Here is a 54,360-nt window from a genome sequence, read left to right on the forward strand (position 1 = left end):
TGGCGGAGTGGACGGGACTCGAACCCGCGACCCCCGGCGTGACAGGCCGGTATTCTAACCAACTGAACTACCACTCCAACCGTAAAACTGGTGGGCGTTGACGGAGTCGAACCGCCGACATTCTGCTTGTAAGGCAGACGCTCTACCAACTGAGCTAAACGCCCTGAATTCGTTTCGCTGTGTGCGTTTCAGCGAGGAGGCGAATTAAAGCACAGGGTTTAAGCTTGTGCAAGTAGTCCGCTTGGTTTTTTTTGCCAAAGCCCGTGATTTTGAATATTTGCTCCATTTTTGCATCGTTTTCCTGGTTCTACGGGTGACGGCGAGTTTGCGCCTCATGTATCATGCGGCGATTAGGTTTGACGGATGATGTGAAGAATGAAGCCGACCTTTCTCGATTTTGAGCAGCCGATTGCCGAGCTCGAGAACAAAATAGAAGAACTGCGGTTCGTGCAGGACGACTCGGTGCTGGATATCTCCGAGGAAATCGCCCGCCTGCAGAAGAAGAGCCTGGAGCTGACCAAGACGCTCTATGCCAAGCTGACCCCGTCGCAAATCGCGATGGTGGCCCGCCATCCGCAGCGACCATATACCCTGGACTATGTGCAGGCCATATTCACCGACTTTGAAGAGCTGCACGGCGACCGCGCTTTTGCCGACGATGCCGCCATCGTCGGCGGCCTGGCCCGTTTCAACGGCCAGTCCGTGATGGTCATCGGCCAGCAAAAGGGCCGCGACACCAAGGAAAAAATCCGCCGCAATTTCGGCATGCCGCATCCGGAAGGCTATCGCAAGGCGCTGCGCCTGATGAAGCTGGCCGAGAAGTTCGGCATTCCGGTGATGACCTTCGTCGATACCGCCGGCGCCTGGCCTGGCATTGGCGCGGAAGAGCGCAGCCAGTCCGAAGCCATTGGCCGCAACCTGTATGAAATGACTCGCCTGCGCGTGCCCATCATCGTTACCGTGATCGGCGAGGGAGGTTCCGGCGGCGCTTTGGCCATCGCCGTGGGCGACCAAGTCAATATGTTGCAATACGCCACGTATTCGGTGATTTCGCCGGAAGGCTGCGCGTCCATCTTGTGGAAGACGGCCGAGCGCGCGTCCGACGCCGCCGAGGCGCTGGGCATCACCGCGCCGCGGTTGAAAACGCTGGGCCTGATCGATCGCGTGGTGACCGAGCCGGTGGGCGGCGCGCATCGCGATCACGCGCAGATGATGACCACGCTGAAGCGCGTGCTGCAGGAAGAACTGAAAGAAGTCCAGGGCAAACCGCTGGATGAGCTGCTGAAGCAGCGCTTCGACCGCCTGATGAGCTATGGCCGCTTCAAGGAAGACGCAGCCTAAGCTGGCGGACAGCCTGATCAAGCATTGGCCGGACGAATTGTCCGGCCTTTGCGCTTTTGAGCTTGGGCTTTCCGGCGGCTTGGACTCGGTGGCGCTGCTGTCGCTGCTGTGCGCGGCGCGCGAACATCGGCCGGCGCTGTCGCTGTCCGCCGTGCATGTCCATCATGGACTGAGTCCGAACGCCGATGCCTGGGCCGCGCATTGCCAGGCGCTGTGCGATTCGCTGGGCGTGCCGCTGCGCATCGAGCGCGTGCAGGTCAGCGCCGGCGGCGGCGAGAGCCTGGAGGCCGCGGCGCGCGAGGCGCGCTATGCGGCCTATCGTCGCTCCGCCGCGGATGTCATCGTCCTGGCGCATCATCAGGATGACCAGGCCGAAACCGTATTGCTGCAGCTGCTGCGCGGCGGCGGCGTCAAGGCGCTGGCGGCCATGCCGGCGCTGCGCGAGTTGCCGCCCGGCAAGCGCTTATGGCGGCCCTTGCTGAATTTCACTCGCCGGCAACTGGAAGACCATGTCCGCGCCCAAGGCCTGGCCTGGGTGGAAGACGAGAGCAATCGCGACAATCGCTACCGCCGCAATCTGCTGCGCAACCAGATTTTGCCTGCGTTGGCCAAGGCCGTGCCGCATTACCGCAGCCATCTGGCGCGCGCCGCCGCGCTGCAGGCCGATGCGGCGGCCATTTTGGACGAAGTCGCGCGCCGGGATGTGGAACATTGCCGTCATCAGGCGGGCCTGGATCTGGCGAACTGGCAGGCGCTGTCCGCGCCGCGGCAGCGCCAGGCCTTGCTGGCCTGGCTGGACGAGCGGGGCTGGCCTGCGCCGGAGCCGGCCGCGCTGCATGAATTCCAGCGCCAGCTAGTGCAGGCCGGGGCCGAGGCGTTGCCGCTATTGCGGCTGCCTGGCGGGGTGGTGTTCCGCTTCGACGGCGCCATCCAGGCCATGGCCGATCTGCAGCCGCCGGCCGCAGGCAGCCCGCTGCCCGACCTGTCCGGCGGCAAGGCGCTGGATTTGCCCGAGTGGGGCGGCAGGCTGGAGTGGACGTGGCGCGCGCAGGGTTTGCCGGACGCCGCGCTGGCGGCTGGCCTGGCGTTGAAGCCGCGTTGCGGCGGCGAGAAATTGGCATTGACCGTGGGGCGGCGCGAGGTCAAGGATTTGCTGCGCGAGGCTCGCCTGCCGCCGCCGCTGCGTCAGCGCTGGCCCTTGCTGTACGCCGCCGATGGCCAGCTGCTGGCGTTGCCGGGCATCGCCGTGGCTGGCCGTGCCGCGACGGGGCCGGGCTGGTGGCCGCTGTGGCGACTGTCGCCAGCCTGATTCAGCCGCGGGCGGTTTCGAAAGCCGCCAGCCGGTCCGCCATTTCCACCTTGTCTCCCAGCGCGCTCAGCGCAATTCCATGCACCATCGCGTCCACCGTGGCGCAGCAATCGCGCAGCACTTTTACCCGGTAAGGATCGGCCGCGCGCGACAGCGCGGTGTGAGTGACGCAGTTCTGCGTCATCATGCCGGCGATCCACAGTTCGTTGACCTCCAGTTTGCCCAGCAATTCGCCCAGGCCGGTATTCAGGAAGCTGTCGGCGTGCGATTTGACCACCACCGGCGCATCTGGAGCCGCGGCCAGCACCAGCGGGTGAATCTGCACGCCCACGCTGTCTTTGACGAAAAACGGCGAGGCGGGATTGGCCGCGATGTGCTGAACCAGGATTACCGGGATGTCTTGCGCATGCGCCTGGGCGATGGCGTCCAGCGTATTGGCCAGCGTCTGTTCGGTATTCCACAAGGGATACTTGCCGCCGGCAAAGTAGTCGTTTTGCAGGTCGATGATCAGCAGGGCGGTGCGGCGCGCGGTTTGCATGGAAGTCTCCTGTTTCGGGTGGGGATGAGTCCATTATCCCTGGCGCATGGCTTGCTGGTGAGTGGCCCGGATGACACAATTCGATCATATTGGGCCATCTTGAGGAAACGTGATGAGGACGCGCAGCGTGGCGGTGCTGGCATTCGATGACATCAGTCCCTTTCACTTGTCCGTGCCGTGCATGGTGTTGGGCGAGCTGGCGGGCGGATTCGAGTTGACAGTCTGCGCGGTGCGGCCTGGCGTCTTGCGCAGCAGCGCCGGCTTCGCCTTGCTGGTCGAGCATGGCTTGGAGGCGCTGCGCGCGGCCGATGTCGTGATCGTCCCTAGCTGGCCCGATCCGGCGCGGCAGGCCGAGCCGCAGTTGCTGCAGGCCTTGCGCGACGCGCATCAGGCCGGCGCGCAGGTGGTGGGCCTGTGCCTGGGTGCCTGCGTGCTGGCCGAGGCAGGTTTGCTGGATGGCCGCCGCGCCACCACGCATTGGGGCTATGTCCATGACTTTGCCAGCCGCTATCCGGCGGTGCGGCTGGATGCCGACGTCTTGTATGTGGAGGACGGCAGCGTGCTGACCTCGGCCGGCACCGCTGCGGCGATAGATTGCTGTCTGCATATGTTGCGGCAGCGGCAAGGCGTGGAAGAAGCCAATCGCGTGGCGCGGCGCATGGTGGTGGCGCCGCACCGCCAGGGCGGGCAGGCGCAGTTCATCGAGCAGCCCTTGCCGCGCGCCGGGCGCGACGCTCGCTTGGGCGAATTGCTGGACTGGCTGCGGGCGAATCTGCGCGACGCGCACACGCTGGATGGTTTGGCCGCGCGCCTGGCGATGAGCCGCCGCACTTTCTCGCGCCGTTTCCACGCCTTGACCGGCGCCACGCTGGGCGAGTGGCTGGCGGGCGAGCGCTTGGCGCTGAGCCAGCGGCTGTTGGAGCGCACCAGCCTGTCGATGGAGTCGGTGGCCGAGCAGGCTGGTTTGGGTTCCGCCATCTCATTGCGCAGGCTGTACCGGCAGAAGCTGGGCATGTCGCCGGCGGCCTGGCGGCAGGCGTTTCGAGGCGGGGCGCGCTAAGCGGCCACGCCGTCAAGGTCAGTAAAAATGCCCATGGAATGATTTTTGCTCCTCAAACCCTGTTTTTGTCCTGAGGAGCCCGCCATGCAACTGGATAAAGTCTACGCGCAGAGTCATGGGATGGCATCTGGCGCGAAGCCGGCAAGTTTTGCCGGCAACAACGATGGCAATGCGTTTGCCGGCATGCTGAGCCAGGCTGCTCGGCAATTGGCCGGCAGCGTGCCGACGCTGCGTCCGCCGCCGGTTCACGACGGGCCAATGAGCGATGAGGACATCAAGTGGGTGCTGCCGTCGCGCCAGGCCGTGGCCTTGCATGGCGAGTATGTGCGCCAGTTGCTGGATCAAAAGATGAGCCAGGCCGGCTTGCCTTTGTCGCCGCCGTTTCAGGTGGCCGGCACCGAGGGCGGGAAGATCAAGCTGGCGGGCCGGCGGGCCGATCTGGCGCAGATAGAGCGGCTGTGCAATGACGACAAGGAGCTGGGCGGCGCCATCTGCAACTTGCGGACGATCGCCTCCTCGGTGCCGGAGATGGACGAGGTGGCAGCCTATGTCAGGGCATGGCAGTGGGCGCGAAATGATGCCGATCGCATGGCGGTGTTCCGCTATTATTCGGCGCGAATGAGTGTGCCGACCAAGGTGGAAACCTGGCTGGGCGGTCATGGCGTCAGCGTGACCGTCAATGGCGAATTGATGCCGCAACTGGCGGCGTGACGGATGCGAGGGCGGCGCCGGCTGGGCGTGGCAAACAAAAAAGGCCGGGAGCGATCCCGGCCTTGGTTTTGCTTGCGCAGCAGGTTTACAGATCCACCTGCAGGGTGACGGCCGCGCTGCGCGGCGCGCCCAGGTTGTAGCGCACCGTGTCGGCCGCATTGACCTTGGAGGAGGTCGGGATGCGGTAGCTGGTGTTGAACATATTGCTGACGTTCAGCTTGATCGTCGGGTTCTTCAACACGCCCATATTGCCGAAGCGGTAGCCGGCGTCCAGATCCACCGTGGTGTATTCCGGCACTACCTCGTCGTTGACCAGGGTGGCGAACTGCTTGCCGGTGTGCTTGACGTCGGTGCGGACATACCAGGCGCCCGGCGCGTATTGCAGCGACAGCGCGGCCATCCAGCGCGGGGTCATCGGGAAGTCGTTGCCTTGCAGCTGCAGCGGCGTCACGGTGCCGTTGTTCTTCCAATCCAGATTGTTCTTGATCTCGCTATGGTTGCTGGTGAAGGAGGCATAAGCGCTCCAGCCTTTCACCGGCACCGTGCCCAGCTCGATCTCGCCGCCCCAGGTATGCACATCGCCCGCGTTGATATTGACGGACTTCTGGGTCACGGAATCGTAGGAGTTGGCTTGACGGTTGCGGAAGTCCACATTGAACAGCGAGCCGCTCAGCGTGATGAAGTCGCCTTGCAAGCGGTAGCCGATATCGGTGTTGATCGAAGTTTCCGGCTGCACATCGTTCACCAGCACAACCTGTCCATTCACCAGTTGCACATTGCCGTTGCTGCCGCTGTAGGCGTAGTTCGGCACCGCGCGGTAGTTCTTGGTGACGTTGAAGAACATCTGCTGCTTGGGCGTCAGGAAATAGCGCGCGCCAAAGCTGGGCAGGGTTTCGTTATAGGTTTTGGTGATGTTGTAGTCGTAAGCCGCCGCGCAGGTGGTCTTGCCGGAACAGCCTTCATTGGCGTGATTGGTGAAATCGCGCTTGATCTGCGGCGTGCGCAAGCCGGCGTTGATGGCCAGGCGATCATCCAGGAAGTTGAAGGTGCCGATGGCGAACAGCTGGGTGGCCGTGCTGATGGTTTCCCAGTCGCGGTATTGGTACAGGCTGCCGTCCGGACGCGTGATCAGGCCCGAGTGCATCCACACATCGGCCGGGCTGCCATCGTTATTGGCAATGCTGGCCTGGCCGGTTTGCACGTGCTGCGCGCGTTCGTACCAGACGCCGGCTTGCAGCAAATGGTTGCCCCAGCTTTGCTCCATGGTGACGGTGATGCCGGGGCGGCGGGTGCGCGTCATGCTGCTGCCGTTGGTGATGATGGTGTCCAGCGTGTCGCCGTCGCCGTTCAGGTCTTTGGATGCCGTATTGGTGTGCGTGGTCTTGTCGAGGAAGCCGTTTTCCGCCTGGGTCTGTTGGCTGGTGCCGCCGCCATAGCCATACCAGAAGTAAGGCTGGAGTTTGATGCGGGTATCCGGGCCCAGCTTCAGCACGGCATCAATCTTGGCGATGACGTTTTCGAACGGATTCTGTTGCAGCTGGTAATACTGCGGCGACGGGCCGGTCTCCTTCTGCGCCGTGCCGAATTGCGGCGGCAGGTGGCCGGGAATGAACTGGGTGGAGTAGTCGGCGTTGTAGCCCATTTGCTGTATCTGCTGCAGCGTCATGGCACCGAAGGCATTGCCCACCTGGCGGTTGTACAGCACGGAGGCATTGATATAGCCGCCGCTGAAATCGTAGCGGATGCCGGTGTCGACGTGGTCGCGCTTCATGCCGCCTGCGCCCTTCCACTTGTCCACTTCGCTGTGCGAATAGCTGGCGAAGGCGCGGGCTTTGCCATCGGCGAACAGGCCGGTGTCGCCGCGCACATACGTGCGTTGCAGGCTATTGCTGCCCAGGCTCTGGGCGATGCGCACGCGGCGCTCCTTCTCCGGGTCGCAGGTGACAAAGCTCATATTGCCGCCGCTGGCGCCCATGTGCGGCGCGTCGGTATCGCTGGAGCCCTGGGTGACGGAGCCCTGGCACAGGTTTTCCAGATCGACGAATTCCTGCGGATAGACCGAATAACTGCCGGAGTCATTGACCGGCACGCCGTTGATGGTGACGCCGATCTGGTCCGAGTTGAAGCCGCGGATGGTCAGCGCGCCGCCGAACATGCCGGAGTTGTCCTGGCTGGAGGCGTTGACGCCGGGCAGCATATTGATGCCCTGGTAGATGTTGGAGGTGGGGCTTTGCTTCTCCAGCGCGGCCTTGTTGACATCGCTGCGCGTGCGGGTGCCTTCCTGTTGTTGCAGCAAGCCCACTCCCAGCTTGTCGCCGGCACCGGTGATGGTGACGGTTTGCAGCTGGGTCTCCTCGGCGAGCGCCGCCTGGCTGGCCAGCGCGGCAAGCACGGCCAGGGTCAAGGGGCGAATATAGGTCTTCTTATTCATTGAATTTCCTGAAATGTAGAGAAATCAATTTTTCATTGGAATGTATTTTCAGCGCAGCCGAAGTCCTGCCGTGAGGCATGGGTCAATACAGCAAGCACTGCGATGGTTGCTTGAGCGGGTTTTGGCGCTAGGCTGTGCCGGGCTGAGATGGCTTGCGATGGACGAGAAGAATCTTTACCGGCATGGGTGATTGAACTCGGGTATGGCAAAGCGCTCAGCGCGGATTATTTCGCCTTGAAATTATTTTCAAGCGGCAAATCTAGTCTATTGTCATTTCATTTTCAAGAAACAACTATTACAAAAAGAATAAAGAAATATGTCTTTATGTGGAGTTGATTTGCAAAAATAATCAATGAAATAGTGGGTTTATGACAAAAATGCGGGAATATGTTAATGAAATGTAAGGATTTGTCGGCGGGTTGATGGAAAAGTATTTTGGAATTTATTTTGCCGAATCATGGTTTGATTGATGAGGCCGGAGGGGGCTGGGCGGCTTGAGCAAGCCGCCGGCGGGAAGGCTTAGAGGGGGAGGGCGCGGATGCCGGCGTCGTCCAGCGCCAGGTAGCCGCCGGTTTCGCCATGCCAGTCCCGGATCACCCAGCGGCTGGAGGCGCCGTGGCGGTGGCGGGCGGGGCGATGGGTATGGCCGTGGATCAGCGTCGGCCAGTCATGGGCGGCCAGCAATTCGCCTACTGCCTGTTCCGTGACGTCGGAAATGGCGCTCAGGCCGGTCTGCTGCTTGTTCATCTCGCTTTGCTGCCGCGCTTGCCGGGCGATAACATGGCGTTCCGCCAGCGGCCTGGCCAGCATGGCTTGCTGCCATTGCGGGCTGCGGCTGACGGCGCGGAATTGCTGGTAAGCGACGTCGTCGGTGCATAGCGCGTCGCCGTGGCACAGCAGAATGCGCTGGCCGTGGGCTTCCATCAGCGTTGGATCGTCCAGCAAGACGGCGCCGCTGCGTTGCTCGAAGCCGGCGCCCAGCAGGAAGTCGCGGTTGCCGCGCATCACGTATAACGGCGTTTGGGCGGCAAATGCGCGCATCGCGGCCAGCGGCGCTTCCAGATAGGCCGAATCGTCGTCGTCGCCTACCCAGTATTCGAACAGGTCGCCCAGGATGTACAGCGCCTCGATCCGGCCGCGCCAGGCGGCGAGCGTGTCCAGAAACAGCTGGTTGAGCGCGGGGGTGTCGTCGGCGAGGTGCAGGTCGGAAATGAAATGTATGGCCATGGCTGCTGTGCTATCCGGAACAAGACAAAGCCGGGGCACGGCCCCGGCTGGATTTTCGATGCGGACGGTTTAGACGATTTCCGCCTTCTGGATCACCACCGGCTCCACCGGCACGTCCTGGTGCATGCCGGTGCGGCCGGTGCGGACGGTCTTGATGCGGTCTACCACGTCCTGGCCTGCCACCACTTGGCCGAACACGGCGTAGCCCCAGCCTTGGGTGCTTTCGGACTTGAAGTCCAGGAAGTCGTTGTCGGACACATTGATGAAGAACTGGGCCGACGCCGAGTGCGGGTCCATGGTGCGGGCCATGGCGACGGTGTAGGTCTTGTTGGACAGGCCGTTGTTGGCCTCGTTCTGGATCGGGTCGCGCGTCGGCTTCTGGTTCATCTCGGCGTCGAAGCCGCCGCCCTGGATCATGAAGCCATTGATCACGCGGTGGAAGATGGTGCCGTCGTAGTGGCCGCTCTTCACGTATTCCTCGAAGTTGGCGGCGGTTTTCGGCGCCATTTCGTGGTTCAGTTCCAGGGTGATTTCGCCGAGGTTGGTCGTGAGTTTGATCATTGTGCTTTCCTTTGCGTTGCAGCCGCGCAAGGCGGGCTTACGGTTTGATGGTGATTTTCTGGATGACGATGGGTTCGAACGGAACGTCATCCATGCCGTTCATGCTGCCGGTGCGCGTCTTGGCGATGCGATTGACCACATCCATGCCCTTGGTGACCTTGCCGAACACGGCGTAGCCGGCGCCTTGCGGCGTCGGCGACTTGTAATTGAGGAAGTCGTTGTTGGCGACGTTGATGAAAAACTGCGCGGTGGCGGAGTTCGGGTCTGCCGTGCGGGCCATGGCGATGGTGCCGGCATCGTTCTTCAGGCCGTTATTCGCCTCATTGGCTATGGGGGCCTTGGTAGGTTTCTGGCTCAGCTTGGTGTCGAAGCCGCCGCCCTGGATCATGAAGCCGTCTATCACGCGGTGGAACACCGTGCCGTTGTAATGTCCGGCCTTGGCGTAGGCGACGAAGTTGGCCACGGTCTTGGGCGCCTTGGTCGAATCCAGCGTGATTTCGATATTACCTTTATTGGTGGCCATTTCGACGATCGGGGCGGCGAAGGCCATAACGGGCAGGGCGAATGCGGCCAGGCCGCAGATCAGTTTCTTCATGGTCGGGAGACGTGTCGGCAAGAAAGTCGGGCTGTGATTCTAGCACAGCGCGCGCGGCGGGTTGAGGCTGGCGGCGCGAGGCGGGGGCGGCGCAGCAGCTTAATCTTCGTTAAGGAAGATGTGTTTTTTCCTTGCCGCGAAAGGGATTCGAGTTTAGACTCCACGCCCTAAAAAGATGCAAGCGCTATCTATTTATCATGCTTGCGCCGTTTTGTCCGGCTCAGCCGGCCAATAAGAAGAACATTTCAGGAACATGATCTCAATGCCATCCTCCTCGTACACCGTCCGACTCCTGTCTATTGCCATTGCTTCCTTGTTTGCCGCCAGCCCGGCGGCCCATGCCGCCGGTTTCCAGCTGACCGAGCAGAGCGTCACCGGCATGGGCCGCGCCTACGCCGGCGCCGGCGTGGCCGGCGACGATCTGTCCGCCGTGTTCTACAACCCGGCCGGCATGACCCAGCTGTCCGGCACCCGCGTGCAAGGCGGCCTGACCTATGCGGAAATCGACGCGCCGTTCAGCGGCAGCAATACCAGCGTCAGCCATCTGCCGGGCACGCCTCCTTCCACCGTGACGACTTCTGCCAACGACAACGGCCGCGGCGCGGGCGAAGTGATTCCGAACGGTTACCTGACCCATCAGGTCAACGACCAGCTGTTCCTGGGCCTGGGCGTGACCACGCCGTTTGGCCTGGGCGCGAGCTATAGCGACAACTGGGGCGGCCGCGACAACGGCATCTCCAGCAGCATCATGACGGTGGACATCAATCCGTCGTTGGCTTACAAGCTGAACGACAAGTGGAGCTTCGGCGGCGGCGTGTCCGCGCAATACGCGAAGGCGGACCTGAAACAGGGCGCCTATCTGCCCGGCGCCAGCGGCGAGCTCAAGGCCGACAGCTGGGGCTTCGGCTACAACCTGGGCGTGATGTATTCCTACAGCGCGGATACCCGCGTCGGCCTGTCGTATCGCTCCAAGATCCATCACGACGCCAAGGGCGATTACACCAATGCCGGCTTCCCCGCGCCGCTGGGCGGCCTGCTCAATGGCACGTATTCGGGTTCGGCCGAGGTGACCACGCCGGAATGGCTGATGCTGAGCGGCTACAGCAAGCTGAACAGCAAGTTCGCCGTCGGCGCCACCGCGCGCTGGACGCGCTGGAGCCGCTTCGACCAGCTGGTGGTCAAGGGCAGCCCCGTGGTGCCTAAGCTGCCGGGCCTGACGCCCGCGCCGATCGATACCACCACCACCATCGACAACCATTGGAAGAACAGCTGGCTGTTCTCGGTGGGCGGCGACTACTTCTACAGCGACGCGCTGACCCTGCGCGCAGGCCTAGGCTACGAAACCACGCCTGTGCCGAACCCGCAGCACCGCAACGTGCTGATCCCGGATGCCGACCGCATGTGGCTGACCTTGGGCGCCGGCTACCAGATCAGCAAGCAGGCCAGCGTGGACGTGAGCTACGCCTATCTGCGCGCGGTGGGCGACACCAAGATCGACAATACTTCGCATAGCCCGTTCGGCACCACCAGCCGTCTGCAGGGCGATTACTCTTCGATCAGCGGCCACCTGCTGGGCGTGCAGATGCAGTACCGCTTCTGATTCGGAATCCGGTGATCAGACAAAAGGGCGCGGCGCAAGCCGTGCCCTTTTTCATTGGCAAGCGTTGGGAAACGCCGTCAATGCGCCATGCTCGGCTGGATTCGCTGCGGAGCGTAATGCGGCGTTTCCCGCTCAAGGTTATAGCAGTCCATGCGCCGCATTGGAGGCGAGTAAAGGTGCAGGGTGACCAAGTCTTCTTGCTGTTGATTCGATATTTTATGGATGTCTTTTGCCTGGTTAAGCAAGATGGAGCCGGTTTTGAAATCTCTGGTTTCCATGGAAATCAATTGGCCTTGCGCGGTGGCGGCGTAGCGTTCCTCGCTCGCTGTCCCTTGAATCACCATGACGCCGCAATGACTGCCGTGATGATTGTGAACGGAGCTGGATTGCTGGCGATGCCAGCAGAACAATAGCAATTCGAAATGCTCATTGCCGTATATCAGGTTGCGGTGGTAATGGCTGCCGCTGAATTTCCAGTAAGGCAGCAGCTCTTCCTGATTGAGCGGCGCATTCTCTAAAAATGTCTGTATTTGTTCCAGTCCCAGTTTCTGGTTCAGCCGGGCCATGCGGGACAGCCAATAAATCAATCCGCTCGGGGGGCGGGCGTGCTCGAATAGGCGCAAGGTTTCCATCATTCTCTCCTGGAAGGCCGAGCGCTCGGCGCCCGCAATGCGATCGAAATAGCCGGAAAATTTTATTTGGTTCCGACAAGATTTATATCGACAGTTTGCGTTAGCACTTTATGCTTGCTCGCGTGTCAGCCCGGGAATGCCGCCGCAGGCTTTTCGATAGTGGTTTTGGGGCTGTGGGGCCCTGAGAAACGTCCCATGCAGCGTCGTTTTTATCAGTCCGCATGTTAATTGATAGGCATGTTGGCGCGTGCTGTGAAGGATTGGCCAGCGGGGCGGAAGAAACGCTGGCCAGACTGTTTAGATGTGATATTCCAGGCAATCCGCCCCATGAAAGACGCGTTGTTGCTGCGGCTCCAAACCGAACAATTCCATTTTCTTCAGCGGCGGCGAGTACAAATGCAGCGTGACCAGGTCTTTGCCGCTGGGATGCAGGTTAGCGACTTGATGAATGTCCAGATCTCCGTTGATCACAAGGCTGCCAGCCGCCATTTCACGCGTTTCGCGTGGGCAGACTTGACCGGATGGGTTCTGCACGAACACGGTTTCGGTCGCCACGCCCTCCAGCACCTTGACGCCGCACAGGCTGCCCCTGTGGTTGTGGATCTGGCTGCGTTGGCCTGGTCGCCAGCAAAGCAGCAGCAGCTCGAAGTGCTCATCGATATAGATGCGATTGCGGCGATACTGGGCGTCGTCGAACTGGCGGAAGGGGGAGAAGTCGGCAGTGGATAGGCTTGGAGAATGATAGAAGCGGCGCATCTGTTCCAGGCTCAGCGGGCCGTCTGCGATGGCAAGTTGGCTGATGGATGCGGCGAGACTGGCTGTCAGGGCGTCCAGGGAGGAACGCGGTGCGAAGGCGCGGGTTTGCATCTGCTTCTCCTTGCATGACTGAGCGTGGCGCGGCCCTGTGGACCATGCCTTGTTATCGGCGCTTTTCCGTAATATTAAATCGATTCATTATGTCGATTTACGTATAAGGATATTCATGGCGCTGTATTGCCCCATTTACGCTGCCAGATATAGACGCTGCAAACCATGGCAGGTTCGGCAAAAGGATCAGGAAGGCGGATAGAGCGGCAGCTTCATCGTTTGTTTGATGGCATTCAGGACGATGGTGGACTTGACGCTGCGCACCAGCGACAGCTGCATCAGCTTGTTCATCACGAAAGAAGACAGCGATGGCAGGTCGGGAACCACGATGCGCAGCAGGTAGTCGGCCTCGCCGGCGGCAGCGTAGCACTCCAGCACTTCCGGCAGCGCATGGATGGACTGCGCGAAATCCAGCAGCGCGGCCTCGTTGTGGCGTTCCAGGCTGACATTGGCGAAAGCCATCACCGATAGGCCGACATGCTCCGGATTCAGCGCCACCTGATAACCCTGAATGATGCCGTCCTGCTCCATCCGCTGGATGCGGCGGCCGATCTGCGAGGCCGATAGTGGGATGGCCTGCGCCAGCTTCTGGTGCGTGGCGCGGGCATCCAGCTGCAGCTGCTGCAAGATCAGCATGTCGAAGCGATCCATTTCGATTTTGCGCATTTTGAGCAAATTATGACGTTTAATGCGGTAAGTATGCAAAAAATCAGTTTTAGAAGCAAATTTTGCGGACTTGCCGCATGGCAGCGGGGCTAAACTAGAGTAAACCATCCAATCCGGAGCCCCAGACATGAACGACCGCGCCGACTTTGTGGTGCCCGACATCACCACCCGCAAGAATGTCGGACTGAGCCACGACGCCAACGACTACACCCTGCCGCAGCCGCTGGAGCGTTACACCGCGGAAGACCACGCCACCTGGGCCACGCTGTATCAGCGGCAGAGCAAGCTGTTGCCGGGCCGCGCCTGCGAGGAGTTTCTGCAGGGCTTGCGCGACTTGGAGGTGGACCACGACCGGGTGCCGGATTTTGCGAAGCTGAATGAGAAGCTGATGGCCGCCACCGGCTGGAAGATCGTGGCGGTGCCCGGCCTGATTCCCGATGACGTGTTCTTCGAGCACTTGGCCAACCGCCGCTTCCCGGTCACCTGGTGGCTGCGCGAGCCGCACCAGCTGGACTATCTGCAGGAGCCGGACGTGTTCCACGATCTGTTCGGCCATGTGCCGCTGCTGATCAATCCGGTGTTCGCCGACTATCTGGAGGCTTACGGCAAGGGCGGCATCAAGGCCAAGGAACTGGGCGCGCTGCCCATGCTGGCGCGGCTGTACTGGTACACGGTGGAGTTCGGCCTGATCAATACGCCGGCCGGCATGCGCATTTACGGCGCCGGCATTGTGTCCAGCAAGTCCGAATCCATCTACTGCCTGGACAGCGCCAGCCCCAATCGGGTCGGTTTCGATTTGATGCGCATCATGAACACGCGCTACCGCATCGACACCTTCCAGAAGACTTATTTCGTCATCGACAGCTTCAAGCAGCTGTTCGACGCCACCGCGCCGGACTTTGCCCCCTTGTACCGGCAGCTGGCGGATGCCAAGCCATGGGGCGCCGGCGACATCGCGCCGAGCGACGTGGTGATCAACGAGGGCGATCGCCAGGGCTGGGCGGATACCGACGACGTGTGAGCGTGCGTATTTTAAGCCAAGCCCGCCTTGCGCAAGCCAGGCGGGCTTGGTATTTGGCGGCTCAGTGCGTCGCGCCGCCGGCGATTTTGGCGTCTTCCCGCTGAGTCAGCGCGATTTCCACTGCCAGCCGCAGCGCCTGTACACAGTCATCCAGCTTCATGCTGGGCTGGCCGGGATGGCGCGCAGCCTGCTCCGGCAAATAAGGGATATGGATGAAGCCGGCGCGCGGACCCGCGCGGTGCAGCAGGCCGTACATCACGTGATTGCAGACGAAGGTGCCGGCGGTTTGCGAGACCGAGGCGGGGATGCCGTTTTCGCGCAGCCCGGCGACGATGGCTTTGATCGGCAGCGTGGAGAAGTACGCCGCCGGTCCGTCGGCCGCGATGGCTTGGTCTATCGGCTGCTGGCCGGCGTTGTCGGCGATGCGCGCGTCGTCGACATTGATCGCCACGCGCTCCACCGTGATGTCGGGGCGGCCGCCGGCCTGGCCGACGGCGATGGCCAGCACGGGCGACAGGGCGTCCAGATGGCGGCGCAGTTCTTCCAGCGCCGCGCCGAATACGCAGGGCAACTGGCGGGCCGCGATGCGGGCGCCGGCAATCTCTTGGCCATCGAGGCGGCGCACCGCCTCCCACGACGGGTTGACGTTTTCGCCGCCAAACGGCTCGAAGCCTGTCAGCAATACCGTTTTCATATCCGTCTCCTTAGCGGAACATCAGCCAGTTCAGCAGCACGGCGTTGACGGCCAGCAGCGCCAGCGCGGTGGGCACCTGGGCCTTGATCACCGCATGCTTGTCTTCCAGTTCCAGCAGCGCCGCCGGCACGATGTTGAAATTGGCCGCCATCGGCGTCATCAGCGTGCCGCAGTAGCCCGAGAACATGCCGATGGCGGCCATGACTGCCGCGTCGCCGTGATGGCCGCTGACCAGAAACGGAATGCCTATGCCGGCGGTCATCACCGGGAAGGCGGCGAAGGCGTTGCCCATGATCATGGTGAACAGCGCCATGCCCAGCACATAGGCCAGCACCGCCACCCAGCGCAGATCCAGCGGCAAATAGCTGGTGGCGACATGGGACACCGCCTTGCCCACGCCGGCATCGGCGAACAGCAGGCCGAGCAGGGCCAGCAGCTGCGGCAGCAGCACCGCCCACCCCATGCAGTCCAGCAGGCGGCGCGTCTCGCGCACGCCTTGCGCCGGGGTTTCGCGCGCCAGCCAGCAGGCGGCGGCCAGCGCCGCCAGGCAGGCGATGCCCAGCGCCTGCAGCGTGGTGTTCTTCGGATCAAACAAGGGCATGCCGGCGATCTTGACGTCCTTGGCCCCCACGCTCAGCAGCACGGTCAGCAGCGGCACCAGCAGCGAAGGCAGAAAAGTCTTGCCGCCCAGTCTCTTTACGCTCTGCCGCAGCCGGTCGGCGGCCAGCGGCGCATGTTGGCCGCCCGCCAGGCGGCCGCAGCCGGCGATGGCCACCATGGCCAGCACCATGGCGCCGGACAGTTCTGCCGGCAGCCGATCCCCAGCCAAAAACAGCGCGCCGAACAGGCCCCAGAACGCCGCGCTGCTGTAGCGGCGCGGATGCTGCCGATCGGTCAGCGTGAAGCCTGCGACGGCCAGCAGTATCGCGCCGACCACCCAGTACAGGTATTCGATGTGCAGAATCATGCGTTTTCTCCCTTCAGCTTGGCGGCGGGCAGGCCGTGGCGCAGCAGATGGCGCTCCAGGCGCAGCAGGCGGGCGCTATGGATCAGGAAGGCGAACAGCGCGGTGGGGATGCCCCACAGCGCGATATGCAGCGGTTCGGTGGGAATGCCGTTTTCCTGCAGGAAAGTGTGCATCAGGATCACCGCGCCAAACGCGACGAAGATGTCCTCGCCGAAGAACAGTCCCACGTTATCGGTGGCCGCGCTCATGGCGCGCAGCTTGTCCCTTTGTTCCGGCGTCGGTTCGCCGTGGCGCTGTTCCCAGGCGCCTTCGGTCATCGGCGCCAGGATGGGACGCACCATTTGCGGGTGGCCGCCCAGGCCGGTCAGCCCCAGCGCGGCGGAGATTTCGCGCACCAACAAATAGATCACCAGCAGGCGGCCGACCGTAGCATTGCGCATCTTGCGCACCAGCTCGCGCGCCTGTTCGCGCAGGCCATGCCGCTCCATCAGGCCCACCACCGGCAGCACCAGCAGCACGATCATGGTCAGATTGCGCGTTTTCATGAAACCGTGGCCGAATTCGGCCAGCAGCGGCAGCGGTTTGATGCCGGCGGCCAGCCCGGTAACGATGCCGGCGGCGCATACCACCAGCAGCGAGTTGAAGCGCAGCACGAAGCCGATGACGACCACTGCGATGCCTAGCAGCGGCCACAAATTGACAGCCTGATCCATGGTTTCTCCTTGGTTTGAGCGTAACGCCGCGCGGTCTTGCCGCCGCGCTGGCGTGAAATGCGGTTAGCTGGCGCTAATGGTTATGCCGGCCTGTTCCAGATGCCGGCGCAGCAACCGCGCGAACGGCACGGCATGGCTGCCGTCGCCGTGCAGGCAGATGGTGTCTATGCGCAGGGATACGGCTTCGCCGCTGACGGCCACGATGCGTTGCCGCCGCACCATGTCCTCCACTTGCTTCAGCATCGCCGCGTCGCTGTCCAGCAGCGCGCCGGGCTGGCCGCGGGGCACCAGGCTGCCGTCGGCGCGGTAGCCGCGGTCGGCGAAGCCTTCCTGCCATACGGGCAGACCCTCGGCGCGGCAGGCTTCGACGAACAGGCTGCCAGCCAGGCCCATGACGCGCAGCCCCGGGTTGAAGTCGTGGATGGCGCGCGCCAGCGTTTGCGCCAGCTCCGGCTCGCGCGCGGCCTGGTTGTACAGCGCGCCGTGCGGTTTGACGTGGGCGAGTTCGCCGCCTTCGGCTCTGACGATGGCTTGCAGCGCGCCCAACTGGTACAGCAGGCCGGCGCGCAGGGTGGCCATGGGCAGCCGCATTTCGCTGCGGCCGAAGTTGTCCCGGTCCGGAAAGCTGGGATGGGCGCCGATGGCCACGCCTTTTCCCATCGCCATCCTGACGGTGGCCTGCATGGTGTCGGCATCGCCGGCGTGCCAGCCGCAGGCGATATTGGCGGAGCTGACGTAGTCCAGCAGCTCGGCGTCGTTGCCGCAGCCTTCGCCCAGGTCGGCGTTCAGGTCAATTTTCATTGAGCAGTCTCTCGATCTTGTTCAGGTAGCGTCGCAATTGCTGATCGGCCAGACGGGCCTCCTCCAGGCTCGCTTCGACGAAATGCAGCTGGCTGCCCAGCCGGGCCTGGCCAAGTTGCCACAGGTCGGCCGACGCCACCATGCCCAGACGCGGATAGCCGCCTGTGGCCTGCGCGTCCGCCATCAACACTATGGGTTGGCCGTCCGGCGGCAGCTGGATCAAGCCGGGCAGCACGCCGTGCGATGGCATCTCCGTGGGCGCGTTCAACTGCAATGCCGGACCGGACAGGCGGTAACCCATGCGGTTGCTGCTGGGCGTGATCTGCCAGGGCGCATGCCACAGCCGCTCGCGGGCGGATTTGGACAGCAAGCCGAATTCCGGTCCGTGGCAGACGCGGATCTGATTGCTGGGCCGCGGCAGCCACACGCCTTTGCGCGGCCGGATGGGTAGCGGCGCGCCCAAGGGCAGCCGGTCGCCATCGCGCAGGGCGCGGCCGTCCAGCCCGCCGAAGCCCGCCATCAGATCAGTGCTGGCCGATCCCATGACCGGCGGCAGCGCGATGCCGCCGTCCAGCGCCAGGTAGGCGCGCATGCCGATGCGCGGGGCGTGCAATTGCAATACCTGTCCCGCGCGGAAGGGGGTGCGCCAGCCCGGCCATACCGGCTCGCCATCCAGCGTCGCCTGGCAGTCCGCGCCGGCCAGCGCCAGCATGCCGTCGCGCAGCAGGCGAAAGCTGGCCGGCGGCAGCGTGATTTCCAGCGCAGGGGCGCCGGCCGGGTTGCCCGCCAGGCGGTTGGCCACGGTCAGGGCCAGCGTGTCCATCGCGCCGGCGCGGCACACGCCTAGGTGGCGTGCGCCGAAGCGCCCCAGATCCTGCACCGTGGTTTGCGGGCCGGCCTTGATCGTTTCCAGCGTCATGCGGCCTCCGCAGGGATGAAACGGACAATGTCGCCCGGTTGCAGCGCGCTGGGCGGTTGCCGCGCGGGATCGAACAGCACCATGTCGCTATGGCCTATGATTTGCCAGCCGCCCGGGGCGTCCGCAGGATAAATGCCGGTCTGGCTGCCGCCTATCGCCACCGATCCGGCCGGCACCTGCTGCCGCGGCGTAGCGCGGCGCGGCGTTGCCAGGGCCGGGTCCAGTCCGCCCAGGTAGGCGAAGCCGGGCTGAAAGCCGAGAAAGAACACCGTGTATTCGACTGCGCTATGGCGCGCGACCACTTGCCGCGAGCTGAGGCCGCAGTGGCGGGCCACTTCTTGCAGGTCCGGCCCGGCATCGCCGCCGTAATGCACCGGGATTTCCACCACGCGGCCGGCCTGGACTGCCGGATCGGCCTGCTGCCACAACTTGCGCAGGCGCGCTGGCCAACTGGCCGCCTTGGCGCCGGGACGCAGCTCCACGGTCAGGTTGTTCATGCCGGGCACGGCTTCGCGGATTTCGTCCCAGTCGCGCAGTTGCTCGGCCAGACGCCAGATGCGGCGCTGGCTGTCCAGGGTGGCGGGCGGCGGCAATTCCAAGGTCAGTGCCTGGTTGCCTAGCCAGTGTATGACGGGCGATGATGGAGTGGCGTCGGACATGGCTTTGGATTGTGTATGATTTTGGAATAGGATGTAAGGTACACCTTAGCTGCATATAATGCTGCTATGTTGATATCTTCTCGTCAATTTACTGTTGTAAATGATGAATAAAGTGCGCTCGGCGCGATGAGGGAGAGATGGGAATGACAATGGCTTTGCCGAAGATTGTATCCTCGCAGCACTTGGTTTCCGAGCGCAGCCCGGAGCTATCGGAGTTCGAATTCAGCCTGACGGTGGTCAATAACGCTTTCCACCGCTGGATGGTGCGCTGCATGGCGGCGGCGGGCGAGAAGGATATGACGCCGACTGAAGTGCTGCTGGTGCATCACGTCAATCATCGCGGCCGGCAGAAGAAGCTGGCCGACATCTGCTTTGTGCTGAACATGGAAGACACGCACGTGGTGGCGTATGCCCTGAAGAAGCTGGTGAAGATGGGGTATGTGTCCAGCGAGAAGAGCGGCAAGGAAGTGCTGTTCTCCACCACCGAGCGCGGCAAGGATCTATGCGAGCGCTATCGGCAGGTGAGAGAGCAGTGCTTGATGCCGACCTTGAGCGACGGCGGCTTGGCCAACCCGGCGATAGGCGAGATTGCCCAGCTGATGCGCCTGCTGGCCGGCGTATACGATCAGGCCGCCCGCGCCGGCGCTTCGTTCTAAGGCGGGATGGCGAATCCGCCGTCGGAGCGGGAGCGGCGGGCAAAGCGCGCTCCTCTCTGACCTGGGCATCGCCCGGGACTGACCCTATAGCACAGCCCAGATGCCGATGATGGCGGCCAGGATCAGTACGCCGGTCAGAATTTGCGATGTATTCTTTTCCTTCTGCAGCGCGCGTTTCATTTGGTCCTGCGCGCTTTCCGCCACATCCAGCTTCTGTTGCAGTTCCGCCCTGGCCTCGTCTTGGCTGGCCAGCATTTTCAGCATTTCCTCACCGCCGAATTCATGCACCGTGTCTTTGTTCCACACCCCCAGCAGCTTGCTGACTTTGTCCTTGAAGTACAAGGCGCTGCGTTGGGCCGGGTCTTGCCATTCAAACTGGAAGCCCTGTCCCGCGTAGAACGAGTGTTTTCGGGTTTGTTCCTCTTCGGTGGCCGGTTGGCTGAGGGTGACCAGGCCAGGGGCGATAGCGTAGTCAGGACAGGTGCTCTTGGCCCAGGCGACCGCATTGCCGAACAAATACGTATCCAGGCCCGTGCCTTCCAGTCCGGGGCTGCATTGCACGCCGTTCTTGGGGCCGAAGGTGACGGTCTTGCTGGGACGATCCACCCGTACCCAGGCCATGTTGTACAAGGCGTGGAAACGGCTGTCGTCGCCCTCCATCGGGTGCCAGTGGCTGCCATCGGAGCGGGCGTAGCCGCGGAACTGCAGGCGGTAGTAGTCGGATTGGCTGGTGACGGCGCGGCTGCGCTGCAGAATGCCGTAAATGGGGTGGGGACCGACCTGAAGGGTCAGAATGGTTTCTCCCAGCGGGATGGCATGGTTGGCCAGGCTGGCTTCGTTCTCCGGCGGCAATAGCGGAATCTCTTCCGTTTCCGGCTCGGCCTGGCTGTTGCTCTTGGTGTTGTTGCTGGTCATCGGCTAGGCATTCCATGCGGTTTGCTGGGTGATGTGGACGATTCTATCGTACATTCTAGGAGAGCAGCAGCGGGCTTGCCGCCTGCTTGCGGAGGAGAGGGCGTGGGCTGGATCCGAGTGGTTGTGTTGAGCGCGTTTGCCCTGCCGGCCTTGGCGGGCGGCGTTTGCGATAGGCCGTTGAGCGTGGGCTGGGATGAATGGCCGCCATTTCATTACCAAGGGCGCGATGAGCAGGTGGCCGGGTATTCGGTGGCCTTGCTGAATCAGGCTGCCGCCAGGCTCGGTTGTCGCATGACCTACCGGCGCTTGCCGTGGCCGCGCACTTTGCAGCAGCTGCGGCTGGGTCAGCTGGATGCGGCGATGCAGGCCTTGAAGACGCCGGAGCGGGAGGCCTATGCCTGTTATGTCCAGGGCTATAGCCCGACCTTGGTGCAATTATGGGTGCGGCGTGACCGCATGGCGCGCTGGCCGGTGCGTAAGCTGGAGGATCTGGGCCGTCTAGGCCATCTCCGGCTAGGCGTGACCCGCGGCGACAGTTACGGCGATACGCTGGACCATTGGCTGCAAGCGCCGCCCAAATCGGTAAGCGTGGATGTCGGCGAGACCCTGGACGGCAGTTTCCGCAAGCTGCAGCTGGGGCGCATTGATCTGCTGCTGGCCACCAGCATCACGGCGCAGCGCGAAGCGGCCAGACTGCCGCAAAGCCCGCAGATGGTTGCCCTGCCGCCCGAGTGGCTGGCGGGCCAGGCCTACTATGTTTTCAGCCGGCGCAGCGTGTCGGCCCGGCAGTGCCGGGCTTTTGCCGATGCCTTGCAGGCCATGCGGCAGGACGGCACGGTGGCGCGTCTTTATCGCAGCCAGTTCGCCGTGCCGTACCCGGAGCGTTGAAGGTTCAAGAGCGCAACAGCGGCAGGGGGGAGAAACGGCCGCCCAGCACATTGCGGCTGTCCTTGCCCCACCAGCTTTCCATCGCCGTGGCGTAGACCTGGCGAAAATCTATGGCATGCGGCAGATTGCCTTCGCTGACGCCGGCCAGCTGCGGCGTGGCGCCGTATAGCCCGCCGTTGACGCGGCCGCCCAGCGCGAAATGCACATTGGCCGTGCCGTGATCCGTGCCGCGGTTGCCGTTCTCGCGCGGGCGGCGGCCGAATTCGGCGTAGGTCAGCACCAGCGTGTCGTCCCAGCGGCCCAGCCGCGTCATCTCGCTTCTTAGCTGCGCCAGGCCATCGGCCAGTTCGGCCAGCAGCCGCGCCTGCGTCGGCTGCTGGTTGCCGTGGGTGTCGAAACCGGTCAGCGTGATGCGCGCCACGGCGATGTCGACCCCGCGGGACAGAGTGTCGGTCAGGGTGCGCACCGCGTTGCCGAAGCCGCCATTGGGCTTGGGGCCGGCGGTGGGCGATTCGCTCGCCGCGGTGCGCGGCAACGGGGCCAGGCTGGCGGCGGCCTGGCGGATATCGCCTTCCACTTTCAGAATGTGCTCCAGCGCCGAGCCGGCGTGGCCCGGCGCTTGGTCCGCCACCAGCTTGGCCTGGCGCGCGAAGTCCTGCGGATTCGACAGCACCACGGCGCGCGAACCGCCATCGAGCGGTCCCAGCACCTGGCTGGACAGCACCACGCCGTCGGCGGCGAAGTTCTTCGGCGTCGGCTGCTCGCGGAACAGGCGCGTCAGCCAGCCTTCGGTCAGGAATTGCTGGCTGGCCGAGGCCGTGTCCCAGATTTCAATCGAGCGGAAGTGCGACAGATTCGGGTCGGGATAGCCCACGCTCTGCAGCAGCGCCAGCTGCTTGTCCTGCCACAGCGGCATCAGCGGCGCCAGAGAAGGGTGCAGGCCGATCTCGCCGTTGAGCTGCAGCACCTGCTCGCGGGCGATGGCGATGCCGGGGCGCAGCCGGTAGTAGTCGGCGCTGGCGTAGGGGACCACGGTGTTGAGGCCGTCGTTGCCGCCTTTGAGCTCCACCATCACCAAGAGCCGTTTGTAGCCTGCCGGCGCCAGCGCCCAGGACAGATTGGGCAGCACCGTCATCATCAGTCCCGCGCCGGCGGCCTTCAGGAATTCGCGTCGTTTGAACATGGCAGGCTCCTCACTCCACCTGGTAGGACGGGTCCATCAGCAACTGGGCGATGGCCTTGGCGCCGCTCTCTCCCTGCGGCAAGGGATTGGCCGGCGGCACCGCCAGCAGCATCCGCGCCGCGTCGGACGCGCTCTTCACGTCATAGATGGCAGCCCATTCGTCCGGCTGCAGCTTCATCGACGCCACGCCCTTGGCGACGAAGCGGTTGATCCTCGCTTCGCGGCCCGCCATCTCGTTCAGGCTGCCGTCCGCTTGGGCGAAGGCGTCGCGCGCCGGGGCGGCGTCGTGGGTGATGCGGTCCAGAAACTGCTTGCGGGTCAGCAGGGTGGCGCTGTTGATCCAGGCTTCGCCGCCGGGCCAGCCTTTGACATTGGGCGGCGCGAACACGTCCTGGCCCAGCTGGCGGTTCAGGCCGGCTATCACCCGCCAATCCGGCGGCATCAGGTCGAACGTCACCAGCGTGCCGACCGTCAGCTCCACCGGCGATTTCACCAGTTGGCCCTGGCTGCGCCAGAACTGCGGCGTCAGCAGCAGCGCGCGCATCAAGGGCTTTAACTGATAATGATTGCGGCGGAAGTCGGCGGCCAGCTTGTTCACCGCAGCGGCGTCCGGCGTGGGCGATACAAAATTGCGCCACAGCTTGTTGGTGATGAATACCGAGGTTTGCGGCTGCTGCAGCAACAGATCGACCACGTCGTCGCCGTCGAAATTGCCGCGCTGGCCGAAGATGAGCTTGTCGCCGGTGTCGCGCAGCCGCGGACGGACGATGAATTGGTCGTCATGGTCCAGGCCCCAGCCGGTGAAGGCGCGTGCCGCTTCGCGGATATCCTGCTCCGTGTAGTGGCCCTCGCCCAGCGTGAACAGCTCCATCACTTCGCGCGCGAAGTTCTCATTCGGCTGCTCCTTGCGGTTATTGGCGGTGTCCAGATAACGCATCATCGCCGGATCGCGCGCCACCGCATGCAAGAGCTGGCCGAAGTCGCCCAGCGCGTAGTGGCGCAGCAGCAGGTTCTGCTGGTACATCATTTGCGGCGAACGCACCTTGTCCAGCGCCGACACGAAATGGTTGTGCCAGAACAGGGTCATTTTCTCGGTCAATGGCGACGGGGTGGCGCGCATTTCGGCCAGCCACCAGCTGCGCAGCTCCACCGCATGCTGGTTGCGCTCCTGTTGCAGCGCTTTCTTCTGATCTTCGGTCAGGCCGGGCTGGCCGGGGCGTTCGAACGGCTCATTGGCCCAACCCGGCGGCGGCGTGACGGCCTGAGTGCGGACGCCGGCCAAAATCTTGTCCACCGCCGCCTCGCGGCTCAGCGGCGCGAAAACGGCGATCTGCGCCGGGTTGGCGCCGAAGCCGGTGCGCAGCAGCAGGTGGCGCGCGCCGTCGACGCCGATGTCGGCCAGGGAGCACAAGGGCAGGCCGCACAGGGCGGCGGCCAGCAGGAGGCGTTTCATGGTTGTCTTCCCCCTTTGCGGGTGGATTCTTGAGCGAGCGATGTCAGCATAGTGGCTACTTTTCGCTGCGGTATTAAGCGAATGGGGCAGAGTGTTAAGTTGTTTGCCGTAATCTCCGTTATACTGTGCGCCTATCACCGGGGGTGCCCGCCATGCGGGCTGAGAGACACCCTGAGAACCTGATCTGGGTCATGCCAGCGGAGGGAGCGTGATGCGCGGGAAGTCTCCCGCATGCCCGCTTGCTCCGTCGTTTCTGTACGGAGAATTTCATGAAGTGGTTTCCCAAGCTTGTTGTCCTTGCTCTGAGCCTGTCCGGACTTTCCGTCCAAGCCGCCGAGTTGCGCGTGCTGGCGCACAGCTCGTTTACCGTGGACAAGCCGCTGCTGGCGGCCTTTGAAAAGCAGACCGGCGCCAAGGTGTCCATCATCAAGGCCGGCGATGCCGGCGAGATGGTCAACAAGCTGATTCTGACCAAGTCCGCGCCGATTGCCGATGTGGTGTTCGGCATCGACAACAGCCTGATCGGCAAGGCCGAGCAAGCTGGCGCGCTGGCGCCGCTGCCGGCTGAATTGGCTGCTGGCGGCAAGGTCAGCCTGCCTGGGGCTGCCGCCATCGACTACGGCTATGTCACCTTGAACTACGACAAGGCCTGGTTCGCCAAGAACAAGCTGCCCTTGCCTAAGTCCCTGAACGATCTGACGCTGCCGGCCTATAAAAACCTGCTGGTGGTGGAAAATCCAGCTACGTCCAGCCCGGGCCTGGCTTTTCTGGCCGCCACCATCCACGCCTTCGGCGAAGAGAAAGCCTTCGCGCTGTGGGGCAAGCTGCGCGATAACGGCCTGAAGGTCAGCAAGAGCTGGACCGAAGCCTATTACACCGACTTCTCCAAGAACGGCGGCGGCCGGCCCATCGTGGTCAGCTACGCCACCAGTCCGGCGGCCGAAGTGTTCTATAGCAAGGAAAAGCTGATGGATGCCCCGACCGGCAACCTGCTGTTGCCGGGCACGGTGTTCCGCCAAGTGGAAGGCGCGGCGCTGGTCAAGGGCGGCAAGGAACCGAAGCTGGCGCAACAGTTCATCGGCTTCCTGCGCTCGGACGCGGTGCAAAAGGCCATCCCGACGCAAATGTGGATGTACCCGGCGATGGACAATATCGCGCTGGACCCGGTGTTCAAGCATGCCGAGCAGCCCACCGCGCATGACACCCCCGACAGCGCCACGCTGGCCGCCAAGCAGCGCGGCTGGGTCAGCCGCTGGACGCGGGTGGTGTTGAAGTCGGGTAATTGATGCCTGAAGCGGCCGGTTTCTGCCATGATTCGATCATGGCAATCTGGAGAAACACGATGATCGCTGACATCATCAGTCCCCGCCTGATCTTGCGCCACCTGGATGCGGATTTTTTGCAGACCTGCCTGTACGGCGACCCAAGCGCCGCGGCTGAGCGGCTGGGTTGCCCGCTGCCCGCCGACTGGCTGGCGGAGCGGCCGCTGATGGCGATGCGGCTGCAGGACATGGCGGAAGACCCGGCTTACGCGCCGTGGTCGGTGCGCGCGATGCTGCGCCGCGACGATCTGGCCATGGTCGGCCACATCAATTTCCATACCATGCCCGGCCATCCGTACCTGAACGGCTATGGCGACGTGGAGCTGGGTTACACGGTTTACCCGGCTTTCCGCCGCCAGGGTTATGCCCGCGAGGCGCTGCTGGCGATGGCCGGCTGGGCGGTGGAGCAGGGCGGCGTGGCGCGGCTGGTGTTGTCGATCGAGCCGGGCAATCTGCCGTCGCACGCCCTGGCGGCGCAACTGGGCTTCGCCAAAGTGGGCCAGGTGCGCGACGAAGACGGTTGCGAGGATGTATTGACGGCGGATTGGCCGTTGTCTGGAGTGCTTGTTTGAAGCGGTTAGATGTGCCCAGGCTGGCGCTCGCCGGCCTGCCCCTGTTGTTTCTATTCCTGCTGGCGATGTTGCCGCTGCTTCGGCTGCTGGCCGAGGGCGGCCTGCAGTTCAGCCCCGGCCTGCTGAGAGATCCGTATCTGCGCTGGCGCCTGTTGTGGTCGCTGAGCCAGGCGGCCGCCAGCGCCTTGTTGTGCCTGCTGCTGGGCGCGCCGCTGGCCTGGCTGTTGGCGCGCTATCGTTTCGCCGGCCGCGGCCTGCTGCTGCGCCTGTTGATGCTGCCCTTCGTGATGCCGACGCTGGTGGCGGCGATGGGCGTGCTGGCGCTGTTCGGTCCGCAGGGGCTGTTCGGCGTCAATCTGCAGGACACGCCGTGGCTGCTGTTGTACGGCAATCTGTTCTTCAATCTGCCGCTGGTGGTGCGCGCCGGCTGTGATGGCTTCTCCCAGGTGCCGGCCAGCCGGCTGGCCGCCGCGCGCACGCTGGGCGCCACGCCGTGGCGGGCGTTCTGGCGGGTGGAATGGCCGGCGGCCTTGCCCTGGCTGTTGTCCAGCCTGTGCCTGGTCTTCCTGTATTGCTTCTCCGGTTTCGGGCTGGCGCTGATCCTGGGCGGCCAGCGCTACGCCACGCTGGAAGTGGAAATCTATACCCTGGTGGCCTACGAGCTGAACCTGGCCGACGCCGGCGCGCTGGCCTTGCTGGTGTTGGCGGTGTGCGGCGGCATCGCCGCGCTGTACGCTTGGCTGGCACGTCGGCTGGCGACGGCGGCTAGGATGGAGCCGCTGCCGTTGAAGCCGGTATCCAAACTGAGGGAAAAGCTGGCATTGTCCGCCGCGCTGGCAGCTTTGCTATTGTTTGCCGGCCTGCCGCTATTCGCCGTGCTGTGGCGCGGTCTGGCCGCCGCGTCCGGCTGGCTGGACTTATGGGGCGACGATGTCCGGCTGGCATTATGGAACAGCGCCCGCTTCACCGGCCTGACTGTGCTGGCCGCGGGCGCGCTGGGCCTGGCGCACGCTTGGGCCTGCGGTCGCAGCCTGGCCATGCGCGCGCTGATTTTTCTGCCTTTCGTCGCCTCGCCGGTGTGCGTGGCTTTCGGCCTGTTGCTGCTGTATCCGCAATGGACCGCCGCGCTGGCCTTGCTGCTGGCGGCTTATGCCTTGCTGGCTTATCCCTTCGTCGCCAAGGCGCTGCTGACCACGCTGGACGGCCAGCCGCCGCATTGGCGCGCCGCCGCGCGCAGCCTGGGCGCCAGTCCGTGGCGAGTGTTCCGTCGCGTGCAATGGCCGCTGTTGCAGCCAGCCTTGCGGCGCGGCCTGGCTTTTGCCGCCGCCACCGCGGTGGGCGAGTTCGCCGTCACCTTGTTTTTGTCGCGGCCGGAGTGGCTGACGCTGACCACGCTGATCTACCAGCGGCTGGGGCGGCCGGGGCAGGCCAATGCCGACGCGGCGATGCAGCTGTCCTGCCTGTTGATGCTGCTGGCGGTCATCGCTTTCTGGATCATCGAAACCGCCGGCGGCGCCGGCCATTGGGAGAACCGCCGTGCTGACGCTGCGAAACCTGAATAAACGCTTTGGCGCGCGCATCGTGGCCGACGAGGTGTCGCTGACGGTCGCCGCCGGCGAAACCCTGGCCCTGCTGGGCCCGTCCGGCTGCGGCAAAAGCACCTTGCTGAAGATGATCGCCGGTTTGGAGCGGCCGGATAGCGGCGAGCTGCGCTTTGACGGCGCGGATCTGGCCGTCTTGCCGCCTGAGCGGCGCGGCTTTGCCCTGATGTTTCAGGATTTCGCCCTGTTTCCGCACCTGGATGCGCTGGGCAATGTGATGTTCGGCCTGATCGAGCAGGGGGTGGCGAAGCGCGAGGCCGTCTGCCAGGCGCAGGACATGCTGTCGCGGGTGGGCTTGGCCGACCATGCCAAGCGCAAGGTGTGGACGCTGTCCGGCGGCGAGCAGCAGCGGGTGGCGCTGGCGCGGGCGCTGGCGACGCAGCCGCGGCTATTGTTGCTGGACGAGCCGTTCTCCAGCCTGGACGCCGATCTGCGCCGGACACTGCAGCGCGAATTCCGCAGCCTGCTGCGCGAGGCCGGCGTGCCGGTGATCATCGTCACGCATGATCGCGACGAAGCCTTTGCGCTGGCGGACCGGGTGGCGGTGTTCAAGGACGGCCGGCTGCTGCAGTGCGCGCCGCCGCGCCAGTTGCTGGCGGCGCCGGCCAATGCCTGGCTGGCCGGTTTTATCGGCTACGAAAATGTGCTGGACCATGCCGTGGTTCCGCCCCAGGCCATTTTATTGGGGACCGATCAGCCGCCGGCGCGCATCGTAGAGCTGGCCTGGCTGCCGGACGGCGCGCGGGTCAAGGTGGCGGTCCAGGCTGGAGAACTGGTGCTAAGCCTGTCCGCGCGCGAGGCCGCGCGCTGGCAGGACTCGCTTTTCGTCGGCGGCGAGATAGGCGTGGGCATAGACGAGGCGCGTCTGTTGCGATTGGACCATGCGGCGGCCTAATGGCGGCGGGGGCGCAAAGGCCCCCGCGCGGTCGGATCAGCGGCCGTAAGTGGCGGTGAGGCTGGCCTTGCCTAGCGCGTTGGCGTTCAGCATGAAGCCTACCAGCGCGCCGCTGGCGTTGGCGTCCACCGGCAGCTTGTCCACCTTGAGCGCCCAGACGGTGAATTGGTAGCGGTGGGGCTTGTCGCCAACCGGCGGGCAGGCGCCGCCGAAGCGCGATTCGCCATAGTCGGTGCGGCCCTGCACCGCGCCTTCCGGCAAGGTACCGCCCGTGCTGCCGGCGCCTTCCGCCAGCGCATGCGTGTCGGCGGGCAGATTCACCACGGTCCAGTGCCACCAGCCGCTGCCGGTGGGCGCGTCCGGGTCATAGGCCGTGATGGCGAAGCTCTTGGTTCCGGCCGGCGCGCCGCTCCACGACAGCTGCGGCGAGACGTTGCCGCCTTCGCAGCCGAATCCTTTATAGACCTGGCGCAAGCTCAGCGGCTTGCCGTCGGCGACGCTGCTGCTGGACAATTTGAAACCATCGGCCTGAGCGGCCAGCGGCAGCGCGAGCAGGCTGGCGATCAGCAGGGTATGGCGCATATCGATTCTCCTGTGGGTGGCGGACAAGTCGGATGGTAGGCGGGGCCGCGCCTTGGATCAGGCAGTTATCGTTTCTTCGCCGTGAGCGAAGCGGCGTAAATCGTCTCCGGCCAGCCGGTAGCGTATCCATTCGGCCTGCGGCTTGGCGCCTATGGACTGGTAGAAGTCTATCGCCGGCTGGTTCCAGTCCAGCACGCTCCATTCGAAGCGTCCGCAATCGTGTTCGCAAGCCAGTTGCGCCAGATATTTCAATAGCGCTTTGCCTGCGCCTGCGCCGCGCATTTCCGGCGTGATGTACAGGTCTTCCAGATACAGTCCGCTCTTGCCCAGCCAGGTGGAATAACTGAAGAAGTACACGGCAAAGCCGGCCAGCACGCCGTCAACATGGCACATCAGCGCTTGGGCCTTGGCTTTAGGACCGAACAGCGAGGCCTCGATGTCGGCGACGCTGGCCACCATTTCGCGCTCGGCGCGCTCGTAGATGGCCAGTTCGGTGATGAAACGATGGATGTCGGCCGAATCCTGCGGCCGGGCGGCGGTGATGCGGATGTTCAAGGCGGGCTCCCTGATAGTCGGTTGAGCAGTATGGCATGAAAAAAACCGCCCATCCAATAGGGATGGGCGGCTTCATGCGGGTCCTGGTGGTCAGCCAGCCAGCCAACTGCCCGGGTGGGCCTCCAGCCAGGTTTTGATGTTCTTGGCGTCGTGCACGCGCGCGGAGCTGGCGCCGGCATCCAGCAGCACGATGATCAGCGGCTGAGAACCGACGGTGGCCTGCAGCACCATGCAGCGGCCGGCTTCCTGGATGTAGCCGGTCTTTTGCACCGCGATGTCCCAGTCGCCTTCGCGCACCAGGGCATTGCTGTTCTTGTAGCGCAGCACGCGGTTGCGCGCCGAAACGATCTGGTGTTGTTCGGTGGTGGTGAATTCGCGGATCAGCGGGTAGTCGTCGGCGGCCTTGACCATCTTGGCCAGGTCGGCGGCGGTGGAGGTGTTGCGCACATCGAGGCCGGTCGGGTCATGGAAGATGGTTTCGGTCATACCCAGGCTGCGCGCCTTGCGGTTCATCCGCTCGACGAAGGCGGCGGTGCCGCCGGGGAAGGTGGTGCGCGCCAGCGTGGCGGCGGCGCGGTTTTCCGACGACATCAGCGCCAATAGCAGCATTTCCTTGCGGCTGAGCGTGGTGCCGACGGCCAGGCGGGAGGTGGTGTGCTTGACGCGGTCTATCTCCGCGTTGGATACCGTCACCTGCTCGTCCAGCGGCGCGCCGGAATCCAGCAGCACCATCGCCGTCATCAGCTTGCTGATCGACGCGATCGGCATCCTTTGATGAGTGTTCTTTTCGTAAAGGGTTTCACCTGTGCTGCCGTTGATGACCAGCACCGAACGGGAATTGAGCCGGGGGGCGCTGTAGCCGGACATCTCGCTGGCTACCATCACGCCGTGCGGCGGAGCCGCCATTACCGGAACGGACAACGCCGCCGATACCAGCAGACTTGCGATTTTCTTGATCATGCGTCACTCCGCTTATGTGAGCTTATTTTGGAGGAAACAGGACGGCATGCGGAGGGCATTGGCTGTTAAATGTCGCCAAGATGACGGCATCTTGCAAGCGGGCTGCCCGCAGGGTCCTGTCTGCATTTTAAACAATGTTGTCGTGCTGTGTAGGGCAAAAAAGCAATTCCGCAGTATGTTCCGGCCGGGGCGCCGCCGGTCTTCTTCCACAGGAGGTGTGAACCGCTCCGGACAAGCGTAAAATCATCGGCTTCGCCACCCGATCCGCCCCTCTTGCCATGCTGCTAACCTTTCCCGACAGTCCGTTTCAATTGAACCAGCCGTTTGCGCCGGCCGGCGACCAGCCCGCCGCCATCGCCCAACTGGTGGAGGGATTATCCGACGGCCTGTCCTACCAGACCCTGCTGGGGGTGACCGGTTCCGGCAAGACCTACACCATGGCCAACGTCATCGCCCAAACCGGGCGGCCGGCCATCATCATGGCGCACAACAAGACGCTGGCGGCGCAGTTGTACAGCGAGATGCGCGAGTTCTTTCCGCACAACGCGGTGGAGTATTTCGTCTCCTATTACGACTACTACCAGCCGGAAGCCTACGTGCCCAGCCGCGACCTGTTCATCGAGAAAGACTCCAGCATCAACGAGCACATCGAGCAGATGCGGCTGTCGGCCACCAAGTCGATATTGGAGCGGCCGGACTGCATCATCGTGGCGACGGTGTCGGCGATCTACGGTATCGGCGATCCGTCCGACTACCACCAGATGATCCTGCACCTGAAGGAAGGCGAGACCACGCCGCAGCGCGAAATGATCAGCCGGCTCACCACCATGCAGTACAGTCGCAACGATATCGACTTCGGCCGCGGCACCTTCCGCGTGCGCGGCGACGTGATCGACATCTATCCGGCGGAAAGCAGCGATACCGCGCTGCGCGTCAGCCTGTTTGACGACGAGGTGGAAACGCTGACGCTGTTCGATCCCTTGACCGGCGTCACCAAGCAGCGCGTCGGCCGCTTCACCGTGTTCCCGTCCAGCCACTACGTGACGCCGCGCGACACCGTGCTGCGCGCCTGCGAGCAGATCAAGGACGAGCTGCGCCACCGCATCGAGTGGTATCAGAAAGAGGGCAAGCTGGTGGAGGCGCAGCGCATCGAACAGCGCACCCGCTTCGACCTGGAAATGCTGTACGAGATGGGCTTCTGCAAGGGCATCGAAAACTATTCGCGCCACTTCTCTGGCCGCGGCCCCGGCGATCCGCCGCCGACGCTGATCGACTACCTGCCCAAGAACGCGCTGATGTTCATCGACGAAAGCCACGTCACCGTGCCGCAGGTGGGGGCGATGTACAAGGGCGACGCGGCGCGCAAGGCCAATCTGGTGGAATACGGCTTCCGCCTGCCCTCGGCTGCGGACAACCGGCCGTTGAAGTTCCATGAGTTCGAGAAACTGATGCCGCAGACCATCTTCGTCTCCGCCACGCCGGCGGTTTACGAGAAGGAGCATGCCGGCCAAGTGGTGGAGCAGGTGGTGCGGCCGACCGGCCTGGTGGATCCGGAAATCGAGATCCGCCCGGTGGCGACGCAAGTGGATGATCTGCTGTCCGAAATCCGCTTGCGCATGGAGCGCGGCGAGCGCGTGCTGGTCACCACGCTGACCAAGCGCATGGCCGAGCAATTGGCCGATTACTACACCGAGCACGGCATCAAGGTGCGCTATCTGCACAGCGACATCGACACCGTGGAGCGGGTGGAGATCATCCGCGACTTGCGCCTGGGCATGTTCGACGTGCTGATCGGCATCAACCTGCTGCGCGAAGGCCTCGACATTCCCGAGGTGAGCCTGGTGGCCATCTTGGACGCCGACAAGGAGGGCTTCCTGCGCAGCGAGCGCAGCCTGATCCAGACCATAGGCCGCGCCGCGCGCAATCTGCACGGCAGGGCATTGCTGTACGCCGACCGCATCACCGACTCCATGAAGCGGGCGATGGACGAGACCGAGCGCCGCCGCGCCAAGCAGATGGCTTTCAATGTCGAACACGGCATCACGCCCAAGGGGGTGGAGAAGAGGGTCAAGGACATCATCGATGGCGTTTACAGCGTCGAGGCCGAGCGCAAGAAGCTGGTGGATGAGGCCAAGGTGGCGATGATGGACGAGAAGACGCTGGCCAAGGAGATCAAGCGGCTGGAGAAGGACATGCTGGAGGCGGCGCGCAACCTGGAGTTCGAAAAGGCCGCGCGCATCCGCGACGAATTGAAGGAATTGAAGGAAAAAGCCTGGCTCAGCGATCTGTAAGCGTCAGGATGCCGCAAGCGATGCCCCGCGCCGGAATGACGCGGGGTATTTTTTAAGTTGTTTCCAGCAACTCCTGCGGCAGGGTGGCCAGTTCCGCGCGGAAGAAACTGCGCTCATTGCGGCGCAGCTCGGGCAGCAAGGCCAGCAGCCGCGCGGCATTGCCGCAGGCGGCGCGGCTCAGCCCCTGTTCCTGCGCCTGGAACCACAGCGTTTCCAGCAAAAGATTCGCCAGTTGCAGCGGCGCCAGCGGCAGCCGGCCCTGGTCATGCTCCTCCAGCGTCAATTCCGCCAAGGCCGACCAGTTGCCATAACCCTTGGCCGGCGAGAATGGGCAAGGACTGAGTTTCAGCGCCTTGCCTAACTGGGACGGCGGAAAGGGGCGGTTGGACTGGAAGGCCGCCAGCGAGGGGGGGATGGCGCCAGCGCAATTGCCGCGGGCGACGCGCAGCAGAAAAATGGTGTTCCAGGCCGAGCCATTGCCGCCGCCAAAGCGGTCGCAAATCCATTCCGACAAGCCCAGCCAGCGTATCGCTTGGCGCTGCATCGCCTCCGCCGGCAGCGCGCGCTCGCCGTCGATCAGCCGCTGCCGCCAGAACAGCCACAGGCACCAGCCGATATTGGCCGCCACATGCTGGGCGGAGTCTATCGAGTCGGCTTCGTAGGCGGCCTCCAACGCGCCGGCCAAGGCTTGCAGCGCGGCCTGCGCCCGCTGGGGCTGATTGTCGCTCAGCGCCGCCTGCTTGTGCAGCAGCGCGCTCAGGTTCAGGCACTCGAAACGGACCCGTGGGTTGTAGCGGAACACCGGCTGCAGTTCGGGAGACGCATGCAGCTGGGCCAGGCTGGCCTCGGCTGCGGCGGTTTCGCCGCGCGCATAGCCGTCCCAGGCCTCGGCGATGCGCGCCATCGCGGCGAAGGTGGGTTGGGCATTGGCGAAACGGCTTCCCGCCAGCGCGCTGCCCAGCCGTTTCAGCGCCACCCGGCTATCGTCCATTTGCGCGCTGCGGCGCCAGGCCAGGCTTTCCTTCATCAAGGCCAGCGCTTGCTGGAAATCGTTGTGCGCGCACGCGCTGGCGGCGTGAAAAGCGGCGGCGGTCTGGCGACCCGACTGCCGGCCCAGGCCATCGCGTTCGTCCCGGATCGCCTGCGTCAGCCGGCTCCAGTAATCAAGATCCTGCATCAGCTCGGCCAGCGGGTCGTCCGCGCTTGCTGTCGAGGCGGCGTGCAATCCCAAAAACTGCTCCAGCGCTTCGCGTCCTGCCGCTTGCCCTTGCAGCGTGAAACGCAGCCGTTGCCGCGTGCTTGCCGGCAGCCAGAACGGGCCGCGGCTGCGCCCGGCAGGATTCAGCAGCGCCACGGCCACGCGTCCCGGCGCTCCCCAACCCACTTCCACTCCCCAGCGGGCAAAGTCGGCGAAGGCGCGCGATACCAGCATGCGCAGTCCGCGCGTGGTCGGAAAACGCTGCCGCAAGGCGGCGGCCGGCAACGGGCCGTCTTCATGGACGCTGGCGTAATACAAACGGACCAGCAGCCATAGCGACTGGAAACGGGCCGGGGCGCCGACAGCGTGATATGGCGGGCTAAGCTCGAAAGATAGATCGGCGGTGGATGGCATCATCGCGGTTTCTAGTTACGGAGGTTACGGTAGGCGGCGTTTGCCAAGCAGGACGCCGCCCCTAGAATTCCTGTCACGGACATTTGCCGGTTTTTCTTTTTAAAACAATTTATTGCCGGCATGGCAGCGCCGGTCTCCGGCATTTGAACGTCAAGCAGGCGGCAAGTTCTCGCGCTGACAGGCATCGGGGTGATTTGCGGCTTAATTATCAATACTGATGGATGATGGAATGCACAAAATATTCAAGATGGGCGGTCGCTTGGCGGCATGGGTTCTGGCTTTGGTCTGGGCAGCGACGGCTGGCGCCGCGGATGGCAAGATGGCGTTGAAGCCGGTGCGCGGCGGCGTTTATGTGGCGGAAGACAGCTACTACACGCGGGAGAATTCGGTGGTGTACATCGGCAGCGCGAACGTGACGGTGGTGGGGGCGACCTGGACGCCGGATACCGCGCGCGAACTGGCGGAACAGATCCGCCGCGTGACCGATAAGCCGATCACCGAGGTGATCAACACCAATTACCATACCGATCGCGCCGGCGGCAACGCCTACTGGAAGAGCATAGGCGCGCGCATCGTGTCCACCCGGCTGACGGCGGACGAGATGCGCGCCGGCTGGGATGAGGTGGTCGCCTTCACCCGCCAAGGTTTTCCCGATTATCCGGCCTTGCCGCTGGTGTTGCCGGATCAGGTGTTTGCGGGCGACTTCTCCTTGCAAAACGACCGGGTGCGCGCGTTCTATCTGGGGCCGGCCCATACCAAAGACGGCATCTTTGTCTATTTTCCGCAAGAAAAAGTGCTTTATGGCAACTGCATCCTCAAGCCGGAGTTGGGCAATATGCGCTATGCCGACTTGGCGGAATACCCCAAAACGCTGGAAAAGCTCAAGGCACTGGATCTGGATGTCGACACCGTCATCGCCGGCCACCAGGATGCCGAACACGGTCCGGAGCTGATCGACCGCTATCTGGCGTTGCTGCACGCGGCGCAATGAAAAATCCCCGCGCAGGCGGGGATGACGCGATGGCTAGGCGCGGGTTTCGGCCCGCGCTGAACGCATCTGTCGGCTGCGGTAGCGCTGGGCCAGCATCGCGCACACCATCAGCTGGATCTGGTGGAACAGCATCAGCGGCAGCACGATGGCGCCGATCGCATGGCCGGCGAACAGCACCTTGGCCATCGGCACGCCGCTGGCCAGGCTTTTCTTGGAACCGCAGAACAAGATGGTGATCCGGTCTTCGCGGTTGAAGCCCAGCTTGCGGCCGGCCAGCGTGGTGATCGCCAGCAGCAGCCCCAGCAGCACGCCATTGACCGCCAGCAGCCCCGCCAGCGCGGCCGGCGGCGTCTGCCGCCATAGGCCGCTGATCACCGCGGCGCTGAAAGCGGTGTACACCACCATCAGAATCGATCCCTGGTCCACATACTTCAGCACCGCCTTGTGCTTGTCCACCCAGCCTCCTAGCCAGCGGCGGGCAATCTGGCCGGCCACGAAGGGCAGCAGCAACTGGTAGACGATGCCCAGCGCCGACCTCATGTTTTGACCGGCGCCGCCGTGATCGACGATCAACCAACCCACCAGCAGCGGGGTGAGGAAGATGCCCAGCAGATTGGACGCGGTGGCGCTGCAGATGGCCGCCGGCACATTGCCCTGCGCCATCGAGGTGAAGGCGATGGACGATTGCACGGTGGACGGCAGCATGCACAGATACAGCACGCCCAGATACAGCTCCGGCGTCACCAGCGGGGCCAGTGCCGGCTTGAGCAACAGGCCCAGCAAGGGAAACAGGGCGAAGGTGCAGGCCAGCACCGTCAAGTGCAGCCGCCAGTGTCCGGCGCCGGCCAGCACCGCTTCCCGCGACAGCTTGGCGCCGTGCAGAAAGAACAGCAGGCCGATGGCCAGGTTGGTGACGAGGTTGAAAATCTGCGCGGCCTCGCCGGAGCAGGGCAGCAGACTGGCCAGCGCGACGGTGGCGATCAGCGCCAGCGTGAAAGAATCCAGCAATTTGGGCATGTCGGTCCCGCAAGGTGTAACAGCAATGTCACTATTGAAACGCAGCTCAATTCAGAATACAAATGCATTTATATGATCAATTAATGACTTTAATTTATGAATTTCACCTTGCGACAATTGCGCGTGTTCCGGACAGTCGCCGAGCAAGGCGGTTTCAGCCGCGCCGGCGATGAACTGGGTTTGACCCAGCCTGCGGTCAGCCGCGCGGTCAGGGAGCTGGAAGAGACGCTGGCCGTGCGCCTGCTGGACCGCACCACGCGCGAAGTGGTGCTGACCGAGGCCGGACGCCGCTTGCTGCCCAAGCTGGCGCGCGCGCTGGACGCGCTGGACGAGGTGCTGGATGCGGCGCGCAAGGAGGGCGGGCAGGCCATGGGCACGGTCCATGTCGCCAGCAGTCCCACGCTGTCCGCCAGCCTGATGCCGGCCATCATCGCCGCCAGCCGCCAGCGCTATCCGCAGTTGAGCCTGCATCTGCAAGACCAGGTGCAGCGCCTCAATGTGGAAGCGGTAAAGAGCGGCGCGGTGGATTTTGGCCTGGTGGTGGAGCCGGAGCCTTCGGACGAGCTGGAGCAGGAAGTCATTCTGCAGGACGACTTCTGGCTGGTGTGCCGCCCCGATCATCACCTGGCCGCGCAAGCCGCCGCGACCTGGCGCCAACTCGATGGCGAAACGCTGGTGTTGCTGGATGGCAGCTCCGGCAGCCGGCCTTTGATCGATCAACTGCTGCAGAGGCATGGGATCCATTGCCCGGTGGCGCAGCAGCTGGGGCACTCGAACTCGGTGTTCCGCATGGTGGCGGCGGGCATAGGCATCAGCGTGTCGCCTGGCCTGGCGATGCCGTTTCCGGCCGGCTGCGATCTGCTGGCGCGGGCGCTGCTGCCGCGAGAGAGTCGCCGCATCGTGCTGATACGCCGCCGCAACCGCACGCTGTCGCCGGCGGCGGAAAGCCTGTGGCGGCTGGTGCTGGAGATGCGGGATGAATTACAGCATTTGACGAAAAGGGCGCTTGAGGAAGCCGATTAAGCGTGGCTGGCGCGATGGATTGTGCTCGGCGGACCGATGATTAATTAGATTGGCCGGCGGCTGCAATTAAAAATCTTCAGCAAATCGCTACGTTTAAAATGGCTTATTTACCGTGATATCCTGTTTAAAAAGCTGTTCATCGCGCAGTATTGCGCCATAGCCCAGTAAAGCGCACAAAGGCTTGTTAAATCAATGCAAAATCAGCGTGTAGAGTATTCGATTCTTTTTGTCTGCCATGGCAATATCTGCCGCTCGCCTACGGCGGAGGGCATCATGCGGGCCAAGCTGGCGCAGGCTGGCCTGTTGGGCAGGGTGCGGATAGACTCCGCCGGCACGCATGGCTATCACGTGGGTGAGCCGCCTGATGAGCGCAGCGCGCGGGCGGCGGCGCGACGCGGGTACGACTTGTCCGCGCTGCGCGCCCGCCAAGTGAGCGACGCCGACTTTGCCGGCTTTGATCTGATCCTGGCGGCCGACAAGCGCAATCTGGCGGACTTGCGTCGCCAATGTCCGGCCCATCTCCAGGACCGGTTGCATTTGATATTGGAACCGCTGGGCGAGGCGCGCGAGGTGCCGGATCCGTATTATGGCGGCAGCCAGGGATTCGAAGCCGTGTTGGACATGCTGGAGGCGGCCTGCGATGGCTGGCTGCGTCAACTGGCTCGGCGCGCCGATTGAACAGGACGAAGGGCTGACTGCGGCCGTCAACTGCTGCTAAGCTGACGGAAATACCTTTTCTCTTTAATAAGCCCGTGGCGGCGTTTCGCCGCAGGCGGACCATGTCGCAAGGTAAAATCATGGCCCTGACTTCGCGCGAGCGAGCGAACAAGACGCCGTTGGAGATCGTTCCCAGTCATAGCGCTGACGTGATCCTGCCGCGTCAGCCGACCAAGACGCCGCTGGCGAGCCAGACCATCGTCGTCATCGGTTCGTCCACCGGGGGCACCGAAGCCTTGCGTACCCTGTTGACTGCCTTGCCTGCCAATATGCCGCCGATTCTGGTGGCCCAGCATATGCCGGAAATGTTCACCCAGTCGTTTGCGCAGCGTCTGGATTCATTGTGCCGCTTGCGGGTGAAGGAGGCGGAAGACAATGAGCGCCTGCAGGCGGGGACGGTTTACATCGCCCCGGGGCATTCCCATCTGCTGATCAAGAACGCGCCGACGATAGGCTACAGCACTTCGCTGAACAATGGCCCGGCCGTCAATCGGCACCGGCCCTCGGTGGATGTGCTGTTTCGCTCCGCCGCCAATCTGGTGGGCAAACACGCCATCGGCATCATCCTGACCGGCATGGGGCGCGACGGCGCCAACGGCATGTTGGAGATGAAACAGGCCGGGGCCTGGAATATCGCGCAAGACGAAGCCAGTTGCGTCGTGTTTGGCATGCCGAAGGAGGCCATCGCGCTGGGCGCCGCGCATGAGGTGATGGCGCTGTCCGGCATTGCCCAGCGACTCATGGTGCTGGTGCATCAGCGCCAGCCGACGATATAGATAAACACATTGGATTCCATGAAGTATTTACCGATTTTAGTGGTCGAAGACGATGCCGACCTGCGCGAAGCCATCATCGACACCTTGATGCTGTCCGGATACCCGACCCTGGAAGCGGCGGATGGCGGCCAGGCCTTGCAGCGGCTGAAGCAGGAACCGGTAGGCTTGATCATTTCGGATGCCCAGATGGCGCCGATGGACGGCTATGCCCTGTTTGAAGAGGTCAAGAAGCATTACCCCGGCGTGCCCTTCATTCTGATGACGGCCTATGGCGTGATTGAACGGGCCATCGAACTATTGCGAGCCGGCGCCAGCCACTATCTGTTGAAGCCATTCGAACCGCAGAGCCTGCTGGCGGAGGTGGAGAAGCATCTGCTGGCCATGCCTGGCGACGAAGGCGGCGACGTGGTGGCGGAGTCCGCCGCCATGCGCCAGCTGTTCGCCTTGGCGGGACGGGTGGCGCAGAGCGACGCCAGCGTGATGATCAGCGGTCCCAGCGGCACCGGCAAGGAAGTATTGGCGCGTTATATCCATCGCTACTCTCGGCGCGCATCCGGCCCATTCGTCGCCGTCAACTGCGCGGCGATCCCGGATAATCTGCTGGAGTCCACGCTGTTTGGCCATGAGCGCGGCGCCTTTACCGGCGCGGCGCAGGCCTTGCCCGGCAAGTTCGAGCAGGCGCAGGGCGGCACCATTCTGTTGGACGAAGTCACCGAGATGCCGCTATCGCTGCAAGCCAAGCTGTTGCGGGTGCTGCAGGAGCGGGAGGTGGAGCGCATTGGCAGCACCCGCACCATCAAGCTGGACATCCGGGTGCTGGCCACCTCCAACCGCGATTTGCAGGCGGAAGTGGAAGCGGGGCGGTTTCGTGAGGACCTGTATTTTCGCTTGAATGTTTTTCCCTTGCGCATACCGGCATTGGCTGAGCGTCCGGACGATATCCTGCCTTTGGCACGATTCCTGCTTAAAAGACATGCAGAGGCCGCAGGACGGACATCTCTGGTGTTTTCCAGGGATGCGGAACGTCATTTGACGGCCTATAGTTGGGAGGGTAACATCCGCGAACTGGATAATGTCGTGCAGCGGGCGGTAATACTTGCCGCCGGGGCGGAAATTATTGCCGCTGATTTGTTGCTGGGCGATATTACGGGCGTGGGGCAGCTTACCCGGACGGCGTCCGATTTGGACGGTTCGGTGTCGGATGAAACCGACATGAAAACCCTTGAAAAACGCCATATTCTGGAAACATTGGGAGCTGTCGGCGGCGTGAAGAAGCTGGCGGCGGAAAAACTGGGCATCAGCGAGCGCACTTTGCGCTATAAATTGCAGCGTTACCGTGATGAGGATTCCGCTGCGGCTGGCCAGGATGTTCCGGAGGGAAATGGCACGGAGTAGCCATGTCAAACAATATCGACCAGTTGCTGGGCGAACTGAAAAGCGCTGCGGCGTTAGCGGGGGGCAAGCAGCCGCCGGCTGCGCAGCAGACGCCGCAAGTCGACTTTTCCGACGTGCTTAAGTCGACGATAGACCAAGTGAATTCGGCGCAGCAGACTTCGGAGGAAATGCAGAAGCAGTTTCAGCTGGGCGACAACAAGGAAGTCAATCTGCAGGATGTGATGATGTCGTTGCAGAAAGCCAGCCTGTCGTTCCAGACCATGGTTCAGGCGCGCAATAAACTTGTCAGCGCCTATCAGGAAATCATGAATACCCAAGTCTAACGCTGTCGGATCCACAGATTGGGCGGCGGTGGACCTCAACCTAATACCACCGTATGGCTGATCTGGCAGAAGAAAACGCAACTCCTGTTTGGCGCGCTCGTTTGAATGAAGCGGGAGACCGCTTCAAGGCCTTGCCAAGCAATAAAAAAATCCTGTTTCTGACGGCGTTGGCGGCCATTTTCGCCGTCGTCGTCGGCGCTGTCGTTCTCAATCGCACCCCCTCTTACAAGGTTTTGTTTTCCAATCTGGCTGATCGCGATGGCGGCCAGATTACGGCTGCGCTGCAGCAAATGAACATTCCGTATCAGTTGGGCGAGGGCGGCGCGATCTCTGTTCCTGCGGACAAGGTCTATGACGTCAGGCTTAGATTGGCAGCGCAGGGCTTGCCCAAGGCCAGCGGCGTCGGCTTCGAGTTGATGGACAACCAGAAGTTCGGCATCAGCCAGTTCGCCGAGCAGGTCAACTATCAGCGTTCGATCGAAGGCGAGCTGGCGCGCACCATCGAGGCGATTTCTTCGGTGCAGAGCGCCCGCGTCCACATCGCTACGCCCAAGCAGAGCGTATTCGTGCGGGAGCAGCAGGCGCCCACCGCCTCCGTGATGCTGGAGTTGTATCCGGGGCGCATGTTGGATGCTGGCCAAGTGGCCGGCATTCTGCACCTGGTGTCCAGCTCGGTGCCCAATTTGACCTTGAAGAACGTCACCATCGTCGATCAAGACGGCAATCTGTTGTCCAAGCAGCAGGGAGCGGATGAAAACTCCGGGTTGGACCAGCGTCAGTTGGGATTCGTGCGCCAGATCGAGGAAGGCTACGTCAAGCGCATCGAAGACATTCTGGAGCCGATATTCGGCAAGGGCAACGCGCGCGCCCAAGTGACGGCAAATGTCGATTTTTCCGAGATCGAGCAGACGTCCGAGACCTACCGTCCCAACTCCAGCCCCAACCCGTCGGCCACGCGCAGCCAGCAGATCAGCGAAAAGCTGGTCAATGGCTCCGCCCTTCCCAGCGGCGTGCCGGGCGCCTTGTCCAATCAGCCCCCATCTGCGGCGTCGGCGCCCATCACGCTGCCGCCGGGCGCGGCGCCGGGCACGGCCAATCTATCCGGCCAGAGCGTCAGCGCCAGCGGCACTTTGCAGCGCGACATCACCACCAATTACGAAGTGGACAAGACCATTCAGCACACCAAGGTGCCGACTGGCGTGGTCAAGCGGCTGTCCGCCGCGGTGGTGGTCAATTACCGGCGCATGCCGGACAAGAACGGCGAAATGAAACCGACGCCGTTGACGGCGCAGGAAGTGCAGCAGATCAACAATCTGGTCAAAGAGGCGATGGGCTACAACGCCAGCCGCGGCGATACGCTGAATGTCGCCAACGCCGCCTTCGCCGACAATGCCCAACCGGTTACCGTGCAGGAGCGGGTGGTCGATTATGTCACCGGCAACGGTACCAGCCTGATCAAGTATGGCTTGCTGGCGATAGCGCTGTTGTATCTGCTGTTTGGCGTGGTGCGTCCCATCATGCGCGATCTGGTCAAGCCGCCGCCGGCGCCGGGTGAAGCCGAGGGCGCTGCAGGCGCCAAAGGCGGTCGCTTGCTGGGCGTGGCGGGAGAAGAAGGCGAAGAGGGCGAGATGGCTGCCGGCATGGCTGGCAGCGGTGCGCCGGAAGATCCGCGCGAAGCGCAGCGGCGCCAGTACAGCACCAATCTGGAGGCGGTGCGCGAGATCGTGAAGTCCGATCCGCGCATGGCGGCTCAGATCATCAAGGAATGGATCAGCTCCGATGAGTGATAACGGCATTCGCAAAAGCGCCATCCTGCTGTTCAGCCTGGGGCAGGCCGAGGCGGTCGAGGTATTCAAGTACCTGGGGCCGAAAGAGGTGCAGAAGATTTCACTGGCCATGGCGGCGATCAACAACCTCAGCTATGAGCAGATCGACGACGTGGTGGAGCAGTTCCGGCAGGAGTGCCAGGCCCGCGCCAGCATCGGCGCTTCCGACGAATATCTGCGCAATGTGCTGGTGGAAGCGCTGGGGCCGGACAAAGCGGCCAACCTGCTGGACAAGATCATGCAGGGCAACGATCACAGCGGCATCGAAAGCCTGAAATGGATGGACCCGTCCTCCGCCGCCGATTTGATCCGCCACGAACACCCGCAGATCATCGCCACGATTCTGGTGCATCTGGAGCCGGACTTGTCCAGTTCCATCCTGTCGTTCTTCCCGGAGCGCATGCGCAACGAGGTGCTGATCCGCACCGCCACCCTGGAGGGGGTGCAGCCGCAGGCGCTGCGCGAGCTGAACGACGTGCTTACCCAGCTGTTGTCCGGTTCGGACCGCATCAAGAAGAGCGCGTCCGGCGGCGTGGGGCTCACTGCCGAAATCCTCAACTTCATGGGCGGCAATGTCGAGGCCTCCGCCCTTGGCTATATCCGCGAATACGATCCGGAGCTGGCGCAACGGATTCAGGACAAGATGTTCGTGTTCGAAAACCTGCTCGATGTCGACGATCGCTCGATCCAGACCATTCTGCGCGAGGTGCAGTCCGATTCGCTGGTGATCGCCTTGAAGGGCACCAGCAACGAGCTGAAGGAAAAGATCTTCCGCAATATGTCGCAGCGCGCGGCGGAAATGTTGCGCGACGACCTGGAGTCCAAGGGACCGGTCAAGCTGTCCGAGGTCGAGGCCGAGCAGAAGGAAATCCTCAAGGTGGTGCGCAAGCTCGCCGACGACGGCCAGATCGTGCTAGGCAGCAAGGGCGGTGATGAAGGCCTCGTCGAATAATCCCATCATTCCCGGCGAAGAGCTGGAAAGCTGGAGCAGCTGGAGTCCAGCCTCGCTGGATGGGTTCACCCAGGCGCTGTCTCCGGCCCAGCTGGTGGCGATGGCGCAGATGCGCAAGCCCGGGCCCAGTCTGGCGGAGCGGATCGCGGCCAGCGAGGCCGAGTCTGCGGCGCCAGTGCCGCTGGCGGAGGCCGAGGCCATGGCCGAGCAGGCTGAAATGGCGGAGGACGCGGCGCCGGAAGACGAGCCGGCCTTGAGCTATCCGACTGCGGCCGAGCTGGAGGCCATTCATCAGGAAGCCTGGCAAGCCGGGCATGATGCGGGGCTGGAAGCTGGCCGCGCCGAGGGTTTCGAGCAGGGCATGCAAGCCGGGCGCGAGCAGGGCGCTGCCGAGGCGCGGGCCGAGCTGCAGCCCAGGCTGGATGAGGCCTGGCAGTCCCTGCAGTCGATGGCGGGCAGTTTTTCCGCGGAGCTGGCGCGCGTCGAGCAAGAGCTGGCGCAGGATGTGCTGCGATTGGCCTGGCAACTGGCGCAGAAGCTGATGCAGCAGCAGTTGCTGCAGGACAAGCAGGCTTTGCTGCCCTTATTGCAATCGGCCCTGGCGGACTTGCCGTCCACGCTTGCCACGGCCCGCTTGCGCGTCAATCCCGCCGATGTGGAAGCGGCGCGCGAGTTCTTGCAGCAGGAAACGCCGGAGACGGCTTGGCAGTGGATAGAAGATCCGGCGATCACGCGCGGCGGCTGCGTTATCGATACCGCGTCGGCGCGCTTGGACATGAGCGTCGAAACCCGCCTGGCTGCCTTGAGCCGGGCCTTAGGGCTGGAGGCGGGAGATGAGCAGCGGTCTGCTTGAGCGGCAACGCGCCTGGCTGGACGCCTGCGGCGAGGCTGCGGCCTCGGCCTCGTTGTGGCAGCCTTGCGGCAGGCTGGTGCGCGTCACCGGCATGGTGATGGAAGCGGTGGGCATCAAGTTGCCGGTCGGCAGCGCCTGCCGGGTGGTGCTGGCCGACGATCAGGCGGTCGAGGCCGAGGTGGTTGGCTTTGCCGGCGACAAAGTGTTTCTGATGCCTTTGACCAATGTCCACGGCTTGCTGCCGGGCACGCCGGTGTTGCCATTGGCTTCGCATGCGCCGCCGATGTACGGGCATGCTCGCGGCGCCGCGCGCGCCGATCTCTCCGTCGGCCGCCAGGTGCCGGTAGGCCTCAGTCTGCTGGGCCGCGTGCTGGATTCCCTGGGGCGGCCGCTGGACGGCTTGGGTCCCATCCATCCCGATGCCTGGTTCCCCCTTTACAGCCAACCGATCAACCCGCTGGACCGCACCCCGGTGCATGATGTGCTGGATGTCGGCGTGCGCGCCATCAACGGCCTGTTGACCGTGGGGCGGGGCCAGCGTCTGGGCTTGTTCGCCGGCTCGGGCGTCGGCAAATCGGTCCTGCTGGGCATGATGGCCCGCTTTACCAAGGCCGACGTGGTGGTGGTGGGCCTGATCGGCGAACGGGGCCGCGAGGTGAAGGACTTCATCGACAACATCCTGGGCGACGAAGGGCGGGCGCGCTCGGTGGTGGTGGCGGCCCCGGCCGACATGCCGCCCTTGATGCGGCTGCATGGCGCGGCCTACGCCACCGCGCTGGCCGAGTATTTCCGCGCCCAGGGCCTGGACGTGCTGCTGCTGATGGATTCGGTCACCCGTTACGCGATGGCGCAGCGCGAGATCGCCCTGGCCATTGGCGAGCCGCCGGTGACCAAGGGCTATCCGCCGTCCGTGTTCGCCCGCTTGCCGCAATTGATCGAGCGCGCCGGCAATGGCGAGGAAGGCGGCGGTTCGATCACCGGCTTCTATACCGTGCTGTCCGAGGGCGACGATCAGCAGGATCCGATCGCCGACTCGGCGCGCGCCATCCTCGATGGCCACTTCGTGCTGTCGCGCGATCTGGCCGAGGCAGGGCATTATCCCGCCATCGACATCGAGCAATCGATCAGCCGGGTGATGGTCGACATCGTGCCGCAGCAGCAAATGGATATGGCGCGTCATTTCAAGCAATTGTATTCGCGCTATCGGCGCAATCGCGATCTGATCAGCGTGGGCGCCTATGTCGCCGGCTCCGATCCGGTGCTGGACGATGCGATGCGCCGCCATTTGCCCATGGTGGGTTTCCTGACCCAGCCTATGCATGAATCGCACGACTACGCCTCCTGCTGCGAGCAATTGGCGAGCGTGCTGGCCTGAGGTTGATCCATGGCGGAAAGCAAGTATCTGCTGCTGGTGAGGCTGGCCGACGAAAGGCAGCAGTCGGCGGCGGAGCGGATGAGCCTGGCGCAGAACAGCCTCAATCAGGCTCACATGCGGCTGACGCAGTTGGACGATTTCCGCAATGAATATCGCCAGCGGCTGGTGGCGGGCGGCAGCAAGGGCATGACGGTGATCCAGTATCAGGATTTCCATCGCTTCCTGTCCCGACTGGATGAAGCCATGATCCAGCAGCGGCAGGATGTGGATCGCTGCACCCAGCGCTTCATGCTGGAGCGGCAAGCTTGGCAACATGAATACAAAAAATTCAAGGCCTACGAAAAGCTGCTGCAGCGCGAGCGCGAGCGCGAGGCGCAACTGGAGGCCAAGCGCGAACAAAGGCGCACCGACGAGTTTGCTACTCGGCAATTCTGGGATAAGACGCACGGTGAGGATGTCTGATCTGGCACGCTCCTTGCTTTGAGCGAGTGGCTAATACTCAGTCGAGGCTTGATCATGACCATCATCGTCACTACGCCAGTTGCCAATGCCGGCGGCGCGTCCGGCCCGGGCGGTTCTTCCGCCGCTGCAGGAGGGGGCGCCGAGGGAGCGGCCGGCAATCTGTTCGCCAGCCTGCTGGGCGTGCAGATGAGCGCGATCGGCAGCCTGTTGCCGGGGCTGGGAGATGGCGGCACCGGGGCGGACAAGCCTGGCGATGACAAGCCCAATGACTCGTCCGGCGACGCTTCTGCGCAAGCCGCGCTGGCCATGCCTCTGCTGGCTGCCTTGCAGCTGCAACAGGCGCCAGTGACATCCACGCAGCAGCCGACTCAACAGACACAAGACAAGGCGCCGGTGCAGGACTTGTTGGCGCAACCGTCTGCCACTCATTTGCCGATGCAGGATCTGCAGGCTCAGCAAGCTGCCCCCAAGGTAGATCCCACATTGCTGCTGCCCGTCGGCAAGCAGGGTTTCAACTGGCAGAGCAGCCAGCAAAAATTGCCGGACCCGGATCAGACGGTCGCGCAATTCTTGCCGCTGCAGCAATTGCAGCAGCCGCAGCAAAGCAATCAAGCGCAGGCGGCCAGCGCCAATATGCCGCAGCTGGCCTTGCCGCAGACGCTGAACGATCCCAATTGGGGCAAAGCGCTGGGGGAGCAAGTGCTGAGTATGGTCAGCCTGAAAATGGACAAGGCGCAGATTCAGTTGAACCCGCCGCAGATGGGGCCGATTGAGATCACCTTGAAGATGAACGGCACGGATCAGGCGCAAGTTTTGTTCACCGCGGCCGTGCCCGCGACCCGCGAAGCTTTGGAAAACAATATGCACCGCCTCAGTTCCATGCTGTCCTCAAGCGGCATCCAACTGACCGATTCCCAGGTTTCCAGCGGCAATTCCGGCCAGCAGCAACAGGCATTCCAGCAGAAGCGCGGCCGCCAGGATGCGAGTCTGCCTGAGGTGGATGGTGTGGACGCCCTGGCCTCGATCAAGGCCGCGCGCGGCATACTCAGTATATTTGCCTGACCGTATTTGATTACGACACTGTTCATCCGTCCGAGAAAACTGGAAAATATGGGGGGGAAATCGTTTAAGATTTCACTAGGCACTCCATAAAAGAACAGGTCATAACATATGTCGGACGAAAAAAAGGCGGATAAGGCGGAAAAAAAGGCAGGAGGCGGCGGCAACAAGCTGATGCTGATCGTCATCGTGCTGCTGATTCTGCTATTGGTCGCGGTGGGCGGGTTGGCCGCGTATATGTTCACCAGCATGGGCAAGCCGCAGGCTGGGGCGCAGACTGAGCAGGTCAAGGAAAAACCGAAGAAAAAACACGAAGGTCCGCCGATTTTCGAAAAACTGGACACTTTCGTGGTGAATCTGGCCGGCAATGACGGTAGCCTGCTGCAGGTTGACATGCAGGCGGAGCTGGGCGACGAAGAGGCCAAGAAGAAATTCACCGACTATGCGCCCAAGATCCGCAGCGCGGTCATTTTGCTCTTGTCGTCCAAAACCGCCGCTGAGGTCAGCACCGCCGATGGCAAGGTCAAGCTCAAGGCGCAGGTCAAGCAGATCATCAACGAGGCGATGGACGCGGGCGAGGATCCCGTCGTCGACAGCGTCCTCTTCACTTCCTTCATCATTCAGAAGCAGTAAGCGCCATGGGCGACGATATCCTGTCCCAGGAAGAGGTAGACGCGCTATTACGAGGCGTCTCCGGCGAGGATGACGATGATGAGGGTAGCCAGGATGCCGCAGGCGTCCGCGGCTACGACATTGGTCGGCAGGAGCGCATTGTCCGCGGCCGCATGCCGACGCTTGAAATCATCAACGAGCGTTTTGCCCGCAATCTGCGCATCGGCCTGTTCAACTTCATCCGCCGCAACGCGGAAATCTCCGTGGGGCCGGTGCGGGTGCAGAAATACAGCGAATTCATCCGCAACCTGGTGGTGCCGACCAACCTGAATCTGGTGCATGTCAAGCCGCTGCGCGGCACGGGCCTCTTGATCTTCGATCCGGACCTGGTGTTCCTGATCGTGGACAACCTGTTCGGCAGCGACGGCCGCTACCACGTGCGGGTGGAGGGGCGGGATTTCACGCCGACGGAGCAGCGCATCATCCACCGTCTGCTGGAGGTGGTGTTTGCGGAGTGCCAGAAGGCCTGGGAGCCGGTGCATCCGATCGAGTTTGTCTATCTGCGCTCGGAAATGAACACCCAGTTCGCCAATATCGCCACCCCGACCGAGGTGGTCGTGGCGATGACCTTCCATATCGAGCTGGGCGCGGGCGGCGGGGATTTCCACATCTGTTTGCCGTACTCCATGGTGGAGCCGATCCGCGATCTGCTTTCCAGCACGATGCAAGCGGACCGCACCGAAGTGGATAACCGCTGGGTCAACCTGATGACGCATCAGGTGCAGGCGGCCGAGGTGGAGCTGGTGGCCACGCTGGCCCAATCCAAGGTGACCCTGGGGCAGATTCTGAACCTGAAGGCGGGGGATGTGGTGATGGTGGAGATTCCGGAGCGGGTGGAGGCCGATGTATCTGGCATTCCGGTGTTCGAAGCCAGTTACGGCACGGTACAGGGCCGCTATGCCTTGAAAGTGGAAAAGATTTTGGCGGGAGCGAACGAGTTCTTGGAGCTGCCGGGAGATAAAGAGCAATGAGCGAAGAAGAGCTGCAGGGCGGCGCGGCGGGCGCCGAGGAAGAAGTTTCGATGGACGACTGGGCCGCCGCGATGGCGGAGCAGGAGGTGGCGGACAGCCAGCCGGCGGAAGCGCCGGAGGCGGTGCCGGCGCAAGGTTTGTTCCAGGAGTTGGGCACGGCGGCCGCGGCCAGCGGCACGCAGCAGAATCTGGACATGATTCTGGACATCCCGGTGCAGCTGACCGTGGAGCTGGGCCGCACCAAGATCGCCATCCGCAACCTGTTGCAGCTGGCGCAGGGCTCGGTGGTGGAGCTGGACGGGATGGCGGGCGAGCCGATGGACGTTCTGGTCAATGGCTGCCTGATTGCCCAGGGCGAGGTGGTGGTGGTCAACGACAAGTTCGGTATTCGCCTGACCGACATCATTACGCCGGCCGAGCGCATTCGCCGCTTGCAGAAATGAGGATCATGCCGAATCCTTCGCGCGCCTTGCTTGGCGCATCCGGTTTGGCGTGGTCGGCGCTGGCGCTGGCGGCGCAAGTGCCGGCTCAGCCTGCGCCATCGCCTTTTGCCAGCCTGTTGCAGGTGATTCTGGGCCTGGCGGTGGTGCTGAGCGCCATCGTCGGCGTGGCCTGGCTGTTCAAGCGCTTGTCCGGCGGCATGCTGGGGGGCACGGGCAGGGTCCGCGTGGTCGGCGGCGCCATGATAGGCCAGAAGGAAAGGGTGGTGATCGTCGAGTTGGAGGGGGAATGGCTGGTGCTGGGCGTGACGCCGCAGCAGGTCAATCTGCTGAGCAAGATGCCCAGGCCGGAAGGCGCCGATCAGCCCCAAGTAGAACCGGCGGAGCCGTTCGCCCGCTGGTTGAAGGCCGCGTTGGACAAGAGCCGCGGCGGGCAGGGGCAGCGGGACAAATCATGAAGAAAAAGTTGGTGATCGCCCTGCTGTCAGGCGGGGCTTTGTTGTTGCCCTTGCTGGCCGACGCGGCGGCGGGGCTGCCGCTGATGACGAGTTCGCCGGCGGCGGGCGGCGGGCAGAATTACTCGCTCAGCCTGCAGATGCTGTTGTTCATGACGGCGCTGACCTTCATCCCGGCCATGCTGCTGATGATGACAGCCTTCACCCGGATCGTGATCGTGCTGTCGCTGCTGCGGCAGGCGCTGGGCACCACCCAGGCGCCGCCCAACCAGGTGATTGTCGGTTTGGCGCTGTTTCTGACGCTGTTCGTCATGGGGCCGACTTTCGACCAGGTCTACAGCAAGGCCTGGGTGCCGTTTTCCGATGACAAGATCAGCTTCAACCAGGCGCTGGATGAAGCCAGCAAACCGATGAAGGCTTTCATGCTGCGCCAGACCCGGGAGAAGGATCTGTCCTTCTTTATCGAGATTTCGCAGTCGGAAAAGCCGCAGTCCAAGGAAGACGTGTCGATGAAGACGCTGGTGCCGGCCTTCGCCATCAGCGAGCTGAAAACCGCGTTCCAGATCGGCTTCATGGTTTTCATCCCCTTCATGATCATCGACCTGGTTGTCGCCAGCATCCTGATGGCGATGGGCATGATGATGGTGTCGCCGGTGACCATCTCCTTGCCGTTCAAGATGATGCTGTTTGTGCTGGTGGATGGCTGGACCCTGCTGATGGGCTCGCTGGTGCAGAGCTTTTACACGGGATGACGATGCCGCTGGAAGCGCTGTCGGCGGCTGATCTGCCGGCGTGTCATGCCTTGTTCCAGGCCAGCGTCCGCGCCTTGGCCGTAACGGTTTACACTGAAGAACAGTGCGCGGCCTGGGCGCCTGAGCGGGGCTGGGATGAGGAGGTCGCGCAGGTCTGGCAGCGTCGGCTGGGCGATGCCTGGTCGTGCAAGGCGCTGGCGGCGGACGGCCGCCTGGCAGGATTCGCCTGGCTGAGGCGGAACGGCGAGTTCGACATGCTGTATGTCGCGCCGTGGGCCGCCCGGCGCGGCTTGGGCGGCCGCATGATTGTCGAACTGGAGCGCCAGGCCGCGGCGGCGGGCGTCAACGCGTATTACGTTTGGGCCAGCCATGCGTCCCGTCCGGTGTTCGAGCGGGCGGCTTATCGGCTGCTGCGTCCTAACCGGATCATCCGGCAAGGCGTGGCGATAGACAATTGGCTGCTGGCCAAGGGCGGCTGGCGGGAGGAGGAGTCATGAGTCCTGAATTGGTCATCAGCATCATGCAGAATGCGCTGTACATTCTGATCATCGTATCGGCGCCGGTCTTGTTGACTTCTCTGCTGGTGGGCCTGCTGATCAGCATTCTGCAGGCGGCTACCCAGATCAATGAAATGACGCTGACTTTCATTCCCAAGCTGCTGGCGATGTTTCTGGTGCTGGTGCTGGCCGGACCGTGGATGCTGAACACCTTGATGGAGTACATCACCCGACTGTTCCAGAGCATACCGAATGTGATTGGCTGATGCTGGCGCTGAGCGATGTAGAGATCAACGCCTGGGTCAGTGTCTTTGTCTGGCCCTTCGCGCGCATCGTCGGTTTGTTCCTGACGGAGCCCATCTTCGCCTATCGCGGCGTGCCGCGGACCTTCAAGGCGGGCTTCGCATTGATGCTGACCGTTTTGCTGGCGCCCTTGTTGCCGCCCTTGCCAGCGGTGCCTTTGGTGTCGGCTGAGGGCATCGCCATCCTGCTGCAGCAACTGCTGATCGGTCTGGCTATGGGCTTTGTGATGCGCCTCGTGATCACCTCAGTGGAGATAGCCGGTTTCATCATCGGCGCGCAAACCGGCCTGGGCTTCGCCATGTTCTTCGACCCCGTTCACGCGGCCCAGGTGCCGGTGGTGTCGCAGATGCTGTCCTTGTTCACGTTTTTCCTGTTTTTATCGTTCGATGGCCACCATGTGGTGCTGCACACCCTGGTGGAAAGCTTCCGCGTGCTGCCTATCGGGATGGGGATGCCGGCTCAGGGCATCAAGGCTTTGGCGCTGTGGGGCGCCCATATGGTGGAGTGGGGCATCCGCCTGACCATGCCGGTGATCGGCGCGCTGCTGATCACCAACCTGGCCATCGGCGTGATGACCCGCGCCGCGCCGCAGTTCAACATCTTCACCTTTGGCTTCCCGCTGACCATCATGATTGGTTTCGGCACGCTCTATTTGACGCTGCCGATGATGGTGCCGGTGATCGAACAGATGTATCGGGCCGGCTTTGAAATGATGCTCAGGATGCTGCAGGCCAAATAGGCCCCATCTCGTAGACGGCGGCCGCTTCTGTTAAAATGGCGCGATTTTTGATTGACGATTGGGTTCGGCGAGAACCAAACCAACAGACAGAGGCAAATATGGCAGGTCACAGTAAATGGGCTAACATCCAGCACCGCAAGGGTCGCCAGGATGCCAAACGTGGCAAGATCTTCACCCGCCTGATCAAGGAAATCACCGTCGCCGCCAAGATGGGCGGGGGCGACGTCAACATGAACCCGCGCCTGCGCCTGGCCGTGGACAAGGCCAAGGCCGAGTCCATGCCCAAGGACAATATCGAGAACGCGATCAAGCGCGGCACCGGTCAGCTGGAAGGCGTGGACTATGTGGAATGCCGTTATGAAGGCTATGGCATTGCCGGCGCCGCGGTGATGGTGGACTGTCTGACCGACAACAAGACCCGCACCGTGGCCGATGTGCGCCATGCTTTCTCCAAGTACGGCGGCAATATGGGCACCGACGGCTGCGTGGCGTTCCAGTTCAAGCACTGCGGCTATCTGGTGTTCGCCCCGGGCGTGGATGAGGATGCGCTGATGGAAGCGGCGCTGGAAGCCGGCGCCGAGGACGTGGTCACCAATGACGATGGTTCCATCGAAGTGATCACCGGCCCTTACGAATTCACCGATATCAAGGACGCGTTGGAAGCCAAGGGCTTCAAGTCCGAGATGGGCGAAGTGACGATGCGGGCCGAGAACGAGACCGAACTGACTGGCGACGACGCCGTCCGCATGCAAAAGCTGCTGGACGCGCTGGAAGACCTGGACGATGTGCAGGAGGTGTATACCTCCGCGGTCATCGGCGAATAAGCCCGCGCCATCAAGGGAAACAACCCGGCCATGCCGGGTTTTTTCATGCCGCCGTGCTGCGCGCCGCCCCAGCAGGCTTGGGGCGAGGCCGCCGCAGGTGTAAACTGGTGGCTTGATTCGTTTCGACTACCGCTTCAGGAATCCGCCACCCTATGTCCCAGCCGCATGCCGCCCGCCGCCGCCGTTTGCTGACGCAGATCGGCGATGGCGTCGTTCTGTTGCCCACCGCGCCGGAGGCCGTGCGCAACGCCGACTGCCACTATCCCTACCGCGCCGATAGCCATTTCCTGTACTTGACCGGCGTTGCCGAGCCGGAGGCGGTGCTGCTGCTCGACGGCCGCAGCGGCAAATCCATTCTGTTTTGCCGCGAACGCAATCCCGAGATGGAGGTCTGGGAGGGTTTCCGCCACGGACCTGATGGCGCGCGCGAGGTTTTCGGCTTTGACGAGGCCTATGCCCTGTCGGAGATGGCGGAGCGGATTCCGGAACTGTTGATCGACCGCAGCCAGCTGTGGTGGCCGCTGGGCCATGACGAGGCATTCGACCGCCGCGTCAATACCTGGCTGGAAGCGGTGCGCGCGCAGGCGCGTTCCGGCGCGCGCCCGCCGTCGCAATATGGCGACCTGCGCGTGCTGCTGGACGAGATGCGCATGGTCAAAGACGAGGACGAGATAACCTTGCTGCGCCGCGCCGGCGAGATTTCCGCCGCCGGCCACATCCAGGCGATGCGCGCCGCCCGCCCAGGCATGAATGAATACCAACTGGAAGCCGAGCTGCTGCATGCCTTTGTGGGTCGTGGCGCGCGCTATCAGGCTTATGAGTCCATCGTCGCGGCGGGCGCCAATGCCTGCACCCTGCACTACGTGGCCAACGATGCCAGGATACGCGACGGCGATCTGGTGCTGATCGACGCCGGTTGCGAACTGCAGGGCTACGCCGGCGACATCACCCGCACTTTTCCGGCCAATGGCCGCTTCAGCGGGCCGCAGCGCGATGTGTACGAGGTGGTGCTGGCGGCCGAACTGGCCGGCATCGACGCGGTGAAGCCGGGCGCGGCCTGGCATGCGCCGGGCGACGCCGCGCTGCGCGTGCTGGCGCAAGGCATGCTGGACCTGGGCTTGTTGAGCGGCACGCTGGATGG

57 protein-coding genes, 2 tRNA genes and 1 riboswitch (1 of these 60 only partly in view) are annotated in these 54,360 nt (G+C 63.4%); of the genes, 35 read left to right on the plus strand and 24 right to left on the minus strand.

Annotated features, from left to right (window positions below; genetic code table 11):
* Nucleotides 1-77: transfer RNA gene (locus QUG01_RS11285), tRNA-Asp, on the minus strand.
* An 11-nt stretch (nt 78-88) separates the two neighbouring features.
* Nucleotides 89-164 (minus strand) — tRNA-Val (locus QUG01_RS11290).
* Nucleotides 165-375: 211 nt separating this feature from the next.
* Here QUG01_RS11290 and QUG01_RS11295 point away from each other — a divergent pair.
* Nucleotides 376-1,341 carry an acetyl-CoA carboxylase carboxyltransferase subunit alpha gene (locus QUG01_RS11295; protein WP_500830233.1) on the plus strand — a complete coding sequence of 322 codons (966 nt, stop codon included), beginning with the start codon at nt 376-378 and terminating at the stop codon, nt 1,339-1,341.
* A complete protein-coding gene (gene tilS / locus QUG01_RS11300; RefSeq protein WP_500830234.1) occupies nt 1,313-2,650 on the plus strand; it encodes a tRNA lysidine(34) synthetase TilS in 1,338 nt (445 codons plus the stop codon). Before QUG01_RS11295 ends, tilS begins: the two co-directional genes overlap by 29 nt.
* Nucleotide 2,651: 1 nt before the next feature.
* Here the strand turns inward: tilS and QUG01_RS11305 are convergent, their stop codons facing one another.
* The gene (locus tag QUG01_RS11305; RefSeq protein WP_500830235.1) at nt 2,652-3,188 is read right to left on the minus strand and encodes a cysteine hydrolase family protein; all 537 of its coding nucleotides are present in this window, start codon (nt 3,186-3,188) and stop codon (nt 2,652-2,654) included.
* A 112-nt stretch (nt 3,189-3,300) separates the two neighbouring features.
* Here QUG01_RS11305 and QUG01_RS11310 point away from each other — a divergent pair, with 112 nt between their 5' ends.
* Both QUG01_RS11310 and QUG01_RS11315 read left to right on the plus strand, forming a co-directional pair.
* On the plus strand, nt 3,301-4,248 hold the full coding sequence (locus QUG01_RS11310) for a GlxA family transcriptional regulator (protein WP_500830236.1): 948 nt from the start codon (nt 3,301-3,303) through the stop codon (nt 4,246-4,248).
* 84 nt (nt 4,249-4,332) lie between these two features.
* Nucleotides 4,333-4,959 carry a hypothetical protein gene (locus QUG01_RS11315; protein WP_500830237.1) on the plus strand — a complete coding sequence of 209 codons (627 nt, stop codon included), beginning with the start codon at nt 4,333-4,335 and terminating at the stop codon, nt 4,957-4,959.
* A gap of 85 nt (nt 4,960-5,044) precedes the next feature.
* On the opposite strand, the gene QUG01_RS11320 is transcribed toward QUG01_RS11315, so the two are convergent.
* The 4 genes from QUG01_RS11320 to QUG01_RS11335 form a co-directional block, all read right to left on the minus strand.
* Nucleotides 5,045-7,390 carry a TonB-dependent receptor gene (locus QUG01_RS11320; protein ID WP_500830238.1) on the minus strand — a complete coding sequence of 782 codons (2,346 nt, stop codon included), beginning with the start codon at nt 7,388-7,390 and terminating at the stop codon, nt 5,045-5,047.
* Between the two features lie 519 nt (nt 7,391-7,909).
* A complete protein-coding gene (locus tag QUG01_RS11325; protein WP_500830239.1) occupies nt 7,910-8,617 on the minus strand; it encodes a UDP-2,3-diacylglucosamine diphosphatase in 708 nt (235 codons plus the stop codon).
* Between the two features lie 69 nt (nt 8,618-8,686).
* Nucleotides 8,687-9,178 carry a peptidylprolyl isomerase gene (locus QUG01_RS11330; RefSeq protein ID WP_103321985.1) on the minus strand — a complete coding sequence of 164 codons (492 nt, stop codon included), beginning with the start codon at nt 9,176-9,178 and terminating at the stop codon, nt 8,687-8,689.
* Between the two features lie 37 nt (nt 9,179-9,215).
* Entirely contained in the window at nt 9,216-9,773 is a 558-nt protein-coding gene (locus tag QUG01_RS11335) for a peptidylprolyl isomerase (protein WP_500830240.1), read from the minus strand.
* A gap of 262 nt (nt 9,774-10,035) precedes the next feature.
* Between QUG01_RS11335 and QUG01_RS11340 the strand changes: the two genes are divergently transcribed.
* Nucleotides 10,036-11,373, plus strand: coding sequence for an OmpP1/FadL family transporter (locus QUG01_RS11340; protein ID WP_500830241.1), 1,338 nt, complete (start codon nt 10,036-10,038; stop codon nt 11,371-11,373).
* 77 nt (nt 11,374-11,450) lie between these two features.
* Here the strand turns inward: QUG01_RS11340 and QUG01_RS11345 are convergent, their stop codons facing one another.
* From QUG01_RS11345 to QUG01_RS11355, 3 genes are all read right to left on the minus strand, one after another.
* Nucleotides 11,451-12,005 (minus strand): cysteine dioxygenase, encoded by a 555-nt coding sequence (locus QUG01_RS11345; RefSeq protein ID WP_500830242.1) that lies wholly within the window; start codon nt 12,003-12,005, stop codon nt 11,451-11,453.
* 297 nt (nt 12,006-12,302) lie between these two features.
* Nucleotides 12,303-12,872 carry a cysteine dioxygenase gene (locus tag QUG01_RS11350; RefSeq protein ID WP_500830243.1) on the minus strand — a complete coding sequence of 190 codons (570 nt, stop codon included), beginning with the start codon at nt 12,870-12,872 and terminating at the stop codon, nt 12,303-12,305.
* A 186-nt stretch (nt 12,873-13,058) separates the two neighbouring features.
* Nucleotides 13,059-13,523 carry an Lrp/AsnC family transcriptional regulator gene (locus QUG01_RS11355; RefSeq protein ID WP_500830244.1) on the minus strand — a complete coding sequence of 155 codons (465 nt, stop codon included), beginning with the start codon at nt 13,521-13,523 and terminating at the stop codon, nt 13,059-13,061.
* Nucleotides 13,524-13,665: 142 nt separating this feature from the next.
* Between QUG01_RS11355 and phhA the strand changes: the two genes are divergently transcribed.
* Nucleotides 13,666-14,559 (plus strand): phenylalanine 4-monooxygenase, encoded by an 894-nt coding sequence (gene phhA / locus QUG01_RS11360; RefSeq protein ID WP_261173756.1) that lies wholly within the window; start codon nt 13,666-13,668, stop codon nt 14,557-14,559.
* Nucleotides 14,560-14,620: 61 nt separating this feature from the next.
* On the opposite strand, the gene pcp is transcribed toward phhA, so the two are convergent.
* From pcp to pxpB, 6 genes are all read right to left on the minus strand, one after another.
* The gene (pcp, locus tag QUG01_RS11365; RefSeq protein WP_500830245.1) at nt 14,621-15,253 is read right to left on the minus strand and encodes a pyroglutamyl-peptidase I; all 633 of its coding nucleotides are present in this window, start codon (nt 15,251-15,253) and stop codon (nt 14,621-14,623) included.
* Between the two features lie 10 nt (nt 15,254-15,263).
* Complete coding sequence (locus tag QUG01_RS11370) at nt 15,264-16,220, minus strand: DUF979 domain-containing protein (protein WP_500830246.1); 957 nt, start codon at nt 16,218-16,220, stop codon at nt 15,264-15,266.
* Nucleotides 16,217-16,933: a DUF969 domain-containing protein gene (locus tag QUG01_RS11375; RefSeq protein ID WP_500830247.1), complete on the minus strand. Its 717-nt coding sequence runs from the start codon at nt 16,931-16,933 to the stop codon at nt 16,217-16,219. Before QUG01_RS11375 ends, QUG01_RS11370 begins: the two co-directional genes overlap by 4 nt.
* A 63-nt stretch (nt 16,934-16,996) precedes the next feature.
* Nucleotides 16,997-17,734 carry a 5-oxoprolinase subunit PxpA gene (pxpA, locus tag QUG01_RS11380; RefSeq protein WP_500830248.1) on the minus strand — a complete coding sequence of 246 codons (738 nt, stop codon included), beginning with the start codon at nt 17,732-17,734 and terminating at the stop codon, nt 16,997-16,999.
* Complete coding sequence (locus QUG01_RS11385) at nt 17,724-18,653, minus strand: 5-oxoprolinase subunit C family protein (RefSeq protein ID WP_500830249.1); 930 nt, start codon at nt 18,651-18,653, stop codon at nt 17,724-17,726. Before QUG01_RS11385 ends, pxpA begins: the two co-directional genes overlap by 11 nt.
* Nucleotides 18,650-19,312 carry a 5-oxoprolinase subunit PxpB gene (gene pxpB, locus QUG01_RS11390; RefSeq protein ID WP_500830250.1) on the minus strand — a complete coding sequence of 221 codons (663 nt, stop codon included), beginning with the start codon at nt 19,310-19,312 and terminating at the stop codon, nt 18,650-18,652. Before pxpB ends, QUG01_RS11385 begins: the two co-directional genes overlap by 4 nt.
* 143 nt (nt 19,313-19,455) lie before the next feature.
* Here pxpB and QUG01_RS11395 point away from each other — a divergent pair, with 143 nt between their 5' ends.
* Nucleotides 19,456-19,968, plus strand: a complete 513-nt coding sequence (locus tag QUG01_RS11395) for a winged helix DNA-binding protein (RefSeq protein WP_233164337.1) — start codon at nt 19,456-19,458, stop codon at nt 19,966-19,968.
* 84 nt (nt 19,969-20,052) lie between these two features.
* Here the strand turns inward: QUG01_RS11395 and QUG01_RS11400 are convergent, their stop codons facing one another.
* A complete protein-coding gene (locus QUG01_RS11400) occupies nt 20,053-20,883 on the minus strand; it encodes a hypothetical protein (RefSeq protein WP_106077147.1) in 831 nt (276 codons plus the stop codon).
* Nucleotides 20,884-20,985: 102 nt separating this feature from the next.
* Between QUG01_RS11400 and QUG01_RS11405 the strand changes: the two genes are divergently transcribed.
* Entirely contained in the window at nt 20,986-21,771 is a 786-nt protein-coding gene (locus QUG01_RS11405; protein WP_500830251.1) for a substrate-binding periplasmic protein, read from the plus strand.
* 4 nt (nt 21,772-21,775) lie between these two features.
* On the opposite strand, the gene QUG01_RS11410 is transcribed toward QUG01_RS11405, so the two are convergent.
* Nucleotides 21,776-22,954, minus strand: coding sequence for a DUF1501 domain-containing protein (locus QUG01_RS11410; RefSeq protein ID WP_500830252.1), 1,179 nt, complete (start codon nt 22,952-22,954; stop codon nt 21,776-21,778).
* Nucleotides 22,955-22,964: 10 nt separating this feature from the next.
* Nucleotides 22,965-24,407 (minus strand): DUF1800 domain-containing protein, encoded by a 1,443-nt coding sequence (locus QUG01_RS11415; RefSeq protein ID WP_500830253.1) that lies wholly within the window; start codon nt 24,405-24,407, stop codon nt 22,965-22,967.
* Nucleotides 24,408-24,536: 129 nt separating this feature from the next.
* A riboswitch (TPP riboswitch) is annotated at nt 24,537-24,631 on the plus strand.
* Nucleotides 24,632-24,676: 45 nt separating this feature from the next.
* Between QUG01_RS11415 and QUG01_RS11420 the strand changes: the two genes are divergently transcribed.
* Genes QUG01_RS11420 through QUG01_RS11435 form a run of 4 tightly spaced genes read left to right on the plus strand, consistent with a single transcriptional unit; the run spans nt 24,677 to nt 28,797 of the window.
* Nucleotides 24,677-25,693 carry a thiamine ABC transporter substrate-binding protein gene (locus QUG01_RS11420; protein ID WP_500830254.1) on the plus strand — a complete coding sequence of 339 codons (1,017 nt, stop codon included), beginning with the start codon at nt 24,677-24,679 and terminating at the stop codon, nt 25,691-25,693.
* 56 nt (nt 25,694-25,749) lie between these two features.
* Nucleotides 25,750-26,301 (plus strand): GNAT family N-acetyltransferase, encoded by a 552-nt coding sequence (locus QUG01_RS11425; RefSeq protein ID WP_500830255.1) that lies wholly within the window; start codon nt 25,750-25,752, stop codon nt 26,299-26,301.
* Nucleotides 26,262-27,863 (plus strand): ABC transporter permease, encoded by a 1,602-nt coding sequence (locus QUG01_RS11430; RefSeq protein ID WP_500830303.1) that lies wholly within the window; start codon nt 26,262-26,264, stop codon nt 27,861-27,863. The genes QUG01_RS11425 and QUG01_RS11430 overlap by 40 nt, the downstream gene beginning before the upstream one ends.
* Nucleotides 27,838-28,797, plus strand: a complete 960-nt coding sequence (locus QUG01_RS11435; RefSeq protein ID WP_500830256.1) for an ABC transporter ATP-binding protein — start codon at nt 27,838-27,840, stop codon at nt 28,795-28,797. Before QUG01_RS11430 ends, QUG01_RS11435 begins: the two co-directional genes overlap by 26 nt.
* Before the next feature lie 36 nt (nt 28,798-28,833).
* On the opposite strand, the gene QUG01_RS11440 is transcribed toward QUG01_RS11435, so the two are convergent.
* The 3 genes from QUG01_RS11440 to QUG01_RS11450 form a co-directional block, all read right to left on the minus strand.
* Nucleotides 28,834-29,379: a kinase inhibitor gene (locus QUG01_RS11440; RefSeq protein WP_500830257.1), complete on the minus strand. Its 546-nt coding sequence runs from the start codon at nt 29,377-29,379 to the stop codon at nt 28,834-28,836.
* A gap of 57 nt (nt 29,380-29,436) precedes the next feature.
* A complete protein-coding gene (locus QUG01_RS11445) occupies nt 29,437-29,934 on the minus strand; it encodes a GNAT family N-acetyltransferase (protein ID WP_500830258.1) in 498 nt (165 codons plus the stop codon).
* Nucleotides 29,935-30,024: 90 nt separating this feature from the next.
* The gene (locus QUG01_RS11450; protein ID WP_500830259.1) at nt 30,025-30,894 is read right to left on the minus strand and encodes a serine hydrolase; all 870 of its coding nucleotides are present in this window, start codon (nt 30,892-30,894) and stop codon (nt 30,025-30,027) included.
* A 278-nt stretch (nt 30,895-31,172) separates the two neighbouring features.
* Between QUG01_RS11450 and uvrB the strand changes: the two genes are divergently transcribed.
* Nucleotides 31,173-33,185 (plus strand): excinuclease ABC subunit UvrB, encoded by a 2,013-nt coding sequence (gene uvrB / locus QUG01_RS11455; protein ID WP_500830260.1) that lies wholly within the window; start codon nt 31,173-31,175, stop codon nt 33,183-33,185.
* A gap of 52 nt (nt 33,186-33,237) precedes the next feature.
* Here the strand turns inward: uvrB and QUG01_RS11460 are convergent, their stop codons facing one another.
* On the minus strand, nt 33,238-34,800 hold the full coding sequence (locus QUG01_RS11460; RefSeq protein ID WP_500830261.1) for a hypothetical protein: 1,563 nt from the start codon (nt 34,798-34,800) through the stop codon (nt 33,238-33,240).
* A 226-nt stretch (nt 34,801-35,026) separates the two neighbouring features.
* On the opposite strand from QUG01_RS11460, the gene bla reads away from it, so the two are divergent.
* Nucleotides 35,027-35,788 carry a subclass B2 metallo-beta-lactamase gene (gene bla / locus QUG01_RS11465; RefSeq protein ID WP_500830262.1) on the plus strand — a complete coding sequence of 254 codons (762 nt, stop codon included), beginning with the start codon at nt 35,027-35,029 and terminating at the stop codon, nt 35,786-35,788.
* A gap of 33 nt (nt 35,789-35,821) precedes the next feature.
* Here bla and QUG01_RS11470 read toward each other — a convergent pair whose 3' ends face one another.
* A complete protein-coding gene (locus QUG01_RS11470; RefSeq protein ID WP_500830263.1) occupies nt 35,822-36,805 on the minus strand; it encodes a bile acid:sodium symporter family protein in 984 nt (327 codons plus the stop codon).
* Nucleotides 36,806-36,901: 96 nt separating this feature from the next.
* Here QUG01_RS11470 and QUG01_RS11475 point away from each other — a divergent pair, with 96 nt between their 5' ends.
* From QUG01_RS11475 to QUG01_RS11575, 21 genes are all read left to right on the plus strand, one after another.
* On the plus strand, nt 36,902-37,828 hold the full coding sequence (locus QUG01_RS11475; RefSeq protein WP_500830264.1) for a LysR family transcriptional regulator: 927 nt from the start codon (nt 36,902-36,904) through the stop codon (nt 37,826-37,828).
* A gap of 273 nt (nt 37,829-38,101) precedes the next feature.
* Nucleotides 38,102-38,506: a low molecular weight protein-tyrosine-phosphatase gene (locus tag QUG01_RS11480; protein ID WP_500830265.1), complete on the plus strand. Its 405-nt coding sequence runs from the start codon at nt 38,102-38,104 to the stop codon at nt 38,504-38,506.
* Between the two features lie 119 nt (nt 38,507-38,625).
* Nucleotides 38,626-39,321, plus strand: a complete 696-nt coding sequence (locus QUG01_RS11485; protein ID WP_500830266.1) for a chemotaxis protein CheB — start codon at nt 38,626-38,628, stop codon at nt 39,319-39,321.
* An 18-nt stretch (nt 39,322-39,339) separates the two neighbouring features.
* Complete coding sequence (locus QUG01_RS11490) at nt 39,340-40,716, plus strand: sigma-54-dependent transcriptional regulator (RefSeq protein ID WP_500830267.1); 1,377 nt, start codon at nt 39,340-39,342, stop codon at nt 40,714-40,716.
* A 2-nt stretch (nt 40,717-40,718) separates the two neighbouring features.
* Nucleotides 40,719-41,039 carry a flagellar hook-basal body complex protein FliE gene (gene fliE / locus QUG01_RS11495; RefSeq protein ID WP_500830268.1) on the plus strand — a complete coding sequence of 107 codons (321 nt, stop codon included), beginning with the start codon at nt 40,719-40,721 and terminating at the stop codon, nt 41,037-41,039.
* A 167-nt stretch (nt 41,040-41,206) separates the two neighbouring features.
* On the plus strand, nt 41,207-42,826 hold the full coding sequence (gene fliF / locus QUG01_RS11500) for a flagellar basal-body MS-ring/collar protein FliF (protein WP_500830304.1): 1,620 nt from the start codon (nt 41,207-41,209) through the stop codon (nt 42,824-42,826).
* Nucleotides 42,819-43,817: a flagellar motor switch protein FliG gene (fliG, locus tag QUG01_RS11505; RefSeq protein WP_103321952.1), complete on the plus strand. Its 999-nt coding sequence runs from the start codon at nt 42,819-42,821 to the stop codon at nt 43,815-43,817. Before fliF ends, fliG begins: the two co-directional genes overlap by 8 nt.
* A complete protein-coding gene (locus tag QUG01_RS11510; protein ID WP_500830269.1) occupies nt 43,798-44,670 on the plus strand; it encodes a FliH/SctL family protein in 873 nt (290 codons plus the stop codon). Before fliG ends, QUG01_RS11510 begins: the two co-directional genes overlap by 20 nt.
* Nucleotides 44,651-46,045 (plus strand): flagellar protein export ATPase FliI, encoded by a 1,395-nt coding sequence (fliI, locus tag QUG01_RS11515; RefSeq protein WP_500830270.1) that lies wholly within the window; start codon nt 44,651-44,653, stop codon nt 46,043-46,045. The genes QUG01_RS11510 and fliI overlap by 20 nt, the downstream gene beginning before the upstream one ends.
* 9 nt (nt 46,046-46,054) lie before the next feature.
* Nucleotides 46,055-46,507: a flagellar export protein FliJ gene (gene fliJ / locus QUG01_RS11520; protein WP_500830271.1), complete on the plus strand. Its 453-nt coding sequence runs from the start codon at nt 46,055-46,057 to the stop codon at nt 46,505-46,507.
* A gap of 54 nt (nt 46,508-46,561) precedes the next feature.
* Nucleotides 46,562-47,569, plus strand: a complete 1,008-nt coding sequence (locus QUG01_RS11525) for a flagellar hook-length control protein FliK (RefSeq protein WP_500830272.1) — start codon at nt 46,562-46,564, stop codon at nt 47,567-47,569.
* 108 nt (nt 47,570-47,677) lie between these two features.
* On the plus strand, nt 47,678-48,199 hold the full coding sequence (locus tag QUG01_RS11530; protein WP_043628505.1) for a flagellar basal body-associated FliL family protein: 522 nt from the start codon (nt 47,678-47,680) through the stop codon (nt 48,197-48,199).
* Between the two features lie 5 nt (nt 48,200-48,204).
* The gene (gene fliM / locus QUG01_RS11535; RefSeq protein ID WP_500830273.1) at nt 48,205-49,209 is read left to right on the plus strand and encodes a flagellar motor switch protein FliM; all 1,005 of its coding nucleotides are present in this window, start codon (nt 48,205-48,207) and stop codon (nt 49,207-49,209) included.
* Nucleotides 49,206-49,652: a flagellar motor switch protein FliN gene (fliN, locus tag QUG01_RS11540; protein WP_233163861.1), complete on the plus strand. Its 447-nt coding sequence runs from the start codon at nt 49,206-49,208 to the stop codon at nt 49,650-49,652. Before fliM ends, fliN begins: the two co-directional genes overlap by 4 nt.
* A gap of 5 nt (nt 49,653-49,657) precedes the next feature.
* Nucleotides 49,658-50,107 (plus strand): flagellar biosynthetic protein FliO, encoded by a 450-nt coding sequence (gene fliO, locus QUG01_RS11545; protein ID WP_500830274.1) that lies wholly within the window; start codon nt 49,658-49,660, stop codon nt 50,105-50,107.
* A complete protein-coding gene (fliP, locus tag QUG01_RS11550) occupies nt 50,104-50,856 on the plus strand; it encodes a flagellar type III secretion system pore protein FliP (RefSeq protein WP_500830275.1) in 753 nt (250 codons plus the stop codon). The genes fliO and fliP overlap by 4 nt, the downstream gene beginning before the upstream one ends.
* The gene (locus tag QUG01_RS11555) at nt 50,853-51,353 is read left to right on the plus strand and encodes a GNAT family N-acetyltransferase (protein WP_500830276.1); all 501 of its coding nucleotides are present in this window, start codon (nt 50,853-50,855) and stop codon (nt 51,351-51,353) included. Before fliP ends, QUG01_RS11555 begins: the two co-directional genes overlap by 4 nt.
* Nucleotides 51,350-51,619: a flagellar biosynthesis protein FliQ gene (gene fliQ / locus QUG01_RS11560; protein ID WP_043628515.1), complete on the plus strand. Its 270-nt coding sequence runs from the start codon at nt 51,350-51,352 to the stop codon at nt 51,617-51,619. The genes QUG01_RS11555 and fliQ overlap by 4 nt, the downstream gene beginning before the upstream one ends.
* Nucleotides 51,619-52,395 carry a flagellar biosynthetic protein FliR gene (gene fliR, locus QUG01_RS11565; RefSeq protein ID WP_103321943.1) on the plus strand — a complete coding sequence of 259 codons (777 nt, stop codon included), beginning with the start codon at nt 51,619-51,621 and terminating at the stop codon, nt 52,393-52,395. The genes fliQ and fliR overlap by 1 nt, the downstream gene beginning before the upstream one ends.
* Before the next feature lie 98 nt (nt 52,396-52,493).
* A complete protein-coding gene (locus QUG01_RS11570) occupies nt 52,494-53,219 on the plus strand; it encodes a YebC/PmpR family DNA-binding transcriptional regulator (RefSeq protein ID WP_103321942.1) in 726 nt (241 codons plus the stop codon).
* 152 nt (nt 53,220-53,371) lie between these two features.
* A protein-coding gene (locus QUG01_RS11575; protein ID WP_500830277.1) for an aminopeptidase P N-terminal domain-containing protein crosses the window boundary here: on the plus strand, nt 53,372-54,360 show its 5' portion. The gene runs 307 nt beyond the window's last position; only the first 989 of its 1,296 coding nucleotides appear in the window; it begins with the start codon at nt 53,372-53,374; its stop codon lies off the right edge, out of view.

This window comes from Chromobacterium sp. CCUG 76385, from assembly GCF_059916625.1.

Bases quoted from the DNA above. Each gene is read 5' to 3' on its own strand.
- QUG01_RS11295 (WP_500830233.1), top strand. From the start codon at position 376: ATGAAGCCGACCTTTCTCGATTTTGAGCAGCCGATTGCCGAGCTCGAG.
- tilS (WP_500830234.1), top strand. From the start codon at position 1,313: ATGGCCGCTTCAAGGAAGACGCAGCCTAAGCTGGCGGACAGCCTGATC.
- QUG01_RS11305 (WP_500830235.1), bottom strand. From the start codon at position 3,188: ATGCAAACCGCGCGCCGCACCGCCCTGCTGATCATCGACCTGCAAAAC.
- QUG01_RS11310 (WP_500830236.1), top strand. From the start codon at position 3,301: ATGAGGACGCGCAGCGTGGCGGTGCTGGCATTCGATGACATCAGTCCC.
- QUG01_RS11315 (WP_500830237.1), top strand. From the start codon at position 4,333: ATGCAACTGGATAAAGTCTACGCGCAGAGTCATGGGATGGCATCTGGC.
- QUG01_RS11320 (WP_500830238.1), bottom strand. From the start codon at position 7,390: ATGAATAAGAAGACCTATATTCGCCCCTTGACCCTGGCCGTGCTTGCC.
- QUG01_RS11325 (WP_500830239.1), bottom strand. From the start codon at position 8,617: ATGGCCATACATTTCATTTCCGACCTGCACCTCGCCGACGACACCCCC.
- QUG01_RS11330 (WP_103321985.1), bottom strand. From the start codon at position 9,178: ATGATCAAACTCACGACCAACCTCGGCGAAATCACCCTGGAACTGAAC.
- QUG01_RS11335 (WP_500830240.1), bottom strand. From the start codon at position 9,773: ATGAAGAAACTGATCTGCGGCCTGGCCGCATTCGCCCTGCCCGTTATG.
- QUG01_RS11340 (WP_500830241.1), top strand. From the start codon at position 10,036: ATGCCATCCTCCTCGTACACCGTCCGACTCCTGTCTATTGCCATTGCT.
- QUG01_RS11345 (WP_500830242.1), bottom strand. From the start codon at position 12,005: ATGGAAACCTTGCGCCTATTCGAGCACGCCCGCCCCCCGAGCGGATTG.
- QUG01_RS11350 (WP_500830243.1), bottom strand. From the start codon at position 12,872: ATGCAAACCCGCGCCTTCGCACCGCGTTCCTCCCTGGACGCCCTGACA.
- QUG01_RS11355 (WP_500830244.1), bottom strand. From the start codon at position 13,523: ATGGATCGCTTCGACATGCTGATCTTGCAGCAGCTGCAGCTGGATGCC.
- phhA (WP_261173756.1), top strand. From the start codon at position 13,666: ATGAACGACCGCGCCGACTTTGTGGTGCCCGACATCACCACCCGCAAG.
- pcp (WP_500830245.1), bottom strand. From the start codon at position 15,253: ATGAAAACGGTATTGCTGACAGGCTTCGAGCCGTTTGGCGGCGAAAAC.
- QUG01_RS11370 (WP_500830246.1), bottom strand. From the start codon at position 16,220: ATGATTCTGCACATCGAATACCTGTACTGGGTGGTCGGCGCGATACTG.
- QUG01_RS11375 (WP_500830247.1), bottom strand. From the start codon at position 16,933: ATGGATCAGGCTGTCAATTTGTGGCCGCTGCTAGGCATCGCAGTGGTC.
- pxpA (WP_500830248.1), bottom strand. From the start codon at position 17,734: ATGAAAATTGACCTGAACGCCGACCTGGGCGAAGGCTGCGGCAACGAC.
- QUG01_RS11385 (WP_500830249.1), bottom strand. From the start codon at position 18,653: ATGACGCTGGAAACGATCAAGGCCGGCCCGCAAACCACGGTGCAGGAT.
- pxpB (WP_500830250.1), bottom strand. From the start codon at position 19,312: ATGTCCGACGCCACTCCATCATCGCCCGTCATACACTGGCTAGGCAAC.
- QUG01_RS11395 (WP_233164337.1), top strand. From the start codon at position 19,456: ATGACAATGGCTTTGCCGAAGATTGTATCCTCGCAGCACTTGGTTTCC.
- QUG01_RS11400 (WP_106077147.1), bottom strand. From the start codon at position 20,883: ATGACCAGCAACAACACCAAGAGCAACAGCCAGGCCGAGCCGGAAACG.
- QUG01_RS11410 (WP_500830252.1), bottom strand. From the start codon at position 22,954: ATGTTCAAACGACGCGAATTCCTGAAGGCCGCCGGCGCGGGACTGATG.
- QUG01_RS11415 (WP_500830253.1), bottom strand. From the start codon at position 24,407: ATGAAACGCCTCCTGCTGGCCGCCGCCCTGTGCGGCCTGCCCTTGTGC.
- QUG01_RS11420 (WP_500830254.1), top strand. From the start codon at position 24,677: ATGAAGTGGTTTCCCAAGCTTGTTGTCCTTGCTCTGAGCCTGTCCGGA.
- QUG01_RS11425 (WP_500830255.1), top strand. From the start codon at position 25,750: ATGATCGCTGACATCATCAGTCCCCGCCTGATCTTGCGCCACCTGGAT.
- QUG01_RS11440 (WP_500830257.1), bottom strand. From the start codon at position 29,379: ATGCGCCATACCCTGCTGATCGCCAGCCTGCTCGCGCTGCCGCTGGCC.
- QUG01_RS11450 (WP_500830259.1), bottom strand. From the start codon at position 30,894: ATGATCAAGAAAATCGCAAGTCTGCTGGTATCGGCGGCGTTGTCCGTT.
- uvrB (WP_500830260.1), top strand. From the start codon at position 31,173: ATGCTGCTAACCTTTCCCGACAGTCCGTTTCAATTGAACCAGCCGTTT.
- QUG01_RS11460 (WP_500830261.1), bottom strand. From the start codon at position 34,800: ATGATGCCATCCACCGCCGATCTATCTTTCGAGCTTAGCCCGCCATAT.
- bla (WP_500830262.1), top strand. From the start codon at position 35,027: ATGCACAAAATATTCAAGATGGGCGGTCGCTTGGCGGCATGGGTTCTG.
- QUG01_RS11470 (WP_500830263.1), bottom strand. From the start codon at position 36,805: ATGCCCAAATTGCTGGATTCTTTCACGCTGGCGCTGATCGCCACCGTC.
- QUG01_RS11475 (WP_500830264.1), top strand. From the start codon at position 36,902: ATGAATTTCACCTTGCGACAATTGCGCGTGTTCCGGACAGTCGCCGAG.
- QUG01_RS11480 (WP_500830265.1), top strand. From the start codon at position 38,102: ATGCGGGCCAAGCTGGCGCAGGCTGGCCTGTTGGGCAGGGTGCGGATA.
- QUG01_RS11485 (WP_500830266.1), top strand. From the start codon at position 38,626: ATGGCCCTGACTTCGCGCGAGCGAGCGAACAAGACGCCGTTGGAGATC.
- QUG01_RS11490 (WP_500830267.1), top strand. From the start codon at position 39,340: ATGAAGTATTTACCGATTTTAGTGGTCGAAGACGATGCCGACCTGCGC.
- fliE (WP_500830268.1), top strand. From the start codon at position 40,719: ATGTCAAACAATATCGACCAGTTGCTGGGCGAACTGAAAAGCGCTGCG.
- fliG (WP_103321952.1), top strand. From the start codon at position 42,819: ATGAGTGATAACGGCATTCGCAAAAGCGCCATCCTGCTGTTCAGCCTG.
- QUG01_RS11510 (WP_500830269.1), top strand. From the start codon at position 43,798: ATGAAGGCCTCGTCGAATAATCCCATCATTCCCGGCGAAGAGCTGGAA.
- fliI (WP_500830270.1), top strand. From the start codon at position 44,651: ATGAGCAGCGGTCTGCTTGAGCGGCAACGCGCCTGGCTGGACGCCTGC.
- fliJ (WP_500830271.1), top strand. From the start codon at position 46,055: ATGGCGGAAAGCAAGTATCTGCTGCTGGTGAGGCTGGCCGACGAAAGG.
- QUG01_RS11525 (WP_500830272.1), top strand. From the start codon at position 46,562: ATGACCATCATCGTCACTACGCCAGTTGCCAATGCCGGCGGCGCGTCC.
- QUG01_RS11530 (WP_043628505.1), top strand. From the start codon at position 47,678: ATGTCGGACGAAAAAAAGGCGGATAAGGCGGAAAAAAAGGCAGGAGGC.
- fliM (WP_500830273.1), top strand. From the start codon at position 48,205: ATGGGCGACGATATCCTGTCCCAGGAAGAGGTAGACGCGCTATTACGA.
- fliN (WP_233163861.1), top strand. From the start codon at position 49,206: ATGAGCGAAGAAGAGCTGCAGGGCGGCGCGGCGGGCGCCGAGGAAGAA.
- fliO (WP_500830274.1), top strand. From the start codon at position 49,658: ATGCCGAATCCTTCGCGCGCCTTGCTTGGCGCATCCGGTTTGGCGTGG.
- fliP (WP_500830275.1), top strand. From the start codon at position 50,104: ATGAAGAAAAAGTTGGTGATCGCCCTGCTGTCAGGCGGGGCTTTGTTG.
- QUG01_RS11555 (WP_500830276.1), top strand. From the start codon at position 50,853: ATGACGATGCCGCTGGAAGCGCTGTCGGCGGCTGATCTGCCGGCGTGT.
- fliQ (WP_043628515.1), top strand. From the start codon at position 51,350: ATGAGTCCTGAATTGGTCATCAGCATCATGCAGAATGCGCTGTACATT.
- fliR (WP_103321943.1), top strand. From the start codon at position 51,619: ATGCTGGCGCTGAGCGATGTAGAGATCAACGCCTGGGTCAGTGTCTTT.
- QUG01_RS11570 (WP_103321942.1), top strand. From the start codon at position 52,494: ATGGCAGGTCACAGTAAATGGGCTAACATCCAGCACCGCAAGGGTCGC.